The sequence below is a fragment of the Nostoc sp. LEGE 12447 genome, from assembly GCF_015206985.1.
Lineage (GTDB): Bacteria > Cyanobacteriota > Cyanobacteriia > Cyanobacteriales > Nostocaceae > Nostoc.
Genome location: NZ_JADEXT010000014.1, coordinates 115344 through 157543 on the forward strand (window position 1 = coordinate 115344; position 42200 = coordinate 157543).

A 42200-nucleotide genomic window follows, 5' to 3' on the forward strand; every position below is an offset into this window, starting at 1 on the left:
AAGGCCCACACAATGGTGAGCTAATAACACCTTAATTCTAAGAATTGTAAATTTAATAGCCTATTGCCTGCTAAAGTACACGCTTTCTTCCATGCCTTTTTCGCAGAATCAAATACCATTCCTTACATTACCACGGTATTTTCTACGTAGCTAGTTTAGCGCATACATTTCTAACGTTAGTATTACTGGATCGTAACATAAAACACATTTTTTTATTCAAGGGAGCATAATTTGAAACAAAAACCAGCCGGTGGCTGGTTGATTTCCTGCTGTGTTGGGAGGATAAAAAGGTATGGAGGGGGGAAAAGCATCCGAATTCATGACTAAGCTGTAGTGCTGAGTTATGTCGGCTGCTATTGTTTGTGTAAATAAATGTAACACTTTGAAAGATAATCTGCAACTTTTGTTTACATTCCCATTTGTCAGTTGTCCTTTGTCCTTTGTCCTTTGTCCTTTGCAAATAACCAATGACCAATGACCAATGACTAACCAGTCAGAAAAACGTATGCGCCCAAAGCCTGTGCTGCAACTGCCAAAAAAGTAGACCAGATGGGATGAGGGCTATGAATAGTTTTACCACTTTGAGTTTCTAAGGTGTGGACATCGATCCAAGGTGTTGCTCCTCGCCGGAACCAACCTGTGACGATAATTTGCCGACCGATGAGATCCTGGTGATTCACTGACTGTCCTAGCCAAGAAATGTGGTGTAATTTCACCAAGCCCGTGCTGGATTGGAGGATTAAATCTTGTGCTAGGGAGTTGCTAGTACCTTGACGACCTAATAGTTTACCGGCCAGGCGCACACTGACGCTATCAATAGGTAAGGCACAAGGGTCAGCTAATAGGTTGGGTAGGTAGTCATCAGTTTGCACAGTGGCGGATTTGATGTCAGGGAAAAAAGAATTAATCCGCATTACTGTACCGATGCTAAAGCCAATTAGAAGGCAGCCTGTAATGAAAGACCAATCTTCATATATCCACTTTAGATTTAAAAACTTGAGTACGAATGCTAGTTGCCAGGTTAGCCAGACCAAAGCTGCAAACAGAAACCCTAAAGGAATTCCCAGCCAGGGAGCGATTTGTAATAAGAAAGACTGACGCTTAACCCTTGATGGTTCGCTAGCAAAATGTAGTTCGGTGTCTAGATGCCAGTGACGGGCTATTTTGCAGAGGCGTTCGATGCGATCGCCCATCAAAGAATGACTATTATTAATCGTAAACCATTGGCGGTATGGATTTGCAGTATCCCACTTCAAAAATGATTCAAAAGATAAATTGCTGGCAATGGTACCCAAAGAAAGGCTTTGTTGATGGCCGACTGGTATCAAGAGATTTAGGCTTTCTAGTTGCCAACTGGTATGTTCTTCTTTTTGAATATCAGCTGCAATGCCAATGGAAATTTTGAGTAAAGCGCGAATCAGGGCGTTGGGATTACCGGTGATTTCAGATGCGACGCGATCGCTATAATAAAGCCGCAACCGCGACAACCACAATCCAGTCCCAGTTAGCAAACCCCAAAGTCCATAAACGAGACTAGCCACAATTGTCACCGGCCAGCGCCAGATTTCCCTTGATATTTTGTCTCCCAACTCTGATATTTGCTGATAAAGCTTATGGATGGGTAGTGTCACCAGCAGCAACAAAGACATTACAGAAAAATCCCAGTGAGCAATGTGCCCTAGCTGCGTGGCGTAAATAATTGCGATTTCATCATCTGCTAGTTGCTCTAATAGTCCTTGACTCACAACAATCCTGGCATTACGTGGTAAACTACCGTAAGTCAGGATAATTGGTGCAGCCATTGGTAAAATCCGTAGTTTGGGTAAGGGCCAGTGGCGCTGTTGACAACAACGTTGTAGCACCCGCACAGCTTCGCGGCTATGGGCATTCAATATATCTTTGGAAAATTCTCGCTGACCATATAAGTTCGCCAGTAGCAGATCCAGTAACCAAGGTGATACACCGATCAAAATCACCAATACTATTAGCAACAATTTAGTAGGGTTGCTGTATAAAAGCTGCAACGGCTCCAGATAAGGTAGTTTGACTAAAGTCAGGTTGATGAATCCCATTGCAAACTTGAGGATTTCTCGCATCACCCAAAATAGGGCAATGAATGTTCCTGCTGTTAGCAATCGTAAGGGAATTAATTTTGGTTTACGTAGAGGTTGCCATGCTTTGGCGCGTTGTGCTTGTCGCCAATAAATAACACCAAATAATTTAGCTTGGGTGCGGGTAACAGAACCCATAAAACCGTTTAAAGGTGCAGCCGGTGGTGGTAATGGTGTAGCTACCGTAGCTTTGAGTCTAGGTAGTGGCACCATCGGCGGGGTGTCGTCGCTCTTAGTTTCTATTACTTGCTCTTCTGGCTTTTCCTCTAATGTAGGATTTTCCGGGGGGGTAACTGGGGGAGAATCTGGAGGAGGATCTGGAGTTGAGTTATCAAACGCTACAAATCCAGTTTCGACATTTTTTGATTCTCGATCGCGTTTCTTACGTTTTGTCAGGTGTTCGAGAGCGCGTGTTGCCCACTCTTGAACTTGCGGATTGTTACTCTCAATGAGATTCTGGGAAATAGCGATCGCTTTGGGAACTTCGCCAGTGCGAGCATAAGCCATCACTAAACCAACCTGGGCTTGTAAGCTAGCAGTACCATTATTTTGGCTGCTAGCAATAGGTTCTAGTTGAGCGATCGCTGTTTGGTAATTTCCCTGCTTGAGGGCAATTAAACCAGCCTCCAAAGACGGTTTGGCATGTGAAGGCATACAAATTCTGGCACTCCAATCTCTTCTAGGTGATCCACGTTTGTGCAAAAGCGCGAACCTCGGATGCCGTGGAACTCAACCGCGCCCGAGTTTTGCTTGTCAAGTGAATGATTAAAGATTGAATTCAGGAGTCAGGGGTCAGAATTCAGTTGAGTCTTCATCTGAATTCTGGATTCTGAATTCTGTATTCTTCTTCATTCCTCCACTGGTTGTTGACTAGAAAATACTGGAGCGATCGCGCTTAATTTTAACTCTGGATGGTCGCCCAGTAACTGTTGACAATTCCATTCATTGCGGAATAGCAACACTGGCCGTCCCATACTGTCTTTAACTGTAGTGGTATTGAATATTCGTCCCACCTTTTCTAATGCTTCCCAACCACCCTCAACCCAACGGGCGACACTGTAGGGCAATAAATCTAATATGGTTTCTACACCATACTCGTTTTGTAAGCGAAACTGCACTACTTCAAATTGCAACTGACCCACCGCCGCCAAAATTGGATCGCGCTTGGCTTCATCAGTTGAATACATAATTTGCACAGCACCTTCTTCGCGCAATTCCGCAACGCCTTTTTGGAATTGTTTAGACTTCGAGGGGTTGGGATTCCTCAGAGATGCAAACAGTTCCGGCGAAAAATACGGAATCCCCTCATATTCGAGCTTTTGTCCAGTGTAAATTGTATCCCCGATCGCAAAAACACCGGGATTGTTCAAACCGATCACATCGCCAGGATAAGCCACATCAATCGATTCTCGCTCTTGAGCAAAGAGTTTTTGCGGGCGAGAAAGACGGATGAGTTTACCAATGCGAGCGTGATTCACCATCATATCTTTTTCAAACTTACCAGTACAGACCCGGATAAATGCGACGCGATCGCGGTGTTTCGGGTCCATGTTCGCTTGCAGTTTAAAGACAAACCCCGAAAATTCCGGGTATGTAGGAGCAACTTCGCCAACACTGCTGTAGTGAGAACCGGGTTTGAGGGCATATTCGAGGAAATACTTGAGGAATAACTCTACCCCAAAGTTCGTCATGGCACTACCAAAGAACACAGGTGTCATTTTGCCTTCGTGTACCAACTGCAAATCTAGCTCTGGCCCAACTCCATCTAGCAGTTCTAAATCATTTTTCAGTTGGTAGTACAGGCTTTGTTCTAGCTTCTCTTCTATTCTCGGATCGCCTAATTCGACTATGGTATCACGGGCTTCTCGGCTACCGTGGGCACTGCGTTCAAACAAGTGAATTTGTTGCTTGTGTCGGTCAAAAACACCTTTAAAGCGATCGCCCATACCAATCGGCCAATTGACCGCATAGGTTTGCAATCCCAATTCTTGCTCAATTTCATCCAACAGTTCCAGAGGTTCTCTTCCGGGGCGATCGAGCTTGTTGATAAAAGTAAAAATTGGAATACCGCGCAACTTACACACTTCAAACAATTTGCGGGTTTGGGGTTCCAAGCCTTTTGCCGCATCAATTAACATCACTGCATTATCGGCAGCGGCGAGAGTACGATAAGTATCTTCACTGAAATCTTGGTGCCCGGGAGTGTCTAATAAATTTATTTGACACTTTTGGTATTCAAATTGCAACACCGTAGAGGTAATAGAAATACCCCGTTGTTGCTCCATCGCCATCCAGTCAGAGGTAGCCTTACGCTGTGCCCGTCGCGCCTTAACCGCCCCAGCTTCGTGAATTGCACCCCCGTACAGCAGTAGCTTTTCTGTTAGTGTCGTTTTACCCGCATCGGGGTGAGATATAATCGCAAAGTTGCGGCGCAGTTCAACTGCTTGAATAAGTTCAGACTGAAGTTCAGTAGACATAATTGTATTTGTTTGTTGGCTAGCTTAATTTTTTTTAACTCTGGCAAGTCTTTTAATCTTAAGACAACGATGCTCGTGATAGGGTCGTAGTATAAACAACAATCTAACTAAAGAGGAGAAAGCAATGTACGACACAGACAAGCGAAAGCTTCTATCAGCCTTGTCGCATGGAGCCATTTTTTTCAGCACAACATTGGTATCTGTCGGTGTACCTATCGCCATATTGCTTGTATCTGACGATCCTGTTGTTAAAGAAAACGCCAAAGAATCTATCAATTTCCACTTTAATGTCTGGTTTTATGGTGCAATTCTAGGAGCGCTGTTTTTTCTATTCGGTTGGTTAGTGTTACCTCTATTATTATTGGGGCCACTAGCTGGTCTGGGATATCTATTACACTGGGGATTAACAATTTGGGCGCTCATTGGAGTTTTCAGCAATCCTGATATACCCTTCCGTTATCCCTACATTTTCCGATTTCTTTAGAAGAAATTATCATTGGGCATTGGGAATTGTTGGTTATTTTTATTAAGCTGTTGTGCCTTGATGCACACAACCAATCGCCAGGATTTTGCCAATAGAAGGTCTGACGATTTTGAATTTTGAATTGCTTATTATGTCGTTTTTTTCCCAGTCCGTTGGATAGGTGCAACCAAGCTGTAGAATACAAAATTGCCCCACAACTTGATTAAGAGTAGGGCAAAGGACAGTTAAGCACTGTTTGTAGTCTGTCTGACGGCAGGAAAATTTTAGCCTGCTTTTGTGACGCTTTATTTTGTGTCCATTTGCGTTGTTTTTCTTCATAAAATTTTATGTTTCCTACACACCGCCCCCGTCGTCTGCGTACCCATCCTCAACTGCGCCGGATGGTTCGTGAAACTGTTTTAACAACAAGCGATTTAATTTACCCATTATTTGCCGTACCAGGTGAGGGAATCGCTAATGAGGTGAAATCCATGCCCGGAGTCTACCAACTTTCGGTAGATAAAATCGTTGAAGAAGCAAAAGAAGTTTACGACTTAGGAATTCCTTCTATTATTTTATTTGGTATTCCGGCTGATAAAGATGTAGATGCAACTGGTGCTTGGCATGATTGTGGTATCGTCCAAAAAGCAGCGACGGCGGTAAAAGCAGCAGTGCCAGATTTGATTGTAATTGCTGATACTTGTTTGTGTGAGTACACTAGCCACGGTCATTGTGGTTATCTACAAGTTGGTGATTTAACAGGACGAGTTTTAAATGACCCAACTTTGGAATTGTTGAAGAAAACAGCAGTTTCTCAAGCCAGAGCTGGTGCCGATATCATTGCGCCTTCTGGGATGATGGATGGGTTTGTGCAAGCAATTCGTCAGGGTTTGGATGAAGCAGGATTTCAAGACACGCCGATTTTGTCTTATGCTGCTAAATATGCTTCGGGTTATTATGGCCCATTTCGGGATGCCGCAGACTCGACACCGCAATTTGGCGACAGACGAACTTACCAAATGGACCCTGGTAACGCCCGCGAAGCAATTAAAGAGATTGACTTGGATATCGCCGAAGGTGCTGATATGCTCATGGTTAAGCCAGCCTTGGCATACATGGATATTATCTGGCGCGTGAAGGAAGCGAGTAACTTACCCGTTGCGGCTTACAATGTTTCTGGCGAGTATGCGATGGTGAAAGCTGCGGCTCTCAATGGTTGGATTGATGAAGAGCGCGTGGTTATGGAAACTTTAACTGGATTTAAACGGGCTGGTGCAGACTTGATTTTGACCTACCATGCCAAAGATGCGGCGCGATGGTTAAAGTAGGCTAGGCATATTGAATACTAATTTAGTGGGAAATCTCACGCAGAGGCGCGAAGACGCAGAGTTGTGTTTTGGTGTTTGGGCGTGAGATTCTTTAGGACTTACGCAAGAGTTAGGGAATAACGTAGACACGGAGGAATATTCCCGTAGGCTACCACAGAGGCACAGAGGACACGGAGAAATAGGAGTTTGAGAGATATTTTCGTCTCGTTAGAGAAGGACGCAAAGGGCACAAAGGAAGGATAGAAGAAAGAGAGATGTAATTTTCACGAATTATTTAGGATTGCTATAGTCGTAGTTAAAATTTATTACGTTTTAAAGTTGTTTCTAGTTCTAATAATAAAAATTAAGAAGCAAATATATTAATTTGCTGATATTTTGCTAAACGCAATTTTCTGCCAGGAACACCTCCCCACAACAAGGCTGAAATCCAAACATTGACATCAAGAATAACTCTCATGTATTAGACCATAATTCTTGTCTGACATCCTTAACAATTGCACTAATTTCTTCTAGCGTGGGTTTGATTTTGTAATAGTATGAAGTTCTCATTTGTTTATCTTTTGTGTTTCGACCTACAGTCAGTTAGTATCTTTCAGCCTAGAAGCATTGAATGTATTTTATACATTTAATCTAAGTCTTATTACATAAAAAAATCAGCAGATTTGCCAGAGTGAGAGGCGATCGCTCATAAAACCTCTAAAATCTAAATTAAATAGCTTTGATATAGTTATGGCAATTACTCGCTCTATGTTTAGAGTAGTTCGTTTAAAAAACCCAATCTCTAACTAGTGCGATCGCTCACCGTATTTGCGACAGCAGCACGATAAAATTCTAAAACCATAATCGTACTAAAAGGTCTAAATGGCAGAAACACTATTCTTCAACGCCTTACGCGAAGCCATTGATGAAGAAATGGCCCGTGACTCCAGCGTATTCGTTCTCGGTGAAGACGTAGGACACTACGGCGGTTCCTACAAAGTTACCAAAGACCTGTACCAAAAATATGGCGAACTCCGCATTCTAGACACCCCCATCGCTGAAAATAGCTTCACTGGTATGGCAGTAGGGGCAGCCATGACAGGGTTGCGTCCCATCATCGAAGGCATGAATATGGGCTTTTTATTGCTCGCCTTCAACCAAATATCCAACAACGCTGGGATGCTGCGCTATACTTCCGGCGGTAACTTTAAAATTCCGATGGTAATTCGCGGCCCTGGGGGTGTTGGAAGGCAGCTAGGTGCAGAACATTCCCAACGATTAGAAACTTACTTCCAAGCTGTGCCAGGTTTGAAGATTGTTGCCTGCTCGACACCAAGAAACGCTAAAGGCCTACTAAAATCAGCTATCCGCGATGATAACCCCGTGTTGTTCTTTGAACACGTTTTGCTTTACAACTTGAAAGAAGATTTACCAGAAGAAGAATATTTACTACCCTTAGATAAAGCCGAAGTTGTGCGCCAAGGAAAGGATGTCACAATTATCACTTATTCTCGGATGCGGCATCATGTGCTGCAAGCAGTAAAAACACTTGAAAAACAAGGTTACGATCCAGAAGTTATCGATTTAATATCCCTCAAGCCATTAGATTTTGATACAATTGGTGCATCAGTACGTAAAACCCATAAAGTCATTGTTGTGGAAGAATCCATGCGAACTGCGGGTATTGGAGCAGAAGTCATCGCCTCAATAAACGATCGCTTATTTGATGAATTAGATGCGCCAGTACTGCGGCTTTCTTCTCAAGATATCCCCACGCCTTACAACGGCAATCTAGAACGACTAACAATCATCCAACCAGAGCAAATCGTAGAAGCTGTGGAAAAAATGGTGGCGTTGCGGGTTTAAGGGAATAGAGAAGAGATTCAACTACTACTTCTGACTTCCCATTCATAACTTAGGGAGTAGGGAATGGGGAAGAAATTCAACTACGACTTCCCACTCCCAACTTCCCACTCCCTATTTCCCATTCATAACTCCTCAAAAGAGCGCTATTATAGCGTTTGTCAGTTGCGAGTTATGGTATGCAAAGACAGCGATCGCTATTAATTTTGATTTTAGTCCTGATAATCGCCGCTTTTACGGTGATTGCGACAATTCCGATACCCCTGGGACTGGACTTGCGGGGAGGTTCACAGCTAACAATTCAGGTGAAACCATCAGCAGAAATTCCCAAAATCACCGAACGAGAATTGGAAGGTGTGAAGAAAGTTGTCGAAGGCCGGATTAATGGTCTGGGTGTTTCTGAGCCACTGATCCAAACAGTCGGTGCAGATAAAATATTGGTGCAACTACCAGGGGTTAACGATCCAGAGCAAGCCGAACGAGTGTTAGGGGGGACGGCGCAGTTAGAATTTCGTACCCAAAAGCCAAATACAGAAATCCCACTGCGTGCTTTCCAAACATCTAGAGCCGAATTGAAAGTCAAGCAAGAAGAGTTGAGAAAGAGTAGTGACAAAGCAGCAATAGCTAAGAATCAAGAAGATTTACAAAAAAATAATCAAGCGATCGCAGAATTGTTTGAAAGCACTAATCCACCACTAGGTGGCAAATACCTCAAGGATGCTTATGGTGAACCCACTCAAGGTAACAACTGGCACGTTACCATTCGCTTCGACCAAAAGGGTGGTGAACTGTTTGCCAATTTGACGAAGAATCTTGCCGGTACTGGGCGGAGTATTGGTGTTTTTCTAGACAATGAACTGATCAGCGCTCCTAGTGTAGGTATAGAATTTGCCGCCGCAGGTATTACTGGTGGCTCTGCTGTAATTACAGGAAGATTTACCGCACAAGAAGCTAATAACTTGGGTGTACAGCTACGTGGTGGCGCATTACCCGTACCAGTAGAAATCGCAGAAAGGCGGACAGTAGGGGCAACATTAGGTAAAGATAGTATTCAAAGTAGTATTTATGCTGGAGTTGGTGGTCTGACTTTGGTATTAATATTCATGGTGGTTTACTATCGACTACCAGGATTGATTGCGGATGTGTCACTAGTGATCTATTCCCTCTTAACTTGGTCAACCTTTGCTTTATTGGGTGTTACCCTAACTTTGCCGGGAATTGCTGGTTTTATCCTCAGTATTGGGATGGCGGTTGATGCCAATGTCCTAATTTTTGAACGGACACGGGAAGAATTACGAGCAGGTAAATCTTTGTATCGTTCAGTAGAATCTGGTTTTTACCGAGCATTTTCTAGTATTTTAGATAGCAACGTCACTACATGGATTGCTTGTGCTGCCCTGTTTTGGCTGGGGTCTGGTTTAGTCAAAGGCTTTGCTCTTACCTTAGCCTTGGGGGTGGCTGTGAGTATGTTTACCGCAATTACTTGTAGTCGGACATTGCTGTTTTTGGCAATTTCAATTCCCTCCTTGCGGAAGACAGAACTTTTCTGTCCAAACCTGCCAACATCGAATAAGGCAGAGGTGACTCCATGAAACTGAGTATTAACAAATCGCGATCGCTTTGGTGGACTATTTCTACTGCGATTATTCTTGCTGGTATCATCTCAATGGTGATTTCTTGGCAACAACCCAATATTCACGCACCCTTACGCCCCGGTTTAGATTTTATCGGTGGTACAAGGTTACAGTTTGTCCGAGATTGCACTAAACCTGGCAATTGCGACAAACCAATTGATATCAACGCTGTCCGGGAAGTAGCAAAAGCGCAGGGACTAGCTGATAGCAGCATCCAACTTATCTCCGAAAATGGTGCAGAAAATGGTGTACTAATTCGGACAAAAGATTTGACTGTCGATCAGCGCACCAAGTTGCAAAATGCTTTAAGCGAAGAAATTGGGGTTTTTGATCCGCAAAAAAATCAAATTGACTCCGTTGGCCCTACCTTGGGAAAAGAACTATTGAGGTCTGGGATCTTAGCTCTGATAGTTTCCTTCATTGGTATTACTATCTATATGAGCTTCCGCTTCCAGTTAGATTATGCTGTGTTTGCGATCGTTGCCCTATTTCACGATATCTTGATCACAGTTGGGGCTTTTTCACTTTTGGGTTTGGTAGCGGGCATCGAAGTAGATAGCCTTTTTATCGTCGCCTTACTGACCATCACAGGTTTCTCAGTCAACGACACAGTGGTGATTTACGATCGCATTCGGGAAACCATTAAAATCAATCCTGAACACCCAATTGCCGAAATTGTCGATGATGCGGTTAACCAAACTTTGACAAGATCGATCAACACGACCTTAACCGTGCTGTTGACATTAACTTCCATCTTTCTATTTGGTGGAGAAACACTGAGATATTTCGCTCTAGCTTTGATTATTGGGTTCACGATGGGAGCTTATTCAAGTATTTTCATCGCTAGTACTCTCCTTACTTGGTGGCGAGAGAGGGATGAATCCCAAGTGTTAGAAAGCGTAGAGCCGATTGATACATCCACCAGTTCTCAGGATAGTTAAACTTGTGTGCATTTCACAATTGGGTTAAAGCATTTTAAATTGCTCACCTATGCTTTGGAATTTTATTCTTCTATGGATCAACCTGAAGAACCATTAATCCCTAATCCAGAATTTGAGAACTCTGACGCATCCTTTATTCAACAAGTGCAAAGGCTACACAAGCTGACATTATACGGTAGATGGCTGTTTGTCGGCTGTTTGTGGCTCACCATTGCACCTGTTAGCTTGTGGGGTCTACGTGCAGAAATTTCTCTGTGGCAACAATATTTTACCTGGGTAGCGGTGCGATATGGACTCTTCTACCATCCACTGTCTACCTTCGGTTTAGCCTTTTGTATTGGGATGACTGCTGCTGTTTTAGTTTGGCAAAGTCGAAATATCTTATTTGGACTCCCAAAGCCGGAAAAACAACGTTTAGAAAAACAAGTTTATCGGATACGTCAGCAGGGGCCAAGTCATCCTCTGTGGAAGTGGGTTTGTCATTAATTTTTTTTTCTCGTTGCATATACATATACACGTACAGCAATTTTTAGCAAAATATGACTTAAATATACAAAGATATTGCCAAAAGTGGATGCCATAAATGAACGAGTCTCAGATTCAATTTAGCGAACGCAAATCTGAAATTGACCTTTACCAACTCCAAGAACTGTTAAACGTTTCAGCTTTCTGGGCAAAGGGACGCAGTATTGAAGATTTAGGTATAGCCGTTGCCAATAGTGAACCAGTGATTTCTGTCTCGGATAGCGATCGACTCATTGGCTTTGCTAGAGCAACATCTGATGGCATATATCGCGCCACAATTTGGGATGTTGTCATTCATCCAGATTATCAAAGTAGTGGGTTGGGAAGCAAGTTAGTAGAAACCGTTTTGTGTCATCCCCGCATGAGGTGGGTTGAGAGCGTTTATCTGATGACTACTCACCAGCAGGGCTTCTACGAAAAGATGGGTTTTCAAACCAATACCACCACTACAATGGTGCTACACAACCTAGCTAACCGTGTTTTTGTTGCTGCTACAGAAGTTCAGCTTCAGGAATCACTAGGGGGATAGAGATTTGTAGTCTGGTAATCTCCTGATGTGGTTCCTTGGCAATGGTCGAAGGCAGGATTTCTAACTTTCCTCCCATAACTTCCACTAAAGTCTGATTAATTAATAACCTCATTCCTGGGGAAAGAGCAGCCTTTTGATCAATTTGGAGCTGCTGCTCATCAGATTTGAGCAAATCAATCGGCTCGCTTGAGGGTATAGCATGAGTTGGAACATCCAGCCAAATGGTTACAAAATTATTTGTAGGTAAGATATTGCTAGAAATACAAATACTGCCTTCCTCCATTTGAGTAATGGCAGTGTCTATTAAACTGATCAATATTTGGCGGAGCCAGAGATAATCTGCTAAAACATAAATTTCTGGATCGGCGGGTAACAATTGCAAAGGAAAATTGCGATTAGCCGCCAGCATATAAGTTAATTTATGAACCTCTTCCAAAATTTGCGCTAACGGTCGGGGCTGAATATCTAATTTATTAGTACCGTGTTCCGTTCTCGCAACGGTGAGAATTTCATCTATCAGCTTGAGTAGCTTCAGCGTTCGTTCGTGAGCTTGACCAATAAATTCTCTTTCTTCAGCCGGATCTTCACATAAATCTGACAAAATTAATTGATGCAAGCCAATCAAACCATTGAGAGGCGATCGCAATTCATGGGTAGTTCGTGCCAAAAAACCAGCCTTAAACTGGCTCATTTCCCTTGCCATAAAGTATGCCAGCTGCGTTTGCTGTAGCTGTTGTGATATTGGTGGCATCTCTTCTTGATCTAATGGCGCTATTAGAGATGAGCTAGATAAAACATTTGCTGATGCCTGCGGCGGGCGTAGCCATAGCACAAATAACCGATAGAAAATCATACCTAGTGCGATTCCTGCTCCTAGATATATCCAGTTGATCCAATTCATAATTAGGCAATTATTAACTTGTTAATTGACCACAACAGCGCAGACTAAAGTTCCAGATTTCTCTGTTGTGAAAATCAGGAAAACAACATTATAACTACCTATATCTATTTATCACTCGAAATGTCTAACTTTATCGCACCTTGTCGTAAAATCTGCCAATTTATGCCTGTCCATTTAGCAACGGTGGAAGGTATACCCATTGCTGCTGTTTCACCCTGACATTCTGTTGTTGTTAGAGTCAAAACCTGGGGAAACTGAGTCTCAATTTCTGCCATCGTTTGCAAAGGTGGCTGACCAGAAAAATTAGCGCTAGTGGTAGCAAGGGGGCCTGTTTGCGCCAAAATAGTTCGAGCGATCGCACTGTTCGGGACTCGAATACCAATTGTTGTCGGATCGATCGGGTTCATAACTTTTGGCAGGCGTTCACTTGCTGGCAACACTAATGTCAGCCCTCCTGGCCAATATTTATCTGCTAGTTCTTGCCAAACTTTATACTCGTTTTCACTACCTTTAACATAGAGCCACAAATCTTCAGCAGTAGCAGCCATCAAAATCAAAGGTTTGTCTTGACTGCGTTGCTTCGCCGCAAAAATTAACCCGGCTTTTTCTGGTATCGTTGCAAGTGCAGGAACAGTGTCAGTAGGAAAGCTTACCAAAAGACCAGCCCGTGCGCCAGCTATTAGATTTGTTAAAGAAACTTGTGTCATTTTTATGGGTACAGGTATAGGGCATGGAGCATTTTACCTATGCGCTATGCCCCATGCTCCATACCCCATAACCTATTTCCTAACTTTTGTAGGCAAGGGCAAAGCGTTCAATTCCAGCTAAATCAGCGTGAATTTGAATCTTACAATAGCTACCTTGATTTTGCAAAAGTTCTCGCACTGCATCCGCCTGTCCTGCCATAATCTCAATTAACCATACACCGCCAGATTGTAAATAACTGGGAGAAATTTCTATCAAATGGCGAATGCAATCTAAGCCATCACCGCCACCATCCAAAGCTAGATGTGGTTCATGGTTAACTACTTCTGGTTGCAGTGTAGGTAAGGTGCTGGTGGGTATGTAAGGAGGATTCGACACCATACCACTAAACTGACCTTTGAGAAATGCTAGTGGCTCCCACCAAGAACCTTGATAAAATTTAATCCGGTCAGCAAAACCCAAATTAGCAGCGTTGGTTCTGGCGATCGCTAGAGCTTCTAAACTGTAATCAACTGCATGAATTGTTGCTGTTGGCAAGACATCTGCTAATCCGATGGCGATCGCTCCACTGCCAGTACCTAAATCTGCCCAATGTCCTGATACACCGCTTGCTGCTAAAGCTAAATCAATTAAGCTCTCTGTCTCTGGTCTGGGAATCAAAACGGCACTTGACACCGCGATTTGAAAGTTACGCCAAGGTGTCACTCCGGCAATATACTGCACTGGTAAGCGATCGTTTAATCGCCTCTGCCATAGCTGGTCTAACTTTTCTAGAGGTAATTGCAGCTGAATTTGCGGCCAGTTTTTAAAGGATTCCAAACGCAGTGCCAAGCGGTCTAACCCAGCAACTTCTAAGAGTAGCCAATCTACCTCCATTGTTGGGACATCAGTGGCGATCGCTGCTTCAAGGGCTGTATTTCGCCACTGCCAAAGTTGTAAACCAGAAACTATCAGATGCTTCTCCCCCATGCCTCAACCTTGGAGTACATAACCGTTATTTTTTCGGAGCGGGCGCAGCAGCTGGCGATTGATTCGGCGCAAGTGAGCGAATAAAATTGATGGACTCCCGTGATGGATACAGAACAATTTTATTGATACTAGGATCGGTGCTGCTATTAAGAGCCTCCATAACACCGTACAAATCCACTACCTGAATTTCAGTGTTCTCTGCTTCCTTGGGTACGGCTTTTTTGAATTGGTCTAATAGAGCCACTGCTTGCTCTTTTTCAAAGAAAAATGGAATGAATCGCTCGTTGCCTTTTGCCAGGGGAATGGTCAAATAGCTATTATCTTTCTTAAATTTGGGTACAAATAAGGGAATCCCATTGAATTGCTCCCCTTTTTTACCATTTTGATTCAGCATACTTGTTGCTGAAGCTACCTGTGCTTGCGTCGGGACTAAAGTATAAATTACAGAGTCTGATTTCTTTTTGCTTTCTTGGACTATTTTATAGTAGTCTGCCAGGGATAAAGGTCTCACCTGTAAAGTGCTAGCCAATTGGGGATTTTCTTTTTTGAGCCGATTATCAAGGAATTTTTGAGCATCTTGCTTGCTAATAAAAAATCCTACTTGTGAGATCGGCTTGGACGCGTTGTTTTTCCTCGAAAGAACTACAAATTCGCCTTTAGGATTAGTCAAGGTGAATACAGGTACTTCTTGGAGCTTTTTCACTATCTGATCTTGTGGCAACGCTACCGCCTCTAGATTGCCTATTCCCGGTAGATTGCCTATTCCTGAAAGTCCCGCTAAAAATACACTGCCAGCTATACCCAATGTTGCGCCTAAGCGAATAAATGATTTCATGACTGCTCCTCGCATCAATAATCTAATTAAATTAAACAAATGGTTGGATTTGCACAGCACCAACTAGCTTTAGTTATATAGCAATCTATTTCAGTTGGGAAAAATTCATTGTGCGCGTTGAGGTTTAGTGTTAAGCATCAACGGTCAAAATCCAATATTCCCCAGCTATTGAGGGTTGCTATAATCGGTTTCACAAATCGACAGTACTAAAGTTGTGTTCTTCTCGATTTCGCTTTGCTATTCACCACGAAATGCTGTAGATGCCTAGTATATGTCTTTTCAAACGGTGAAAAGTCTCTTAGTCTCTCGACCTTAGATATGATAAATGCCATTCTATCGGCTTTCTCTAAGATCGGGTGACGCTATTACTTAATCAATCGTTCCATCGTGTTTGCTTTAATATCTTCTCAAATCGATACAAAGTCCAGTATCAGCAATATCTTACTGCTTCAGGGTGAAATTTGCTTGTTAGGCTTCAACATTTAACCCAACACTATAACAGGCAAATTGCTATTATCCGTAAAAATGTACAATTTAATTGCATCGCCTAGCAAGTAAACTTTTAAATAATATTACTTAAATCGGGATGACAGGATTTGAACCTGCGGCATCCTGCTCCCAAAGCAGGCGCGCTACCAAGCTGCGCTACATCCCGGTTATACTCATCTACTTTTGGAAGTTTGGTTTTAGTTTCCCATTAAAGCGATCGCGCTTTACCAAAAGCATTAAGGTTACTATATCACATCATACGGCTTATGCCTAATCTTTTTTCCTTTGCCAAGAACAAGATAGATTAGATTTTCAATTTTTACACCGATAAAGGTTTTTTGCCGACTTAGTTTTACAAGATATATACTTGCGCCCTTGTCGGCTGAACCTTTCAAAACTACATCAAAATAATAGATTTTGTTATGCAAATCGGGTTTTATTTTGATTGAGCGCTAGTGAGGATACCAGAACATGCCTTTAATGCCTTCTGGATCAGCCATAAACCCCATAGTCCGGTAGAAATCTACAACATGGGGATCTGCAAAGAGAGTGACATTACTAATTTCTTCACTTCTCAGTTTTTTGAGAACGTATTTCATCAGTGCTTTACCCAGTCCTTGACTTTGAAAGTCTGGGTGAACCACGACATCCCAAATAGTGGCATTAAACGCGTGATCTGAGGTAGCGCGGGCAAAACCAATGAGCCGCTTTTGGTTTCCTCTCACCTGCCACATTGAGGCGACAAGAAAACTATGCTCAATAGCTTTTTTCACTTTTCTTAGAGGACGACGCGACCAACCAACTGCATCACAGAGTTCTTCTAGCTCATACAGGTCAATATCTCGCTCCGTGCTGAAGACGATGCGAGTTTCCTTTGAAGAAGCTTCGCTAATGCTGCTGGAGTTGGAGTTGCCCGCAGCATCCACACGTTCTTCAAAAGGGTTTGTCCTAGTTGTCGCTACAGATTCAGGAGTACTAAACCAAGTTTTCCAAAAACCCATGCCAACGTGGTTCGGGTAGTATAACTAAATTGGTTTCCACTCTCAGGAGTGTTGATTCACGTTTAATATAGCTACCTCCATTTGCTACCCCTTACACTCAAAATTTTTCGGTTGTTTTCGGGATTTGCAATGGTAACAGCTATTTAGAGCGTGTTTCACACCAATCATTTTCAACTTTAGCATTTTGTTGTAAAGGCTAGGAGAAATTCCCCAAAAGTAAGGATATAAACTAATTCAAAATTCAAAATCACTCCCTATTCACTCATCCTCTTGTTGGCTAAAGGAATTGGACACCGAAGTTATGATGGTCAGAAGTCTCTGCTTAGAATCAAAATTTAATATGGAAAACCAAATCCTGATAATTGCTCGTATAGAGCTTAAATGCAGGTTAGCTTAGGAGTGAATTGTATACAAGAGATTGAGTCTTTGGGAAAATTCTTCCCTAGTCCCCAACATCCAGCCCCTAGTCCCCAGGTGATGAAAGCAAGCGAGTCTTACCCTTAACAATGGCTTCTGGTTTAAAATCTTCAACACTGGAACTTCTAAAGCGCTTTAACCGAGCGTTTCCCCAGTTTTATGAGCAATTCGTCAGCAGTGAGATTCAACTGCAAAATTTGCGCCTAGCCTACCGTCTGTATAAAACTAGACGCGCTGTGATTGAACTGAAACCGGAAGGTAGTAAAAGTGCTTTGCATTTTGCTTACCGTAACCAGTCTTTTCTCCTCAGCGATATTTTTGGTGTACTAGCAGCTTATGGGTTGACTATTCACGGTCTGAGCCTATACGGTCAGATTCGTCCGCCAATGTTAGTTTTTATCAAATTGTTGGTATCTCGTGGTAGTAAAGCCTTGACCGAGAAAACCGCAGAAAATGTCTGTCGTGCCATCCGCGAGGCTTTAGGAGGTCGGTTTGAGGTAGAAGAGATGCTGGCTGTAGAATTTAATCTTGATACTGGCTTAGAGCAGGTACAAACTGAGTTCTATGTCGATCCGGTCTTTCATCTCCCTGCCTTGGTGATTGAAGCCGATAATCAACCAGGATTATTCTACAAAGTGATGTACGCCATCTGGCAGGAAGACCTGCTGGTAGTCAATGCCAATTTATTGGTTTGGCGTGGACGTACACGGCTAATTCTCTACTTATTGGGGCCAAATGAAAGCCTTATTCCTGAATATCTCGGTCACAAAATTGCCGAAGGAGTGCGACAGAGGTTGCTGGGGAAATGAGAAAAGTGAGGAGTTATGAGTTAAATAATTCGTAATTCGTAATTCGTAATTAAAAATTAACAATTCCTAACTCTTAACTCCTGTAAAGACGAGATTAATCACGTCTCTCTTCCTATTCCGTATTTAGTCGCACCCGCCCTTCGGGGTACGATATAAACATGGCAACTATCGAAATCTTGGGCGTTCCACACGCATACGAGCTAACGGCTCCCACTTCCTGCCCCCACGCTTTAGTATTTATCCACGGTTGGCTCAATAGCCGTGGATATTGGCAACCTGTGATTTCCCGCCTATCAGATGATTTGCAGTGCCTTTCCTATGATTTGCGGGGTTTTGGTGAATCCCAGTCCCCGGTACAAACCGATTTTAGTCGGGCACAAACGTCTCTAAGTCTGATGCCCATCTCGAATAGTGCGGTTGGTTCACCAATCGATTCTCTTTATACTCCTGTTGCTTATGCTCAGGATTTAGCCATTCTCCTAAAACAGCTGAATATTACTAGTGCTTGGCTAATTGGTCACTCCTTGGGAGGTACGATCGCGCTTTGGGGAGCAGATCAAATGCCTGAGTGCGTTAAGGGAGTTATTTGTATTAATGCTGGCGGTGGTATTTACCTGAAAGAAGCTTTTGAGCAGTTTCGCTCGGCGGGTCAGAAATTTTTGCAAGTCCGCCCACGTTGGCTCTCCCAAGTGCCTTTGATTGATTTGCTGTTTACTAGAGCCAGTGTAGTGCGTCCTTTAGACCGCCATTGGGCACGTCAAAGGCTGATTGATTTCGTTGTGGCTGACCCAGAAGCAGCGTTAGGAACTCTGTTAGATTCCACAACGGAGGAAGAAATCAATCGTTTACCTGAGCTAGTATCCCAACTGAAGCAGCCAGTTTATTTTTTGGCTGGTGCTGAGGATAAGGTTATGGAACCCAAGTATGTACGCCATTTAGCTAGCTTTCACAGACTGTTCCAATACTGTGGTGACAATGTTCTAGAAATTCCTAATTGCGGACACCTGGCTATGTTGGAACAGCCGGATGAAGTGGCCGATCGCATTCGGTCGATAGTTATTAGTCATTAGTTATTAGTCATTAGTCATTAGTCATTGGTGGTTAGAAAAGGACAAAGGACAAATGACTACTCAAGAGGGTGATATAACTTCATCACTTGGGTCAGCGCTAACCTAGACTCAACGCCTAGTGTAAGAGGCGATGTATGACCATGAGATAGATGATCGGCGGCGGCACAGCCGATCATAGCGGCGTTATCGGTACAGAATTTCAGAGGCGGGAATAGGACGCGGAGGTTATGTTTAATGGCGGCAGCTTGGAGGTTTTTTCTCAACCCACTATTAGCTGCTACACCGCCACCAATGGCAATTGTATCTAGACCATAGTCTAGGGCACAGGTGATCGCTCTTTTGGTTAGCGATCGCGCTACGGTTTCCTGAAAGCTAGCTGCTACATCTGCCACTGGCACTTGTCCACCATCTTTTTCTAGTTGCTGCACTAAACGCAATACAGCCGTTTTTAACCCACTAAAACTCGCATCATAAGGATGAAACCCCCCACCAGGTAAAGAAACTTTTCCTTCTGGGAGAGGAAAGGCTTGGGAATTTCCTTGTTGTGCCAACTTGTCAATTACTGGCCCACCGGGATAACCTAGCTTTAATAATCGCGCCACTTTATCAAAGGCTTCACCCGCAGCATCATCACGAGTTTGCCCCAGTGTTTCGTAATTACCACAATCTTTGACGAAAATCAAGCTTGTATGTCCGCCAGAAACTAATAAACTCAAGAAAGGGGGATTTAGACTTGATTCGCTCAAGTAAGTTGCATAAATGTGACCTTCGAGGTGATGAACTCCCAAAAATGGCTTGTTGTGTACCATTGCTAGGGTTTTGGCAGCAGTTAACCCCACCAAGAGCGCTCCTACGAGTCCAGGGGCACAAGTGGCGGCAATTGCGTCAATTTGTCCCCAGTCTAGCTGGGCTTGCTCTAGGGCTTGTGCGATCGCAACATTTATCATTTCCAAGTGCTGGCGAGATGCGACTTCCGGCACTACCCCACCATACTGTTGATGGACTGGAATTTGCGAGGCGACAATACTGCTACAAACTTTACGATTGTTAACAATTGCAACGGCAGTTTCATCACAACTGGATTCTATTGCTAAAACGGTTGTCATTTCTTGAGTGCTGAGTGCTGAGTCCTGAATAGTGGAGAGAAAATCTTGCTTCTTTACTACCCTACAACAACAATTCTTATACTCAGCACTTGTTACTCAGCACTCAGCACTCATTTTGGTTGAGAAGCTTTAACTTTTATTTACTTAAACTTTACTCGGTTCCCACCCAAGAGTATGATGACTTCCTAGTTATGCAAATAAACAGCTGTACAAGCCGCTTCGTTTTGTACAAAGAACTTCTTGTTTTGTAATAAAAGGAAACAACTCTATGCGACGATTGTTTGCTTTGATGTTAGCGATTTGTCTTTGGTTCAATTTTGCCTCCCCAGCACAAGCTTTAGGGGCTAATTTGACACCTTGCAAGGACAATCCCGCTTTTCAAGAGCTAGCAGCTAATGCCCGTAATACCACCGCCGATCCCCAATCAGGGAAAAAGCGGTTTGAGCGTTATTCTCAAGCGCTGTGCGGCCCTGAAGGTTATCCCCACTTAATTGTTGATGGTCGCCTAGATCGGGCTGGTGACTTTTTGATCCCCAGCATTCTGTTTCTATATATTGCTGGTTGGATTGGCTGGGTAGGTCGTACCTATCTGCAAGCAATCAAAAAGGAATCTGATACTGAACTCAAAGAAATCCAAATCGATCTTGGTTTGGCACTCCCTATCATTGCATCAGGCTTTACTTGGCCAGTAGCAGCACTGCAAGAGTTTCTCTCTGGAAAATTAGCAGCCAAAGATTCAGAAATCACTGTTTCCCCACGCTAAATCAGCTTAACTAATTCATTCGTTTTGGAGAATAAATTCATGGCAGACAAAGGCGATCAATCATCATATTTGATTAAGTTTATTTCCACAGCACCTGTGGCAGCTACCATCTGGCTGACAATCACAGCAGGTATCTTGATTGAATTCAACCGCTTTTTCCCAGACTTACTTTTCCACCCACTGCCATAGGTAGAAAATGGAATTTAGCACAGTTGAATTTATTGTGTTTTTCCTAAAATTATGTAGTTGATAATTCTGCTTAACTAAGCTGAATTATCACCAAAATAGGCAGCACAAAGAGTTTTTTGAAACTCGTGATCCTGTTTACAGATCGCGAGTTTCACACTTTAAAATTAGCTAAATTAATTTTTCTAAACTTCTTAGCCAAAAGACATCTTTAGCTACAATTATTATTAATATAAAAATGCCACCATTTTAAATTTAGAGGCGAACATAAAATATGGCACAAGCTGTAGACGCATCAAAGAATCTCCCCAGCGATCCCAGAAATCGGGAAGTTGTTTTCCCTGCATTCCGCGATCCGCAATTGGGAAACCTAGAAACCCCAGTTAATTCTTCTCCCTTGAGCAAGTGGTTCATTAATAACTTACCTGCCTATCGCCCAGGTCTATCTCCTGCCAGACGCGGTTTAGAAGTTGGACAGGCTCATGGTTACTTGCTATTTGGCCCCTTCGCAAAATTGGGACCACTGCGGGATACAGCTAACGCTAATTTGGCTGGGTTACTGGGAGCCATCGGCTTGGTGGTTTTGCTCACCGCTTGTCTATCCTTGTATGCTAATAGCAATCCACCCAAAGCACTTCCTAGCGTTACCGTACCCAATCCCCCGGTAGATGCTTTTAACTCTAAAGAAAGCTGGAACAACTTTGCCAGTTCTTTCTTAATTGGTGGTATTGGTGGTGCAGTAGTTGCTTACTTTTTGACTAGCAATCTAGGGCTAATTCAAGGTTTATTTGGTTAATTTAGAAATGAAGAGTTAGGAGTTAGGAGTTGGGAGTTAAAATTCATAACTTCTAACTCCCGTACAGACGCGATTAATCGCGTCTCTCCAAACTTATTTAAACAAAACCGTTTCAATGTCATTTAAAGCAGTTTCAAAATCGTCATTAACGATTTGAATATCAAATTCATCTGCGGCCTGAATTTCTTCTTGGGCGCGGAGTAAACGACGGGCGATCGCTTCTTCAGAGTCTTGGGCGCGAGAGCGTATCCGTTTCTCCAGTTCATCAAAAGAAGGCGGTAAGATAAAAATGCTGAGGGCACTGGGGAAGGAAGCACGAATTTGTCTTGCGCCTTCTAACTCAATTTCTAGCACTACCAACTTGCCAGATTGAATTTGGTTAAGTACAGCTTCACGGGGAGTGCCGTAATAGTTACCAGCAAATTCTGCCCATTCTAAAAACTCACCTTCAGCCACTAATTGTTCAAATTTACTAAGGCTGACAAAGTAATAATTTTTGCCATCGATTTCTCCTGGACGGGCAGAACGGGTCGTTGCGGATACGGAAAAATAAAGTTCTGGATGACGTTGTAGGAGCGATCGCATTAAAGTGCCTTTACCAACCCCACTAGGGCCAGTCAAAACAATCAATCTGCCTAAATGTAAGCATTCTTCTGTGGTAGCACTACTCTGTATGGGTAAAACTGGCATTATCCCCTCAACCTGTGAATCAATCAATAGATATTATTCATTAGTCTTGTGTTCCCGGCCAAGTCCACTAGTGACTAAGGAATTTGTAGCAAGGGTGACAGAAAACTTATCTAATTCACATCGTACTGCTGATACGGTACAAAGAGGAGTAGGAATAATCTAGTGTTAATTATCTACAGTTTGATGATCGCGGGAAATTACAAAGCGATTCGCTACCGTTTCCGGCTGAATTGCTGACAGAATTACGTGGCTGGAATCGGTGATAATTACAGCCCTAGTCCGACGACCGTAAGTTGCATCAATCAGTTGACCTCTGTCCCGCGCATCGGTAATAATCCGCTTAATCGGGGCAGACTCTGGACTGACAATTGCAACTACTCGGTTAGCAGACACAATGTTACCAAAGCCGATGTTGATTAATTGAATCTCCATAAAAAAACTCACGCCAAAGGCGGTTTGAGAAGCTCGAAATAAACTTATTTCTATGTTATCGCCAAAAAACGGGAGTTACAACGCATAAATTCAAGCCAGCCTTTGTTTTTAAATAATGTCTGCTTTTTTTCGCTGTTTATTGGCTAAACTTGCTGAAAATCTTCCCAAAGGCATAGGCGCAATTACACTGATACAAGCTAGTTGGATGATGTACATTTATTTTGTTTGAAACAAGTATCTAGCTCCGAAATAGATGGAGAGCAAAATCGACTGTTTGCAGAAGTAGAGAAAAGGGAAAAGGGTAATAAAAATCTCTTTCTCCCTCTTGCAAAAGCTACTCTTAGTGCTTTTCGTTTGTATGCAATAAACTCTGCTCTCTCTGCTAAAAGGCTACAGTGTACATACAAGTAATACCGTAGCCATACCTTGTAAATCTCGTACTGCGTTTTCATCCCCACAAGGGTAGAAGTCACGAAGCCCACCAACGCACTGGCTTCTCTGCGTTAGCCTGCGGGAAGCCGCTACGCGTCTCAATACTGCTCGGTTAAGGATTTTTAACTCAGAATTGGGTTTGGGGTAAAGGTTAAAGGGTAAAGGTTAAAGGTTTTTTCTTTCCCCTTTCCCCTTCCCCCTTTTCCCCTTAACCGACAAGTATTGCTACGCGTCTAGGTTATTTCGTTATCCCGTAACTTGTGCGTAAGTCCTATAAATGATCAGATCGATTTAGTCCACTTGAGTGGACTTTGGCTATCAGCTCATAACTTCAGTTCTGGGCAGGATTATTGTCCACCATTCACGGCACGTATCCGTCGGACACTTCCAGCTTGGCAATCGCGTAACCAAGTATTCACTGCTTGGGCAACAGTGCCATTACTACTATCGCGTGGCGGGGATAATGGCTGCTGTGCTGAATTGGAACCAGTTTGAGAAAACATCATCACTAAATGCCAACCAGTTGTAGTTTTAGTCAACAACAGCCAGTGAAATTGCTGCAATTCGATCGCTTTCTTTCCTATGTACTGCCGCTCCAAGGTAGTAAAGAAAACTTGCTCAACTCCTGATGCAGAGCTTTTAGACGCATCTGCACTATATTCTTCAAGGTTAAGGGGCAGAGGAGTAAACTCAGGTCTTCCTGCTACTAACATATAACTGTAAATATCACTACTTCTGCTGAGGCGACGGGCGCGTTGACTGGCGCGATTAGTATAACTAGGTAAATCTTGGAGTAGCTTTATAGTTAATGTTTCTAAATTTTGCTCAGAACAGAAAGACTTCGCCCCGTCGTTGATATTTTCTCTTTCTGCTAGCGCCGAGGAGTTAGGGGTGAGGCTTTTCGAGAACGCTGGGTAATTAAAGCTATTTGATACTAAAATCCAAAAGCCACAAGCTACAAGCCAACTATAATTTTTCTTCTTGAGTGAAGAGGCAAGATTTTTCTCCCCTACACCCTGCACTCTGTCTCCCAGTTTCTCACTGACTCTTAGCTTCATGCCACCGTGGTTAACTCCTCAGAAATCCTCTTCCAGGCTAACTCTGGCTCAGTAGCAGTAGTAATGGGACGGCCAATTACTAAATAATCTGCACCAGCTTTCATAGCTTGTGCTGGAGTGAGCGATCGCTTTTGATCTGCATTATCTGCCCAAGTTGGTCTAACGCCGGGACAAACTAGCAAAAAGCGATCTCCACAAGTCTCTCGTAGCTGTGCCACCTCTTGAGGCGAACAAACTACCCCATCCAAACCACATTCTTGAGCCAGCAGGGCCATTTCTAGAGCATATTCTGGCAATTCCAGAGGTATTTTTAAATCAAATGCCAACTGCCTAGCAGAAATGCTCGTCAGCAGGGTAATAGCAATTAACTTCGGTGGTTGTACACCTGCTTGGGCTGCCCCTTCGTGTGCTGCTTCAATTGCGGCTTTTAGAGCATCTCTACCAGCAGTAGCATGAATTGTCAGCAAATCCACTCCGTATCTAGCTGCACTCCGGCAAGCACCAGCAACGGTGTTGGGGATATCATCAAACTTTAAATCTAAGAAAATGCGCTTTTCCTTAGACTTTAGGACTTCCAGAATTTTGGGGCCAGTGCTGGTAAACAACTCTAAGCCGACTTTCCAAAAACCGACTTGCGGGAGTTGATCTATAAGAGCGATCGCAGCTTGCTCATCTGGTACATCCAAAGCGACAATAATTTTTTCTTCTGCATTCATACGTGGTTTCTTGCTAACTACTTCCCAGTCTCTAGTTCCCATCTAAGGTACTAGGCGCACAAACTTATTTTTCCCAACTTGTAAAACCTTACCTTGTAACTGGGCAGAATCAGCAAAAGTAGTATCAACATCGGTAATGCGATCGCCATCTAAGCGCACCCCACCTTCTTGAATTTTCCGCTTACCTTCCCCTGTACTTTTGCATAAGCCAGTGACATTGAGAATATAGGCTAATTTAGCGGGATGCGATACTTCAGCTAGAGAAAATTCGGGAACTGCACCTTCCTTTCCGCCACTTTGGGCTGCTTCTCTCGCTTCTTGGGCGGCTGTTTCGCCGTGATACTGCTTGACGACTTCCCATGCCAGGAGTGTTTGGCGATCGCGGGGATTTTCTGGCAGATTATCCAAAGGTAAATCCGTCAGCAGTTCAAAATATTGTGACAGCAGATTATCTGGAACCCCTTGCAACTTCTGATATTTTTGCCCCGGATGTTCTGACAACCCAATATAATTACCTAAAGACTTGGACATTTTTTGCACCCCATCCGTGCCAATTAAAATTGGCAGCAGCATCCCAAACTGGGGCTTTTGACCAAAATGACGCTGTAAATCTCTGCCCACAGCGATGTTAAATTTCTGATCAGTCCCTCCTAATTCCACATCTGCTTCCACGGCAACGGAATCGAAACCTTGCATTAACGGGTATAGGAACTCATGGATAAAAATCGGATTCTCTTTTCTATAGCGATCGGCAAATCCTTCCTTAGCCAACATCTGCCCCACCGTCATCGTGGAAAGTAACTCCAAAATTTTCTCTAAGTTAAGCCCAGAGAGCCATTCGGAGTTATAGCGCACCTCTAACCTTCCTGGTGTGTCAAAATCCAAGATAGGACGTACTTGGTCAAGATAAGTCTGGGCATTTTGGGCGACATCTGCTTCTGTAAGCTGGCGGCGCACCTCAGATTTACCAGTCGGATCGCCAATGCGTGCTGTAAAATCGCCAATAATTAGAACTGCTATATGGCCTGCATCTTGAAACGCTCGCAGTTTTCGTACTGGTATGCTATGACCTAAATGAATATCAGTACCAGTCGGGTCAATCCCCAACTTGATCCTCAAAGGTTTGTTTGTAGTTGCCAAAAGCTTTTCTAGACTTTCACTGTTAACATCTACTGGTTGTGGAAAAACTTCTACAACACCACGACGCAGCCAAGCAAAATCTTGCGTCATACTAGAAAATCCACTGTTAGCTATGTTTTGCCCACTAGAAGTTAAGTTGGTTATAAACACTTGCAATTTATCCACTTTCTCATCTGCCAAACTACTATAATTGCAAAAAATTAACCGCCTTGCTTCATCCAATCAATTACAGTTAAATTTATAAGTGAGGAAGTGAAATCGCCGTGTCGTCTTCTAGGACTTTTGAAGATAAACAGCCACAACGTCGGGCTTCATCAGGTTTTGAGTTTTTGAAAGGAGTTGGTCAGGTAACTGGGGGTACTCTGCTCTCAATTACCATGTTGGCAAGTTCCATTGTAGCCGGAGGACTGGTTGGTTTAGCCATTAGTTTCCGTAATTTGCCAGATGTAAGACAGCTACGTAACTTCTTTCCCTCAGAAACAACTTACATCTATGACGTTAAGGGTAAACTTTTAACGAGTATCCACGGGGAAGCCAACCGGGAAGTCGTACCCCTGGATAGAATTTCTCCAAACTTAAAACGGGCGGTATTAGCAAGTGAAGATAGTCACTTCTACGATCACCACGGTATTAACCCCACTGGTGTTGGCCGGGCTATCGTAGTTAACGCTGTAGCAGGTGGAGTCAAAGAGGGTGGCTCTACTGTTACTATGCAATTGGTCAAAAACCTGTTTTTGTCTCAAAAGCGCGCCTTTACCCGCAAGTTGGCGGAGGCAGTGCTGGCAATCAGGTTAGAGCAAATTCTCACCAAAGACCAAATTTTAGAAATGTACCTCAATCAAGTTTATTGGGGTCATAACAATTATGGTGTACAAACGGCAGCCCGCAGTTACTTTAATAAGTCATCAGAATATTTAAGCTTGGGTGAGTCAGCAATGATGGCGGGTTTGATCCAAGCACCAGAAGAATTCAGCCCCTTTGTGAGCATGAAGCTGGCAAAACAGAAACAAAAAGAAGTGCTGGGGCGGATGCTGGAATTAAACTGGATCAACCAGTCTGAGTATGACGATGCTCTCAAGCAGGAAATAAAACTTGGTAGAATCAAATCTTTTCAAGGTAGTGCCCTACCTTATGTAACCAACACCGTAGCACAGGAGTTGGCTAAGAAGTTTGGGCGTGAGACACTACTCAAAGGTGGGATGCGGGTGCAAACTACAGTTGATGCCAACTTCCAAAGTATGGCAGAGGAAACTGTCGTTAAGTGGCATAAATCACTTCTTGGGCAGGGATTATCTAAGAATCAAATCGCCTTGGTAGCCATTGATCCGCGCACGCACTTTATCAAAGCACTGGTGGGTGGTGTAGATCCTAAGATTAGTGAATTTAATCGTGCAACTCAATCTCAACGGCAGCCCGGATCTTCTTTTAAACCGTTTGTCTACTATACTGCTTTCGCTACTGGTAAATATGGGCCAGACTCAACGGTGGTAGATTCTCCAGTTAGTTATCAAGATGGAAATGGCCGGTACTTTCCCAGAAATTATGATGGGGGTTTTAGCGGTCCTATGCCAATCCGTACAGCTTTAGCACAATCACGCAACATTCCCGTGATTAAGATTGGTAAGGCTGTTGGCATGAATCGAGTGATTGACACTTGCCGTACCTTGGGGATCATGAGTCCGATGGAACCTGTTACCTCTCTGCCTCTTGGTGCAATTGGTGTCACTCCGTTAGAAATGGCTAGTGCTTATGCTACCTTTGCTAATTATGGCTGGCAATCTCCACCCACTGTAATTGCCCGTGTCACCGATAGTAGTGGTAACGTGTTATTAGATAATACCCCTAAACCCCAGCTAGTTTTAGACCCTTGGGCATCGGCAGCCATTATCGATGTGATGCGAACAGTAGTTACTAATGGTACAGGTAAAGGTGCTGCGATCGCTCGTCCAAGCGCTGGGAAGACGGGTACAACTTCCTCAGAAAAGGATATCTGGTATGTGGGCACTGTGCCACAACTAACAACTGCTGTCTGGGTGGGAAGAGACGACAACAGACAACTAGCTAGCCGTGCTACAGGCGGTGGTATGGTCGCTCCCATCTGGAAAGATTTTATGGAGAAGGCACTTAAGAATGTACCAGTGGAAAACTTTAAGCCACCTTCCCAGTTTTCTCGCCCCAAGTCACAATAACTTTGGATTTTAGATTTTAGATTTTGGATTTTGAATTTTGGATTGGCAATTAATCCAAAATCTAAAATTAACTAAGCCTGTTTTTCTAGCTCGGCTTTCATCCGTTCTAAAGTCAGGTGCATTTGGTCAAACATTTGTTGCGGGGTAACACCGAATTGACCTAATTGCGTTTTCAGTTGTTCTACAGTCATTTGTGCCATAAAATCTTCTGATAGCTCGAAGCGCTTCATAAAGATGCGATAACGATCCATCATGGCTTCCATTTGCTCAATAAACAGCTTTTTGCCATCGCGGTCAAATTTGCCGTAGTTGTTACCAAGCTTGATTAGCGCTTGATAATCTTCAAAAAGTTGTTTTGCTTCTTGCTGAACTATCTCAGAATCGAAGAATCCCATATTGCTTATATTAAACTGAGCGCCCAGACTCAGTAGCTTAATAGTTTTACTTCTATTTATTATTTTAGTCTAGGTGAGTAATCTAGTGACGAAGCTTCGGTTTTAGTACGGTTTGTTACCGAAATTTCAACACTTGACTTGAGAACCTTTTCGCTGTGTAAACCGACTTAATAAAGCCGCAATACTCATAGCTTTAGCCATTGATTTAGGATTGGTGTTTTCACCCAGTTGAATTTTCAGTTCGGGAGCGTATTTTAAGGCTAGTGAATTTTTTGGGTTAAGTTTTAATGCTTGACAGATGTAAACCCTAGCCATCCCCATAAATTTTTGTTTGAGATGCACCAAACCTAATAAGGCATAATAGTCGCTGTTATTTGGCTCTAACTTGATGGCATCGCGCAGTTCTTGAACCGCTATAGTCCATTTTCCTAGCCTGACATACTCAATAGCTCGCTGGTAGTGACGTTGAGAGTAGTTTGTCAAAACTGGTTTGACATCAGTTAATGTCAATTCAACTTGGTTGACTTCTACTTCAGAGATTATGGGAACAGCTTTTTGCGGTAAGAAGAGGTCTGGTTTATGCAACCGTAAGTATACTAAATTCAGTATAGTAATTTGTTGCGTCACCTGATAAAACTGATCTAGTGATTTGTATTGAGCTTCTGCATAACAGGCGATCGCTTCTTCGTAAAACAATTCTGCTTCGGGTGTAGACATCTTCATAATTTCCTGAGCTATGGCACTTTGAGAAGACAAAGGCTTCTGCTCCAAAACTCTTGCATCTGATCGCAGCATAGCGATCGCAATCAAGCGCTTCTGTCGATGTTTCAGTTGTTGATAAGCTGGGTTAATTAAATGGCTAAATATTGCCGTTGCTAATTTTTGGTCTGGATTGCAGTTTTTGGCATGGCGATCGGGATGTAGCAGCTTCGCTAAAGTGTGATAGCGTTTGAAAATCTGGCGATCGTCAGCAATTACAGAAATTCCTAGCACAGCGTAAGGATCACAAAGCTTTTCAGCCCATGCTGGCGGTAGTAAGGTCTGTGACATAGTAGTAATAAAGCTGTTAAAAACTTAAAATTAGCATCAAAGCCCAATGCACAGTCATGTGAAACTTACTCAAATTTCTTCAAATACTAAACTGTGTGGGAACTTTCGAAAGTCTGGAGAGCAAGCCAGGGTAGTTGACTGTCTGATTGTAGGAACTGTGGTATTGGTAGATTTATTAGAAATATGTTAACTAAGCGCAAAAGTAGAAGCGTTGCTGCTGTTTTAGCTTTTTCTGGCACGCTGACAATTTCAGGATTACATAAATTTTATCTGGGACAGCCTCTGTGGGGTGTTTTGTATGTATTACTTTCTTGGACACCTATCCCCAAGGTAGCTAGTGCCATTGAGGGAGTTTGGTATTTAGCCCAAGACGAAGAAGCTTTTGATCGTAATTTTAATCTAGGCAAGTCAGCGACAAGGAACTCACAAAAGGTAAGTAATCAGGTTGGAGCGATGGCTGACGCAATGCGAGAATTAGATGCTTTGCGTCAGGATGGACTGATTTCAGAGTATGAGTTTGAGCAAAAGCGCCGCCAATTACTAGACCAGATTTCTTAAGGTAAGCGACAATCATGAATAACTGGCTACCTTTGAACCCCAGGTTGCAAAAACTCCGCGCCAAGCTCCTCAACGATCCCTACTATCGCTTACAATCTGGGGAAGAAATTCAGATAGCAGCCAAATTAGGTATTCGCATCGATGCTAATCAAGCTACTGTAGACGATTGGTTACGCCTACCAGGTTTGTCAATTCACCAAGCACGATCGCTTGTAGAACTTTCGCATTCTGGTGTTAAATTTTACTGTATTGAAGATATTGCTGCGGCTTTGGCTATACCAGCACCGCGTCTGGAGCCATTAAAGCCTCTGCTGAATTTTATTTATTATGACCACGAATCTTTAGAAAATCCGACCCATTTAGTCAATCCGAATACAGCAACAGTCGAAAAATTGGCACAAATTCCATTTATAGATTTATCTTTAGCGCAAGCAGTGGTTCAAAATCGGCAATCCTCCGGGCCTTACCGTAACCTAGCTGATTTCCAACGACGCCTGGAGTTACCTGGTGATGCGATCGCTCAACTGATGTATTATTTAAAGTTTTAAGTTAGAAGTTATTTTAAAACTTCTAACTCTGCTAATTCTTAGATTTTGAGTCGAACCTTTGGTGCGCTTACAGCGCAACTTGGATTGAAAGAAAAATCTAAAATCCAAAATCCAAAATCCAAAATTGATTAAATGAACCCAATGCGATCAAGAGGCCAAAAACGAAATGTTGCCCGACCAATGACGTTTTCTCTGGGTAAAAAGCCCCAATAGCGAGAGTCATTACTATCATTGCGGTTATCTCCCATGACAAAAAATTCGTCTTCTGGGACTTTCACTGCTTGATATGGCTGATTTGGTGGTTCAGCAATGTAGTCTTCTGTTAAGGGTTGACCGTTGAGATAGACTTTGCCAGAATCAACACTAATTACCTCACCCGGCTGGCCAATAACCCGCTTGATGAAAGCTTGGTCTTTAGGATATCCCCGACGTTGTAGTTCTGCGGGTGGCTGAAAAACAATAATATCCCCAGTTATGGGAGGGTGAAAATGGTAGGATATTTTTTCAACTACCAAGCGATCGCCAGTATGTAAGGTTGGCAGCATCGAATCCGAAGGGATATAGCGAGGTTCAGCGATAAAAGTTCTGATCAGAAATGCTAAACATAATGCGATCGCAATTAAAATCAGATTTTCTTGCCAACTACGCAATACTTTTGACGACGCACGTTCTTCTTTTGCATCACTTTCGTGAGGAATCATAAAAATTTGTAGCCAGTTTCAGAAGTGGGACAAATACCTTGATTTTTTTGACTCAAAAGGTATACTAATAAACAATCTAGGTTCTGCATAAACCCATACATATATTAAACAATACAGTTATTACGTCTACCAAACACAAGTAAAAGTACTGTAAATAAACGATGACCTCTTTAAGGGAATATAAGCTAATGATTAAGATTCCTCGATCATTTAAGAATCCTAATTCTAATTGCTGCAATTATAATATAAGGCAAGTTATTAGATAATTTTCAGTTTTACTGCCTTCTCCTAAAAAAGCTAGTTACCGATTGATAAAGCTATACATACAGTCGGTTTTTATTTGAGCAGAAAATTGGTCGTTAGTAGCATAACTGCTTACGACATATATAACAGTATCTGCTTCACTTCATTAAAAAAAAGCCGATGTCAGTCTTGGTAGTTGAGTTAAAATCAAATATATTTAATATGCATTATTAAGTGATATTACATAAAATTAACTATTATTGCAATGTAATTTGCAACACAGAATTACAGCCCTAACAATTGATGGGAGTAAAAAATATTACATTTAAATGTGAATTCAATAGTAAAAATGTTATGTAGAACTCATATTTGATATTTGAAAAAACTCAGTACAACTGACAAAGCCTTCTTTCCTATTGACTATTGTCTACCTATGCACGTACATTCAGAAATCTCAGAAATCGAAGCGAATTCCTAATATTATGATGATTTTAACAACTTAGCCTATATATATGTGAATTTTTCCGTAATTACACGGTGACAGTACATATTAAAGTGTACTATTAATAAGATATAAATCTCCATCATTATCGAGAAAAACATTAATCGACAAAAGCCATTAGCAATTTAGTCTAAAGTATCAGCATTAAAAATAGAATTAAACTGCCGATAAAATTATTTTTGCTAAATTGGTCAAAAGTATCTAGATTAACGAATAAGTGCCCCTTGGCAATGAGAAACTATATTGAATCAATTTTCGTCTGGTCTATTTCCTAGAAAGTACAAGGTAATATTCTGTCAGTTGAAAATTTAACTTTTTCTTAAAAAAGAAGCAATAGCAGCAGGCAGTAGAATATATCTTATCAACAATAGAACTAACAGTTTGCTAGACTCATTTTTGAAAGATACCCCGCCCCTTGTAAGTAGTTTTGTATGTTAATCACATAATTCGCTAAGTTGTATAATTTACAACTTTAGTGTCACAGTGTCTGAAGATAAGAACTTCAGTCCGCGAAAACTGCAAATTGTATACGCGACAGTCTAGCTCATCTTATTTGTAAAGCTATAAAACTTGAAATGATAATGCTGGCTTCGCTGTGAAGTGAAAGACAGAAACTAATTCAGAACTCCTATTAAGAGGATTTTGGGGTGTGGCTAATTATCTAATTGTACTCCTTCTTAGAGCTAGAGGTAAGAATGTGGAAATGCAGACCTTGCCTTTTATAAATGGGTTGATATTACACAGTACTAAGTATTGTGTAAGCATTCATCCTCATTGAAATCTCAAGTATGTAGGTTCAGTTAAAGCCATATAGTCTATTGTGAATCTTCGTTAGCCACAATTCCAATTTTCAGAATTACCAGTAAGTAACTGGTATTTAAGATATCTAAAAAAATGTGCTATAACGTACCGTCATAACCGTGGTTGATGGTTGGATCTTTGAAGGAGCTATGAGGTGGAAAACAATAAGTCGTTTCTGTGGCCAGAAGGAATATTAATTGCACTGCTTGCTTTAGGTGGTGTTTTTAGCCTTGCTTTCATGATGCTTCTCAGACCAAATGCCTCAGAGGCTCAAAGTAGACAAAATATCGATGTCAAGGATGTGGCTGCAAATGTAGGAACTCAGCAGCGCATTGAGAAATTAAAGGCGGCCATGTTTACAAGTTGGCAGCAAGAAGCACAAACAAAAGGGCTATCCTACGCTGTGCCATCACGTTTTCAAGGGGCAATAATTGAAGAGGCAAAACTCACTCAGGGTGAAAAAGTGATTGCTCTCACCTTTGATGATGGCCCTTGGCCTGACACTACAGAGCAAGTGCTAGATATTCTGAAATCAAATAATATCAAAGGAACGTTTTTTGTTGTTGGGCAGAACCTAAAAAATTATCCAGAAATCGGAAAGAAAATTGTAACTGAAGGTCATGTTATTGCTAACCATACTTGGCATCACTGGTATCACTTTTTTAATCAACAAGCAGCAGCTTTTGAAATTGATCGCACAACAGACCTAATCTATCAAATCACAGGCGCTAAAACAAATCTCTTCCGACCGCCTGGTGGGAATCTGCACAATGGATTGTCTGCTTATGCTAGAGGACAGAAGTATGCTGTGATCATGTGGTCGGCTGACTCAACAGACTACAAATTACCGACTGTACCAAAGTTGATAAATAACGTAATTAAAGATTCAAAACCTGGTGGTATTGTGCTAATGCATGATGGTGGTGGGAACCGTTCTCGAACTGTACAAGCTTTACCAGAAATTATTAGCAACTTTAGAAAGCAAGGCTATCGCTTTGTGACTATTCCAGAACTTTTAGAAATAGAAGATACAGGTCAAAGGTTGCTTGCTAATAAAAAGCAATAATTATTAATTATGGTTAATTGGTCAATAATAATTGGCTAAAAACTAAAATTATATTTTTTGTTTAAAATACATTATTTTTGAATCACTTAAAAAAAGATTCCCCTTTATAAGGGGAATCTTTTTATATCTCTACTCTATTCTCAGAAGTAAGTTCAGGTGGCTGCCTTAGCAATCCAAAGAGATTTTCGCTGAAGTTATTAATGACTAGTTACTAAACTAAACTCAGTTGTTTTTTCAGGATTAGCTTCGGGACTATCAGCTTCAGAAGGTGGAACCAACTGCCAGAACTTCGGCAAAAATTCTTGCCAGTTTTGCAGAATTTTCTTCGCCTTTGGTGAACCAGTGCGTTCCGCATGAGTTTGGATTAACTCTTGCAGTTGTTTTGCACCTACTTCCGTAATCACCCGTTGGATTTTGACTATTTCCGGGTTGACTAACTCACGGAATGCGTCGTCTTCATCTAAGAAGTATGCTAGTCCACCAGTCATGCCAGCAGCAACGTTGCGTCCTACTTTGCCGAGGACGACAATTACACCACCAGTCATGTATTCACAGCAGTGATCCCCAGCGCCTTCAATCACTGCGATGCCTTTGGAGTTTCTCACCGCAAAGCGCTCTCCAGCTAAACCGTTGGCAAATAAAACGCCACCAGTAGCACCATAGAGGCACGTATTACCAACTATGACATTTTGTGATGCGTTATAGGTAGCATCAGTTGGAGGCTTGATGATGATTTCACCACCATGCATCCCTTTACCTACGTAGTCGTTTGCTTCTCCTTCTAAGGACAAACTTATACCGGGGAGGTTAAAAGCACCAAAGCTTTGTCCAACACTACCTATGAAGTTGAGATTAATTTGTCCTTCAAAATCACTGTCACCATATTGAGAAGCGATCGCTCCCGCTAATCTTGTACCCACTGTTCTGTCAGTATTGACAATAGAGTAAGTCTTAGTAACAGTAGATTGATCCCTAATGGCAGCCTTAATGTCAGAATCGGCAAGCAACTTGTCATCCAAAACCACACCGTTGCTGTGAACTTCTTCATGCACTAACCAGCTACGATTATCTCTGGTATCTGGTAGCTTGAGCAAACAATCAAGATTTAGTGATTGTGTTTTGGTAATTTTTGCCTCTTGGCGCAGTTTTAACAAATCTGCACGTCCAATGATTTCTGACAAAGAACGGTAGCCAAGTCCTGCTAACAAACTACGCACTTCTTCAGCGATGAAGTAAAAGAAGTTGACAACCTGTTCCGGTATTCCCGTAAACCGCTTGCGGAGTTCTTCTTTCTGGGAGGCAACACCCACAGGGCAATTATTCGTGTGGCAGATCCGTGCCATAATACAGCCTTCAGCAATCATGGCGATGGAACCGAAACCAAATTCTTCAGCACCCATCAATGCACCTATTACCACGTCCCAACCACTCTTCAGACCGCCATCTACACGTAAAACCACGCGATCGCGCAGGCTATTTTCCATCAAAACCCGATGCACTTCACTTAAACCCAATTCCCACGGCGAACCAGCATGTTTAATCGAGCTTAGTGGCGATGCACCTGTACCACCATCATGACCAGAAATTTGGATGATATCAGCGTTTGCCTTGGCTACACCAGCAGCGATCGTGCCAATGCCAACTTCTGACACTAGCTTCACCGACACCTTTGCTTTGGGGTTAATTTGGTGCAGATCAAAAATCAGTTGCGCTAGGTCTTCAATAGAATAGATATCGTGATGTGGTGGTGGCGAAATCAGCGTTACACCTGGCTTAGAACGCCTTAACATCGCAATGTATTGGCTGACCTTGGGCCCTGGCAGTTGTCCACCTTCCCCAGGCTTGGCACCTTGGGCAATTTTGATTTCAATTTGTTTGGCGTTGACTAGGTACTCTGGTGTGACACCAAAGCGTCCCGATGCAACTTGCTTAATGGCACTATAGGCTTTATCACCATTCCGCAATCCTTTTAAATGAGGTAGGGTTGGCGAGTTACCAGACTCGTCGACATCATCTAAAACTTTATAGCGCACTGGATCTTCGCCGCCTTCCCCAGAGTTAGATTTACCGCCGATGCGGTTCATAGCGATCGCTAAAGTTTCATGGGCTTCTCTTGACAAAGCGCCTAAAGACATGCCGCCAGTGCAGAAGCGTTTGACAATCTCAGCTACCGACTCTACTTCTTCTATAGAAATTGGAGTACGTTCGCCTTGGAAATCTAGCAAGTCTCGCAATGCCGTTACTGGTCTACCTTGGAGGTGCTTTTTGTAAACTTCGTAGTGGTCATAGTTTTTGCCATCTAGAGCTTTATGCAGCGCCTTGACCATTTCTGGGCTATTCATGTGGTACTCGCCGCCAGGACGATACTGTACAAAGCCCAGGTTTTCTAATTTCTTGGTCGTTAGTTCTGGGAAAGCCTTGACGTGGAAGGAAAGTACTTCATCAGCGAGTTCGCTAATACTCAAACCACCAATGCGGGAAGTCGTACCACGAAATCCTAATTCGATTAAATCTCCACCAATGCCAATAGCTTCAAAGATTTGGGCTGCTTGATAGCTGGAGAGCAGAGAAATTCCCATCTTGGAGAGAATTTTGAGCAAACCTGACTCTACCGCTTTGCGATAGTTTCCTAAAGCTTGTTCTACAGTAAGGGTGGGAATTTTTTGCACCCCCATTAACTTTTGGGTTCTGGGATCAATGCACCAATCACGCACTGTATCTAAAGCCATATACGGGCAGACTGCACCAGCCCCATAGCCAATCAGACAAGCAAAGTGATGAGTACTCCAGCATTGGGCAGTATTAACAATTAGGGATGTTTTCATCCGTAACCCTTCCCGAATTAGGTGATGATGTACAGCACCAACTGCTAACAGGGGAGGGATGTAAGTATATTCTGTGGTGATACCGTCACTTACCTTATCGGTTAAGATTAAAATCTTTGCACCTGCTCGGACTGATTCAGCTGCTTGTGCTTGTAAAGATTCGACTGCGGCTTTCAATCCTTCAGGGCCGTTGGCGATCGCAAATAGAGTTGACAACTCAGCTGTGGCAAATCCCGACAACTTAATCGCCTCTAATTCACCATCCGTTAACACTGGCGACTCAAGTTTTAATCTCCGAGCATATTCTGCTTTGGGTTCTAATAAGTTACCTCGTTCACCCAATTCGACTTTCAAAGACATCACTAGCTTTTCCCGCAGGGGATCAATTGCCGGGTTTGTCACCTGAGCAAAGCGCTGTTTGAAGTAGTCATAAAGCAGGTGGGGTTTTGTTGACAGCACTGCTAAAGGAATATCATCCCCCATACAGAAAGTCGGCTCTGAACCTGCGATCGCCATTTGCTGAATCACCATTTCCACATCTTCTGTGGTGTAGCCAAAGGCGGTTTGAAGTTGAAGCAAGGTTTGCTTGTCAATTGTCACTTGTCCTTGGTCATTTGTCATTTGTCCTTTGCCATTGCCATTTGCTAATGACGGATGACCGACTAATGACTTTAATTCTTGACGGTACTGTTGCAGCCATTCACCATAAGGGTGCTGTTTGGCAATGCGCTGCTTAATCTCCCAATTCTTCAGCACTTCATGGTTGACTAAATCTACAGCAATCATTTGCCCAGGGCCGAGTCTACCTTTCTCGACAATATCGGCTTCTGGAAAGTCCACTACACCAGCTTCGGAAGCTACAACAATGTAGTCATCTTTGGTGATTAGGTAACGAGCTGGTCTTAAGCCATTCCGATCTAATGTTGCACCAACTTTTTTGCCATCGCTGAATACTAAAAGTGCTGGCCCGTCCCATGCTTCTTGCAAACCACTGTAATATTCGTAAAAATCAACAATTTCTGGAGATTCACGCAAAGAAGGCTGATTTTGGTAAGCTTCTGGAACCATAATCATTAAAGCTTCCAAGGGGGTGCGTCCAGAACACACCAGTAATTCCAGTACGTTATCTAGGGTAGCTGAGTCGCTGTTATCAATATGAACTAATGGCTTGAGTTCCTTGATGCGATCGCCCCATACAGGATGATTCAGGCTAGCTTCTCGTGCCATCATCCAGTTGATGTTACCCAATAAGGTATTAATTTCGCCGTTGTGACCCAAAAGCCGCATCGGTTGAGCTAGGGGCCACTTGGGCATCGTGTTGGTACTAAAGCGGCGATGATAGACAGCAAAAGCGCTTTTGTAAGCTGGATTTTTTAAATCTTGATAAAATTCTCCCAATACGGCAGAACGCACCATGCCTTTGTAGACAATTGTGCGATTTGACAACGAGCAGATATAAAATTCTTCTGAGATATTCGTTGCAATTTTACTAATTCGGCGGCGGGTAATATACAATTGTCGTTCCAATTCATCGCCGCTTTTGTCAACAGAAGCTAACAAAACTTGTTCAATTTGGGGTTGATTTTCTCTTGCTTGTACACCCAATAAATCAGATTGCACTGGCACTACTCGCCAACCCAGTACAACTAATTTTTCTTCAGTAGCTACTTGCTCAACTGCCGCTTTAGCTTTTTGTGCTGCTTCCTGGTCTTGTGGGAGAAATATCATCCCCACAGCTATATTATTGGTGGATGAAAATTCCTTCCCTCTTTGGGCAAAGTCTTGTTGGAACAAATCCCAAGGGATAGCTGTCAACACTCCAGCCCCATCACCAGAGTCTTGATCGGCGCTACAACCTCCCCGATGTTCTAAGCAGGTTAGAGCAGCTAAGGCTTTTTCGACAATTTCGTGGCTGGTATGATTTTGACGATGAGCAATAAAACCGACACCACAGGCATCTCGTTCTTCTACTAACCACTTTTGCCCCTGATAGGTATCTCTTGAGTTGATATTTGCTGTGATTTTCTGCTCTTGATTCATCGGTTGATTATTCATACCCTGTTCCTGAAGTATTGAGTTACCAATTTTGCCACTACTTACGGGAAAAATTTCTAAATTCCACGATGGAGAAATATATAAGCACCGAAATTTAGGGAAAAAAAATTTTAACTTCGGTTTTACTTTCTTAGTTTACCCGTGTTAAAATAGTTGCGTATTTTTTATGTATTTATGCGGTGTCAGACAATTTACCTCCGCCAAGACATGATTATTGTCCTGACAGTTTCTTTTTTATATTCTGAAGCTAAGTATTTTTCAATTACCTTTTTCCAGATGCACGGTAGCTACCCACAGAGCCTATTTCGGCTCGCCTGAAACCAAACTCAATGCTGTCTTATGTTTTAAAGCCAAACTCATCCCGATCCGGCAATAAAATCAGCGTATTACAATATATACCCATTTGACAATTCCCAAATATTTTTGTTGTTGTCTGGAGTTTTGCTACTTACCAGTTGCTATATTACTATTAACTAGACCTCACTGAAGTAGCAACATTCAGTCAGGATTGACTATCTTAATCCAGTTTTGATAACCAAGACTACCGTGTATAGTGTGGTTAAAATTAGTGCCAGTTAAAACACTTCTTTGCAGTTGCTTTAGCGTCTAAAATTTATTTTTGTTTAAAAGAGATAACTAGCCAATATATATATTAGCATCTTTTTTAAGAAATAAAGTCATGTTTTTTTAATATTTTCAAATAATTAGTTAGTTTATACCTTGGGGTGATAGTTTTCAAAAGTACCTAGTAAATTATGGTAAAAATGCCGAGTTCTTGCCAATCAGGGATTAGCGAACGCAGATTCTTCCGGGCTACTGTGTCACCCATACTTTTAACATTACTGTGTTTAACCACTACTGGTGCTAGCAACGCCCAAGAGTTGCCAAAAAACAGCAAATCACTGATCTCTCAGTCACCTGCACCTCCTTTAACAGGGATGGTATCCTCTGGGAATCAAATTTCCCTCAATGGTCGTACTTTACCAGGAACTTGGTTACAACGGCCGGGAAAATCTGGTCAGGTGACAACTCATCTCAGTGATGGGGTATTTAGGCAATTAATTGGAGTAAATTTCTTAAACAGTAGTAGTTCAGCGAAACAACCAATACAGTGGTTTTCGGCGGTGACAACGCCACTGGTTTTAGCCACCAGGCTAGTAGGAGCATATCGCTATCTGGATATCACTAATTTTGCTCAAACATCTGGATGGCAAATCCAAACCAATGGCAACACCTTGGTGATTGCTACCCCAAAAGCACAAATTACGAATATTGTTCAGAGCCAGGAACCTCCAGAGGCAAGTGCCCCTTTGCAACAAACCCGCATACTTGTAAATTTAGATCGGCCGACTCCCTGGCAAGTTGCACAAGGATCAGCGATCGCAAAACCGCAAACTCCATCTTCCGATCCAGATACGCCAACCCAAAAACCCACTACACCGCCAAATCGAGAATGGACAATTACCCTGGATGGAATAGCCGATCCCGTTTTGATAGAACGCTATACTCCCCAGCCACCAGCACCAACATTGCTGCCAAACCTGCTCAAACAATTATTACCAGTTACACCAACACAACCAATACCACCACCCCCTGAACCACTTATCCGACAAGTGCAGGTGGTGAAAAACCAAACGATTATTAGTCTGAGCGTCCCCTTTGGTCTATCGCCTCAAGTTAAGACTAGCGCTAACCCCAATCGCCTGATTATCGATATTCGACCCGATCCTCTAGAAGAACGAGATATTACTTGGGCCCCAGGATTACGGTGGCGACAGCATTATGTCAACTTAGGCACAGAACGCTTTCCGGTGGTTTGGTTAGAAGTTAATCCCCGTAAATTTGGGCTAACCTTGAAACCTATGTGGGCTAGTCCTGATGGGCTTGGGGGTACTGCTCCCTTAATTCAAACAGCACAACGTTACTTAGCAGTAGCTGGAATTAACGGTGGTTATTTTAACCGCAATAACAGATTGCCATTGGGTGCGATTCGTCGGGATAGTCAGTGGTTATCAGGCCCCATTCTTAACCGGGGTGCGATCGCTTGGAATGATTCAGGTCAATTTTACTTTGGTCGTCTCACCTTAGAAGAAACTTTAATTACGGCAAATGACCAGCGCTTACCAATTTTGTTTCTTAATAGTGGCTACGTCCAGAGTGGCATTGCCCGTTACACCCCAGTTTGGGGAGCAACTTACACACCCTTAACGGATAACGAAATTATCCTAGTGGTACAAAAAGACCAAATTACTCAGCAGCTACCAGGCGGCAAAGTTGGTGGGACGGCCGTTCCCATTCCCCAGGATGGCTACCTACTAACTTTACGCGCTAACGCTGCTAGCGCTGTGTCACAGTTACCGATTGGAAGCGCAGTACGTATTTCTAGCAGTACTACTCCCACTGATTTTAGTCGTTATCCCCACATTATCGGAGCCGGGCCGCTATTAATCCAAAATCGTCAAATTGTCCTTGATGCCAAAGCTGAAAAATTCAGCAATGCCTTTATTGCAGAAAAGGCTATTCGTAGCGGTATTTGTACAACTGCAACAGGCACACTGATGATTGCTGCCGTCCATAATCGTGCTGGCGGTTATGGCCCTACATTGGCAGAACATGCCCAATTAATGCAACAGATGGGATGTGTGGATGCCTTAAATCTGGACGGCGGTAGTTCTACCAGCCTTTATTTAGGAGGGCAACTACTTGACCGATCACCTAGTACTGCTGCTCGTGTTCATAATGGAATTGGTATTTTCCTGAAACCACGTTAATCAGACGTGAGTTCGACGGATAGAAAAGCGCAAAAAGCTTGCTATGTATGAATTTGCTTAACTGAGCATACAAAAAGGCGATCGCTACGATTGATTGAGAAGTGGCAAAAAAGTCACAAAAAAATGCCGAG

35 protein-coding genes and 1 tRNA gene are annotated in these 42200 nt (G+C 42.7%); 17 read left to right on the forward strand and 19 right to left on the reverse strand.

Annotated elements, in window-relative coordinates:
- Positions 1–485 precede the first annotated feature (485 nt).
- A complete protein-coding gene (locus IQ274_RS16565) occupies positions 486–2765 on the reverse strand; it encodes a M48 family metalloprotease (protein WP_194142894.1) in 2280 nt (759 codons plus the stop codon).
- A 194-nt stretch (positions 2766–2959) separates the two neighbouring features.
- Positions 2960–4588: a peptide chain release factor 3 gene (gene prfC / locus IQ274_RS16570; protein ID WP_114081170.1), complete on the reverse strand. Its 1629-nt coding sequence runs from the start codon at positions 4586–4588 to the stop codon at positions 2960–2962.
- Between the two features lie 124 nt (positions 4589–4712).
- Here prfC and IQ274_RS16575 point away from each other — a divergent pair, with 124 nt between their 5' ends.
- Positions 4713–5072: a DUF4870 domain-containing protein gene (locus tag IQ274_RS16575; RefSeq protein WP_012410202.1), complete on the forward strand. Its 360-nt coding sequence runs from the start codon at positions 4713–4715 to the stop codon at positions 5070–5072.
- 42 nt (positions 5073–5114) lie between these two features.
- Here the strand turns inward: IQ274_RS16575 and IQ274_RS16580 are convergent, their stop codons facing one another.
- Positions 5115–5390 (reverse strand): hypothetical protein, encoded by a 276-nt coding sequence (locus tag IQ274_RS16580; protein WP_163929252.1) that lies wholly within the window; start codon positions 5388–5390, stop codon positions 5115–5117.
- A gap of 8 nt (positions 5391–5398) precedes the next feature.
- On the opposite strand from IQ274_RS16580, the gene hemB reads away from it, so the two are divergent.
- The 6 genes from hemB to IQ274_RS16610 all read left to right on the forward strand — a co-directional run bounded on the left by hemB (position 5399) and on the right by IQ274_RS16610 (position 11850).
- A complete protein-coding gene (gene hemB / locus IQ274_RS16585; RefSeq protein WP_163929251.1) occupies positions 5399–6379 on the forward strand; it encodes a porphobilinogen synthase in 981 nt (326 codons plus the stop codon).
- Positions 6380–7240: 861 nt separating this feature from the next.
- Positions 7241–8224: an alpha-ketoacid dehydrogenase subunit beta gene (locus IQ274_RS16590; protein ID WP_012410204.1), complete on the forward strand. Its 984-nt coding sequence runs from the start codon at positions 7241–7243 to the stop codon at positions 8222–8224.
- A gap of 176 nt (positions 8225–8400) precedes the next feature.
- Positions 8401–9813, forward strand: a complete 1413-nt coding sequence (gene secD / locus IQ274_RS16595; protein ID WP_163929265.1) for a protein translocase subunit SecD — start codon at positions 8401–8403, stop codon at positions 9811–9813.
- Positions 9810–10796 carry a protein translocase subunit SecF gene (secF, locus tag IQ274_RS16600; RefSeq protein ID WP_163929250.1) on the forward strand — a complete coding sequence of 329 codons (987 nt, stop codon included), beginning with the start codon at positions 9810–9812 and terminating at the stop codon, positions 10794–10796. The genes secD and secF overlap by 4 nt, the downstream gene beginning before the upstream one ends.
- Positions 10797–10868: 72 nt before the next feature.
- Positions 10869–11282 carry a hypothetical protein gene (locus IQ274_RS16605; protein WP_190933748.1) on the forward strand — a complete coding sequence of 138 codons (414 nt, stop codon included), beginning with the start codon at positions 10869–10871 and terminating at the stop codon, positions 11280–11282.
- Positions 11283–11379: 97 nt separating this feature from the next.
- Positions 11380–11850: a GNAT family N-acetyltransferase gene (locus IQ274_RS16610; RefSeq protein ID WP_194142895.1), complete on the forward strand. Its 471-nt coding sequence runs from the start codon at positions 11380–11382 to the stop codon at positions 11848–11850.
- On the opposite strand, the gene IQ274_RS16615 is transcribed toward IQ274_RS16610, so the two are convergent.
- The 6 genes from IQ274_RS16615 to IQ274_RS16640 all read right to left on the reverse strand — a co-directional run bounded on the left by IQ274_RS16615 (position 11813) and on the right by IQ274_RS16640 (position 16750).
- Complete coding sequence (locus IQ274_RS16615; protein WP_194142896.1) at positions 11813–12751, reverse strand: sensor histidine kinase; 939 nt, start codon at positions 12749–12751, stop codon at positions 11813–11815. The genes IQ274_RS16610 and IQ274_RS16615 overlap by 38 nt on opposite strands.
- A 104-nt stretch (positions 12752–12855) precedes the next feature.
- Positions 12856–13458 carry an L-threonylcarbamoyladenylate synthase gene (locus tag IQ274_RS16620; protein ID WP_194142897.1) on the reverse strand — a complete coding sequence of 201 codons (603 nt, stop codon included), beginning with the start codon at positions 13456–13458 and terminating at the stop codon, positions 12856–12858.
- A gap of 79 nt (positions 13459–13537) precedes the next feature.
- Complete coding sequence (gene prmC / locus IQ274_RS16625) at positions 13538–14425, reverse strand: peptide chain release factor N(5)-glutamine methyltransferase (protein ID WP_194142898.1); 888 nt, start codon at positions 14423–14425, stop codon at positions 13538–13540.
- A 25-nt stretch (positions 14426–14450) separates the two neighbouring features.
- Positions 14451–15260 carry a Tic22 family protein gene (locus IQ274_RS16630; protein ID WP_163929244.1) on the reverse strand — a complete coding sequence of 270 codons (810 nt, stop codon included), beginning with the start codon at positions 15258–15260 and terminating at the stop codon, positions 14451–14453.
- Positions 15261–15841: 581 nt separating this feature from the next.
- Positions 15842–15915, reverse strand: a tRNA-Pro gene (locus IQ274_RS16635).
- 286 nt (positions 15916–16201) lie between these two features.
- The gene (locus IQ274_RS16640) at positions 16202–16750 is read right to left on the reverse strand and encodes a GNAT family N-acetyltransferase (protein ID WP_163929243.1); all 549 of its coding nucleotides are present in this window, start codon (positions 16748–16750) and stop codon (positions 16202–16204) included.
- 506 nt (positions 16751–17256) lie between these two features.
- Between IQ274_RS16640 and IQ274_RS16645 the strand changes: the two genes are divergently transcribed.
- Positions 17257–17976, forward strand: a complete 720-nt coding sequence (locus IQ274_RS16645) for a hypothetical protein (protein WP_012410214.1) — start codon at positions 17257–17259, stop codon at positions 17974–17976.
- Between the two features lie 158 nt (positions 17977–18134).
- Positions 18135–19046: an alpha/beta fold hydrolase gene (locus tag IQ274_RS16650; protein WP_194142899.1), complete on the forward strand. Its 912-nt coding sequence runs from the start codon at positions 18135–18137 to the stop codon at positions 19044–19046.
- 56 nt (positions 19047–19102) lie between these two features.
- On the opposite strand, the gene tsaD is transcribed toward IQ274_RS16650, so the two are convergent.
- Positions 19103–20152 carry a tRNA (adenosine(37)-N6)-threonylcarbamoyltransferase complex transferase subunit TsaD gene (gene tsaD / locus IQ274_RS16655; RefSeq protein WP_194142900.1) on the reverse strand — a complete coding sequence of 350 codons (1050 nt, stop codon included), beginning with the start codon at positions 20150–20152 and terminating at the stop codon, positions 19103–19105.
- Positions 20153–20420: 268 nt separating this feature from the next.
- Between tsaD and IQ274_RS16660 the strand changes: the two genes are divergently transcribed.
- From IQ274_RS16660 to IQ274_RS16670, 3 genes are all read left to right on the forward strand, one after another.
- Positions 20421–20915 (forward strand): Photosystem I reaction center subunit III, encoded by a 495-nt coding sequence (locus IQ274_RS16660; RefSeq protein WP_114081157.1) that lies wholly within the window; start codon positions 20421–20423, stop codon positions 20913–20915.
- 39 nt (positions 20916–20954) lie between these two features.
- Complete coding sequence (gene psaJ / locus IQ274_RS16665; protein ID WP_012410218.1) at positions 20955–21104, forward strand: photosystem I reaction center subunit IX; 150 nt, start codon at positions 20955–20957, stop codon at positions 21102–21104.
- 271 nt (positions 21105–21375) lie between these two features.
- Positions 21376–21897 (forward strand): photosystem I reaction center protein subunit XI, encoded by a 522-nt coding sequence (locus IQ274_RS16670; RefSeq protein WP_163929240.1) that lies wholly within the window; start codon positions 21376–21378, stop codon positions 21895–21897.
- Between the two features lie 93 nt (positions 21898–21990).
- Here the strand turns inward: IQ274_RS16670 and gmk are convergent, their stop codons facing one another.
- From gmk to tyrS, 5 genes are all read right to left on the reverse strand, one after another.
- Positions 21991–22587 (reverse strand): guanylate kinase, encoded by a 597-nt coding sequence (gene gmk, locus IQ274_RS16675; protein ID WP_175586660.1) that lies wholly within the window; start codon positions 22585–22587, stop codon positions 21991–21993.
- Positions 22588–22752: 165 nt separating this feature from the next.
- Positions 22753–23019: an extracellular matrix/biofilm regulator RemA gene (gene remA, locus IQ274_RS16680; protein ID WP_012410221.1), complete on the reverse strand. Its 267-nt coding sequence runs from the start codon at positions 23017–23019 to the stop codon at positions 22753–22755.
- A gap of 779 nt (positions 23020–23798) precedes the next feature.
- Complete coding sequence (locus IQ274_RS16685) at positions 23799–24509, reverse strand: hypothetical protein (RefSeq protein ID WP_163929239.1); 711 nt, start codon at positions 24507–24509, stop codon at positions 23799–23801.
- Positions 24506–25225, reverse strand: a complete 720-nt coding sequence (pyrF, locus tag IQ274_RS16690; RefSeq protein ID WP_163929238.1) for an orotidine-5'-phosphate decarboxylase — start codon at positions 25223–25225, stop codon at positions 24506–24508. The genes IQ274_RS16685 and pyrF overlap by 4 nt, the downstream gene beginning before the upstream one ends.
- A 42-nt stretch (positions 25226–25267) precedes the next feature.
- A complete protein-coding gene (gene tyrS, locus IQ274_RS16695; RefSeq protein ID WP_194142901.1) occupies positions 25268–26455 on the reverse strand; it encodes a tyrosine--tRNA ligase in 1188 nt (395 codons plus the stop codon).
- A 173-nt stretch (positions 26456–26628) separates the two neighbouring features.
- Between tyrS and IQ274_RS16700 the strand changes: the two genes are divergently transcribed.
- Positions 26629–28554: a transglycosylase domain-containing protein gene (locus tag IQ274_RS16700; RefSeq protein ID WP_194142902.1), complete on the forward strand. Its 1926-nt coding sequence runs from the start codon at positions 26629–26631 to the stop codon at positions 28552–28554.
- 71 nt (positions 28555–28625) lie between these two features.
- Here IQ274_RS16700 and IQ274_RS16705 read toward each other — a convergent pair whose 3' ends face one another.
- Both IQ274_RS16705 and IQ274_RS16710 read right to left on the reverse strand, forming a co-directional pair.
- Complete coding sequence (locus IQ274_RS16705) at positions 28626–28949, reverse strand: DUF1825 family protein (RefSeq protein WP_012410226.1); 324 nt, start codon at positions 28947–28949, stop codon at positions 28626–28628.
- A 126-nt stretch (positions 28950–29075) separates the two neighbouring features.
- Complete coding sequence (locus IQ274_RS16710; protein ID WP_194142903.1) at positions 29076–29999, reverse strand: J domain-containing protein; 924 nt, start codon at positions 29997–29999, stop codon at positions 29076–29078.
- 183 nt (positions 30000–30182) lie between these two features.
- Here IQ274_RS16710 and IQ274_RS16715 point away from each other — a divergent pair, with 183 nt between their 5' ends.
- Together IQ274_RS16715 and IQ274_RS16720 are read left to right on the forward strand one after the other, a co-directional pair.
- The gene (locus tag IQ274_RS16715) at positions 30183–30557 is read left to right on the forward strand and encodes an NINE protein (protein ID WP_012410228.1); all 375 of its coding nucleotides are present in this window, start codon (positions 30183–30185) and stop codon (positions 30555–30557) included.
- 14 nt (positions 30558–30571) lie between these two features.
- Positions 30572–31105: a ComEA family DNA-binding protein gene (locus IQ274_RS16720; RefSeq protein WP_163929235.1), complete on the forward strand. Its 534-nt coding sequence runs from the start codon at positions 30572–30574 to the stop codon at positions 31103–31105.
- Between the two features lie 128 nt (positions 31106–31233).
- On the opposite strand, the gene lepB is transcribed toward IQ274_RS16720, so the two are convergent.
- The gene (gene lepB / locus IQ274_RS16725; RefSeq protein ID WP_012410230.1) at positions 31234–31806 is read right to left on the reverse strand and encodes a signal peptidase I; all 573 of its coding nucleotides are present in this window, start codon (positions 31804–31806) and stop codon (positions 31234–31236) included.
- A gap of 1700 nt (positions 31807–33506) precedes the next feature.
- On the opposite strand from lepB, the gene IQ274_RS16730 reads away from it, so the two are divergent.
- Positions 33507–34418 carry a polysaccharide deacetylase family protein gene (locus IQ274_RS16730; RefSeq protein ID WP_163928520.1) on the forward strand — a complete coding sequence of 304 codons (912 nt, stop codon included), beginning with the start codon at positions 33507–33509 and terminating at the stop codon, positions 34416–34418.
- A 197-nt stretch (positions 34419–34615) separates the two neighbouring features.
- Here the strand turns inward: IQ274_RS16730 and gltB are convergent, their stop codons facing one another.
- Positions 34616–39298 carry a glutamate synthase large subunit gene (gltB, locus tag IQ274_RS16735; RefSeq protein WP_194142904.1) on the reverse strand — a complete coding sequence of 1561 codons (4683 nt, stop codon included), beginning with the start codon at positions 39296–39298 and terminating at the stop codon, positions 34616–34618.
- A gap of 764 nt (positions 39299–40062) precedes the next feature.
- Here gltB and IQ274_RS16740 point away from each other — a divergent pair.
- Entirely contained in the window at positions 40063–42069 is a 2007-nt protein-coding gene (locus IQ274_RS16740; protein WP_194142911.1) for a phosphodiester glycosidase family protein, read from the forward strand.
- The last annotated feature ends 131 nt before the right edge of the window (positions 42070–42200 follow it).

Coding starts and splice junctions, on each gene's coding strand:
- secF (WP_163929250.1), top strand. CDS start 9,810: ATGAAACTGAGTATTAACAAATCGCGATCGCTTTGGTGGACTATTTCT.
- tyrS (WP_194142901.1), bottom strand. CDS start 26,455: ATGACGCAAGATTTTGCTTGGCTGCGTCGTGGTGTTGTAGAAGTTTTT.
- IQ274_RS16575 (WP_012410202.1), top strand. CDS start 4,713: ATGTACGACACAGACAAGCGAAAGCTTCTATCAGCCTTGTCGCATGGA.
- secD (WP_163929265.1), top strand. CDS start 8,401: ATGCAAAGACAGCGATCGCTATTAATTTTGATTTTAGTCCTGATAATC.
- IQ274_RS16660 (WP_114081157.1), top strand. CDS start 20,421: ATGCGACGATTGTTTGCTTTGATGTTAGCGATTTGTCTTTGGTTCAAT.
- IQ274_RS16705 (WP_012410226.1), bottom strand. CDS start 28,949: ATGGGATTCTTCGATTCTGAGATAGTTCAGCAAGAAGCAAAACAACTT.
- prmC (WP_194142898.1), bottom strand. CDS start 14,425: ATGGGGGAGAAGCATCTGATAGTTTCTGGTTTACAACTTTGGCAGTGG.
- tsaD (WP_194142900.1), bottom strand. CDS start 20,152: ATGACAACCGTTTTAGCAATAGAATCCAGTTGTGATGAAACTGCCGTT.
- IQ274_RS16605 (WP_190933748.1), top strand. CDS start 10,869: ATGGATCAACCTGAAGAACCATTAATCCCTAATCCAGAATTTGAGAAC.
- IQ274_RS16620 (WP_194142897.1), bottom strand. CDS start 13,458: ATGACACAAGTTTCTTTAACAAATCTAATAGCTGGCGCACGGGCTGGT.
- prfC (WP_114081170.1), bottom strand. CDS start 4,588: ATGTCTACTGAACTTCAGTCTGAACTTATTCAAGCAGTTGAACTGCGC.
- IQ274_RS16720 (WP_163929235.1), top strand. CDS start 30,572: ATGAATAACTGGCTACCTTTGAACCCCAGGTTGCAAAAACTCCGCGCC.
- IQ274_RS16740 (WP_194142911.1), top strand. CDS start 40,063: ATGCCGAGTTCTTGCCAATCAGGGATTAGCGAACGCAGATTCTTCCGG.
- IQ274_RS16685 (WP_163929239.1), bottom strand. CDS start 24,509: ATGAAGCTAAGAGTCAGTGAGAAACTGGGAGACAGAGTGCAGGGTGTA.
- IQ274_RS16670 (WP_163929240.1), top strand. CDS start 21,376: ATGGCACAAGCTGTAGACGCATCAAAGAATCTCCCCAGCGATCCCAGA.
- IQ274_RS16650 (WP_194142899.1), top strand. CDS start 18,135: ATGGCAACTATCGAAATCTTGGGCGTTCCACACGCATACGAGCTAACG.
- IQ274_RS16565 (WP_194142894.1), bottom strand. CDS start 2,765: ATGCCTTCACATGCCAAACCGTCTTTGGAGGCTGGTTTAATTGCCCTC.
- IQ274_RS16590 (WP_012410204.1), top strand. CDS start 7,241: ATGGCAGAAACACTATTCTTCAACGCCTTACGCGAAGCCATTGATGAA.
- gltB (WP_194142904.1), bottom strand. CDS start 39,298: ATGAATAATCAACCGATGAATCAAGAGCAGAAAATCACAGCAAATATC.
- pyrF (WP_163929238.1), bottom strand. CDS start 25,225: ATGAATGCAGAAGAAAAAATTATTGTCGCTTTGGATGTACCAGATGAG.
- IQ274_RS16615 (WP_194142896.1), bottom strand. CDS start 12,751: ATGAATTGGATCAACTGGATATATCTAGGAGCAGGAATCGCACTAGGT.
- IQ274_RS16580 (WP_163929252.1), bottom strand. CDS start 5,390: ATGAAGAAAAACAACGCAAATGGACACAAAATAAAGCGTCACAAAAGC.
- IQ274_RS16710 (WP_194142903.1), bottom strand. CDS start 29,999: ATGTCACAGACCTTACTACCGCCAGCATGGGCTGAAAAGCTTTGTGAT.
- lepB (WP_012410230.1), bottom strand. CDS start 31,806: ATGATTCCTCACGAAAGTGATGCAAAAGAAGAACGTGCGTCGTCAAAA.
- IQ274_RS16640 (WP_163929243.1), bottom strand. CDS start 16,750: ATGGGTTTTTGGAAAACTTGGTTTAGTACTCCTGAATCTGTAGCGACA.
- psaJ (WP_012410218.1), top strand. CDS start 20,955: ATGGCAGACAAAGGCGATCAATCATCATATTTGATTAAGTTTATTTCC.
- IQ274_RS16645 (WP_012410214.1), top strand. CDS start 17,257: ATGGCTTCTGGTTTAAAATCTTCAACACTGGAACTTCTAAAGCGCTTT.
- IQ274_RS16630 (WP_163929244.1), bottom strand. CDS start 15,260: ATGAAATCATTTATTCGCTTAGGCGCAACATTGGGTATAGCTGGCAGT.
- IQ274_RS16610 (WP_194142895.1), top strand. CDS start 11,380: ATGAACGAGTCTCAGATTCAATTTAGCGAACGCAAATCTGAAATTGAC.
- gmk (WP_175586660.1), bottom strand. CDS start 22,587: ATGCCAGTTTTACCCATACAGAGTAGTGCTACCACAGAAGAATGCTTA.
- IQ274_RS16715 (WP_012410228.1), top strand. CDS start 30,183: ATGTTAACTAAGCGCAAAAGTAGAAGCGTTGCTGCTGTTTTAGCTTTT.
- remA (WP_012410221.1), bottom strand. CDS start 23,019: ATGGAGATTCAATTAATCAACATCGGCTTTGGTAACATTGTGTCTGCT.
- hemB (WP_163929251.1), top strand. CDS start 5,399: ATGTTTCCTACACACCGCCCCCGTCGTCTGCGTACCCATCCTCAACTG.